Genomic DNA, 54,042 nt, shown 5'->3' with positions numbered 1-54,042 from the left:
TCACCTTCTCCCTCCGTCCGGAGGGCGAGTTCCAGAGCCGGGGCATGATGGACAGGGCGGCCGTCGAGGCCGAGGCCGGCGAGCGGGCCGTGGTCGAACACACCATCGACGTCCGTGACCCGTCGCTGTGGTGGCCCGACGGACTCGGCCCGCAGCACCGCTACGCCGTCCGGGCGAAAATCAATGACGCGACCCGGTCGGTCGTGACCGGACTCTGCTCGATGGACCGTGACGCCGACGGACTGGTCGTCAACGGCGAACGCGTGCCGGGACGTGGGGTCACCCTCCTCTCGGCGACACCAGACGACATCGACCGGGCGGTCGAAGCCAACGCGACGTTCGTCCGCATGCACGCCCACGCGCCCGATCCGGCGGTCTACGAGGCCTGCAACGAGGCCGGGCTGCTGGTCTGGCAGGACCTCCCGCTGACCGGGCCCGGCGAGTTCGACGCCGAGCGCGGCCGCGAACTGGCGGCTGCACTCGACCGGACCTACGGACGGCACCCGTCGCTGTTCGCCTACAGCGTCCACGACGACCCGCTCGACCTCGTTTCGAGTCCGCTGGGATCGGGGACGCTCGACCGCTTGCGACTGCGCTGGCGCGCCTGGCGGGCCGGCTACGACCGCGGGCCGGCAAAGTCGGTCGCCGCTGGGTTCCCCGAGGATCGACTGGTGTTCCCCGTGGTGGGTGCGCTGGGCAGTGGAGCCGACGCGCCGACGATCTATCCGGGCTGGGACTACGGCGACGCCGACGACGCAGCGTGGCTGCTGGACACGTTCGAGGTCGGCGACGTGATCGGCGAGTTCGGGGCCGGCGCGTTCGGGGCGGTCGTGCCCGAGGAGGACGTTCCGGGGTTCGACCGGGCGAAACACGACGCCCACGTCGACGGCGGGACCGATGCGTCACAGGCGTATCAGGCCCGCGTCCTCAAGCGGGTCGCGGAAGAACTCCGGCGACGCGACGCGTCGCTGTTCGCCGCGCATACGCTCCGGGATCCGGCCGCGGCCGGGATGGGCGTCCTCGAACGCGACGGCGAGCCCAAATCCGGGTTCGAGGCCCTGCGCGAGGCTTACGAACCCGTTCAGGCGACGCTGGTCGATCCGGCTCCCGGCGCGACGACGCCGCTGACGCTCCTCAACGACGGGCCGGAGCAGGCGTCGGGGACCGTCGAGTGGTCGGCCGGCGACGACGGCGGCGAGATCGATGTCAGCGTCGATGCACGAGACACGGCGACGCCCGGAACCGTCTCGATTCCGACCGACGCCGAGGGGGTCAGTATCACACTGTTGCTTCCGGACCGGGTCGTCGAAAACACCTATCAGTTCGAGGGGTGACTGCCGGCCAGTGCGATGGAGTACCACACTCCCGTCGGGCCCTTGGTAGCTGTTTTCACGGGGGTTAGCGACCGGAATATTTAAATTGCCTTCGCCAGTAGTATGAGTCACCAGAACGCCTCCAGCGTTCCGGCAGTATCGTGCGAATGCCCGTAGAATGACAGGGAACCCTACTTATCAGGTGCTGGCTGCCGCCACGCAGTCCCAACTGTCGCGTGCTGGAGCGGTAATGGCATAGAGGTGTAAAACATGGCAGAGTCAATCGACGAATCCGAAAACATCGAAGTAACAGACGACGATATCGAAAACAAATCAAAAGGTGAACTGATCAAGCTCGCCGGTCAGCTCCGAGACCGACGAAACGATCTGAACCAGCTCGCATCCGAGCGGGCCTCGAAGCGGGACGACCTCAACGCGAAGACGCGCGAGAAGGTCGACGAGGCTCAGGAACACCGCGAGAAACGCGACGAGCTCAACTCCGACGTGCAAGAGCACAAGGAAAAGCGCAACGAGCTCAACGCCGAGGCCAACGAGCTGTTCGACCAGGTCGAGGAGATGAAGTCCGACCTCGAACTCGACGAGGGGACCTCGATCGAGCAGCTCAAAGAGGAGATCGAGGATCTGGAGTTCAAACAGCAGACGGAAGTCCTCAACCCGGAAGAAGAACGGGAACTGATCGAGAAGATCGAGGACAAACGCGAGCAGCTCCAGGAGAAACAGGAGAAGCTCGATCAGACCGGTGACGTCGAGGAGATCAAGGAGGAAGCCGAAGAGATCCGCTCGGAGGCGTCCCAGCACCACCAGAAGGTCACGGAACTCGCGGACGAGGCCCAGAAACATCACAACCAGATGATCGAGGCCTACCGCGAGGCCGACGAGATCCGTGACGAAGCCGACGAGATGCACGAGAAGTTCGTGGAGGCCCAGGAGGCGGCCGACCAGCACCACGAGGACTTCGTGCGCGTCCAGAAGCGCCTGCGCGAACTCGACAAGAAGGAGGAAGAAGAGGAACGCAGCAAGCGCGAGGAAGAGCAGGAAGCCGCGCGCGAGGAGGCAGAAGAGATCTATCAGAAGTTCAAGGAAGGCGAAACCCTCGAGACCGAGGACCTGATGAAGCTCCAGAAGACGGGGCTGCTCTAGACGACGCGATATTCTCTTTCCGTTCCCGCCGGCCAGTGGCGACGCTCAGACCCGTTCGAGTCTGACGAACTCGTGTGAGGCGTCACAGTCCCGGTCGAGGGGCGAAATACGCCGACCGCCGTCGGCCCCAGGCTGATAGTTTTACTGTCGTCGGGTCCCGAGAGCCTGCCATGAGTGGTGGACAAAGACGGCTGCAGGCGCTGGGTCGCGGCGTCGTCGCGCTCGTCTGTGTGATCGCGATCGTGGCACTGGCATGGTTGTTGCTGGTCGTCTATCCGCAGGACCTGACGACGTTGCTCGGGATCGTGCTGGTCGGATTGCTGGTGCCGGTCGCACTCCGTGCCGGGAGCTCCGTTTCGAGCACACTCCTCCCGGGATACAACGTCGCGGAGGTCGCGGTCGAGGGACCGATCACGAGATCCGCCGACGGTGGCGTCGTGTCCCGGCCGACCGGGGCCGACGCGGACGCGATCGTCGAGCAGATAGAGCAGGCCGACGACGGGGCGGCCGAGGCCCTGCTGGTGAAACTCAACACGCCGGGGGGCGAGATCGTCCCCAGCGAGGACATCCGGCTGGCCGCCGAGCGGTTCGACGGCCCCACCGTCGCCTACGCGACCGACGTGTGCGCGAGCGGGGGCTACGACATCGCCAGCGGCTGTGACGAACTGTGGGCGCGCCGCGGGAGCATCGTCGGTTCCATCGGCGTCATCGGGTCGCGGGTCAACGTAAGCGATCTGGCCGACGAACTCGGGGTGAGCTACGAGCAGTTCACCGCCGGCGAGTACAAGGACGCGGGCCTCCCGCTGAAGGACCTCTCGGAGGACGAACGCGAGTACCTCCAGGGGATCGTCGACGACTATTACGACGACTTCGTCGACACCGTCGCCGAGGGACGGGGCATGGACCCCGAACGCGTCCGGGAGACGGAAGCCCGGATCTACCTCGGCGGGGAGGCCCACGACATCGGGCTGGTCGACGAGATCGGGACGCGCGAGGACGTCGAGGATCGGCTGGAGGCCCAGCTGGGGAAACCGGTCAGCGTCCGGGAGTTCGAGCCGTCACGGGGCCTCCGCGACCGCATCGGTGGTGGGGCGGCGTCGGTCGCCTACGCGTTCGGTGCCGGGATAGCGAGCGTGTTCGACGACACCGACGGGTTCGACTTCCGACTCTGAATCGGCCTGCAATGTTTTTTATCCGATGGCGTACCAACAGTCGGTCGTGACCACGTTGGTGGCGTGTATCGACCGGACGGGGAACCTCACTGCCGAACCGCCGGTCGTGGGCTGGGAAGCTGTCCAGTCGCTCGTGACTGATCTCGGCGTCGCCGATCCAGAGGACAGCCGCGTCAACTGCGTGCTGGAGGCGTTGCGGGTCACGCGGGACCTGCGCGACGACGGCGAGGACGTGGTCGTCGCAGTCCTCTCGGCGGCCGGCGACTCCGTCTCGGCCGACCGCGCGGTCGCGCGCCAGACCGAGCAACTCACTGCCGAGTACGACCTCGAATCGGCGGTCGTCGTCGTCGACAGCGCCGAGGACGAGCGGCTGGTCCCAATCGTCGAGAGTCGCGTGCGCGTGGACGCGGTGGACCGAGTCGTCGTCCGCCAGGCCCGCGACATCGAGTCGACCTACTACCTGCTCAAGCAGTTCCTCGCCGACGAGGAACTCCGGAAGACGATCCTCGTTCCCGTGGGTGTCGCCTTACTGGCGTTTCCAGCGCTGATGACGCTCGCGGACAGTCCGGCGGTCGCGGCCGGTGCCATCGCCGCCGTCATCGGCGTGTTCTTCCTCTACAAGGGGCTTGGCGTCGACTCCGTGCTGGCGTCGCTGCCCGGGCAGATCCAGAACGCGCTCTATTCGGGCCGGGTGTCGCTGGTCACCTACGTCGTGGCCGTGGGACTGGCGCTGATCGGCGTGTTCTTCGGCGCCATCGGCGTGTCGAATACGGGCAACGACGCGCCCTTCATCCTCGCGATGCGCTTTGCCTTCGACGCGGTCCCGTGGCTGACCGCGGCGGCTTTCGCCGGCTCCACCGGCCGCTTGCTCGACGAAATCATCCGCGACGACCGGGTACGCAGCGCCTACGTCAACCTGCCCTTCGGCGCGGTCGCGGTCGGACTCGTCGTGCGCGGGTTCTCTGCGTTCTTCCTCGAAAGTGCGGGCGTGTTCGCCTCGTTTTCGGTGCCAGCGATGGACTTCGGCGCCGTCGTGATCCACGGGATGACGCTCGCACCGCGGATCAGGCTGTTGCTGTTCATCCTCGCTGGAATCTTCGTCTCGCTGGTCGGCGTCCGCTTCTCGTCGTACTTCAACGAGGCCGACCTCGAAGAGGAACTCGCCGAACAGCAGTGACCGCGGACCGGTGTGGATTTACACGCTCACCGACAACCCGGACACATGGAAGACGACGGCGGGTGGGTCAGTCTCTTCTCGGGCGGGAAAGACTCCTCGTGGGCGCTGTACCGCGCGCTCGAAGCCGGATTACCGGTCGAACGCCTCGTCACCGTCCACCCCGACGGTGACTCCTACATGTACCACGTCCCGGCCACGGAACTCGCGGAACTGGCCGCCGAGAGCGTCGGTATACCACTGGTCGACGTCGAACCCGACGACTTCGAGGCGGCCGCGGCGACCGACTCCGGAGCACAGGGGGATACGGAACTGGAACCACTCGAAGCCGCCCTTCAGGAACTCGACGCGGAACTGGACGGCGGAATCGCCGGTCTGATCGCGGGCGCTGTCGAGAGCGAGTACCAGACCAGCCGCATCGAGGCGATGGCCGACCGGCTCGACGCCGACCTGTTCGCCCCGCTCTGGCAGGAGGACCCCCGCGAACTCGCCGACGCGATGCTCGACGCCGGCTTCGAGATCCGGATCATCCAGGTGGCCGCGTACGGCCTGGACGAGTCCTGGCTCGGGCGGACGCTGGACCGTGGTGCCCTCGCCGACCTCGAAGCGCTCAACGAGGAGTACGGCGTCCACGTGCTCGGTGAGGGCGGCGAGTTCGAGACGCTGGTGACCGACGGACCACACATGGACCGCCCGATCCGACTGGAGTACGACACGGTCTGGGAGGGGTCACGCGGATATATCGAGATCGAAGACGCCTGGCTGCAGTAACAAGAGGGAGCGGAGTCAGTTGCCGTTCGTGATCTGGGTGTGTGCGCCGATCAGCGCGCCCGCGAGGTCGAGGTTCTCGACGTGGGTCTCCTTGTCGATGATGGAGTCTCTGATCTCGCAGTCCTCGATGGTGGCTTCGGGGAAGACGACCGAGGACTCGACCGTCGAGTCGATCACGTCGGCTCCCGGGAGGATGTGGACGTTCTCGCCGATCTCGGAGCCTTCGACGGTGGCGCTCTCGGCGACGAGCTGTCCGCCGTCGAGTTCCCAGGCGACGGCTTCGAGGTAGCTCTCGGGCGTGCCGATGTCGTACCAGGCGTCGTCGAAGGCGAAGGCGTAGGTGTCCTCGCGGGACTGGAGCCACTGGATGAACCAGCCCGGCTCGTCGGGGTTGTTGTCGCCGTCGAGGTACTCCGAGAAGCGGATGCTCTCGGCCGGGAACGCGTAGCAGGCGATCGAGACCAGTGTGCTGTTGGGGGAGTCAGGCTTCTCCTGGAAGTCGACGACCCGCTCGCCCTCCAGTTCGACGAGGCCGTAGGATTTGGCCTTCTCGCGGGTCCCCACGTCGTAGGCAGCCAGCGTCGGCGCGCCCTTCTCCTCGAAGTAGTCGAGAAAGTCCGAGACGGCAAAACCCATCAGGTTGTCGCCGGCGATGACGAGCAGGTCGTCGTCGACGCCCTCGCGCTCGACGAGCTGGGCCAGCGCGCCGACGACGCCGAACTTCTCGTCTTCCTCGGTCGTCTCCTCGATGGAGAGCTGCGGTTTCTCGTAGCCCGCTTCCTCGACGTGGGCCTCGAAGTCCGGCCCGAATCGCTCGTTCGTGCTGACGTAGACGGTCTCGATGCGGTCGTCGGTCTCCAGCTCCGTGAGGATGCGATCGATGACTGTCGTCTCCCCTACCGGGAGCAGCATCTTCGGCCGGTGTTTCGTGACCGGCCATAGCCGCGTCGCATAGCCCCCGGCGAGAACCACTGCGTCCATGTCCGGAGCGTCACCCTACGGGGCTAAGTTCTTTTTGGACCCCGTGCGATCCGAACGGTCCGTTCGAGGATCAATTGCGCCGTCCAGAAGAGGTATGGGAATCCCCGACAAACGACCGGCATGCGCGAGGCGAACACGGGCGAGACGACCCGCCAGCGCGTGGCCGATCGACTTCGCGAGGAGGCGTTGTCCGCCGCGGCCATCGCCCGCGAGTTCGAAATCGACGCGAACGCGGCGATCAGTCACGTCGAACACATCGCTCACTCACTGGAACACACCGAGGAGGAACTGCTGGTCGCCCCGCCGACATGCGGGGACTGTGGGTTCGACGACTTCGACGACCTGCTGAACCGGCCCGGCCGGTGTCCGGAGTGCAAAAGCGAGGACGTCGAGGAACCGGCCTTCCGCATCGAGTAACGACGGCGACACCTCACCTGAAAGTAGCAAATTATAGGTCGGTCCTCGAAGACGGGGGGAACGTGCGCGGAACAGTGGGCGCCGTCCTGCGGACGGCACTGGTGGCGGGGGGGATCGCGGTGTTGCTGGCCGGTATCGTGACGCTCGCGTTTCCCCAGCTGTTGACCGGCCTGCTCGAGGGGGGCCAGCAGGGACCGGAGGTGCCGAGCCAGCGCGGCTCCGTTCCCGGCTGGGGCATGGATTCCCTGATCAGGTCCCTCCTCGGCATCGTCGGCGGACTGACGATCACCGCTGCGGGACTGGCGGTCCCCGGGCGCTCGAACCGACGATTCCTCAGGGAACAGCCGTTCACACGAGCACAGCGGATCTCCGTCCTCCTGGGTGCCTTTTTCGTCGTCGGCCTGCCGTCGCTGCTGGCGGCCGGTGTCACCTTCGGGAACTCGCTGGTCACGCTGCTTGGAACCGTACTGCTATCCTTCGTCGGGGCCCTGATGGTCCTCGTCGGGACCACGCGCGGTCTCCGGACGAGCCAGCGCCGGCCACCCGGTCAGAACTCGTAGTTGGACTTCGAGGAGAGATCGAGGTCGTCCGCCTCGCCGGGGCCGACGCCGACGAACGCGTAGTCCTCGTCGGTCAGGTAGACACCGCCGTCGGCGACGTCGATCTCGACGGGCTGGAGGTACGCCCCCTCGCAGGGGCCGTAGGTACAGCGTCCCGACCCGGTCTCGAAGTACGCGCCGTGGTTGGCACAGATCACTTCGCCGTCCCGCATCGGCGCGCCCGAGCCCTTGTCGAGTTTGATGTGCGTGAAGTGCTGGCAGTAGTTGAGCCAGCAGGCGATTTCGCCGACCTCCGGGTCGTCCTCGCCACTGTCGCCCTCGCCCGTCCGTTCCGTTGGCTTCTGCTGATCACCCTCGCCGTCCACGACCCGAACGAGGATCGCTTCCTTCTCCTCGTCGGTCTCGCGGTTCCGGACTCTGAAGAGGTAGGTAGAGTCCGTGGGAACGTCGTCGAGGGCCGCGACGCGACTGTCCTCGTCCATACCCGGGCTTCGACGGTCCCGGGTTTCAACGCCTCGGTTCGTCGCGAAACGCGGATTTAAACCGACCGCGACATCTGGGGCGCTACCTTAACGGGATACGCCCGCGACGGCACGGTATGGCCGAACTGCTGATCTACGGATCCTACGGGTACACGGGGGAACTGATCGCCGAGGAAGCCGTCGAGCGTGGGCTCGACCCGATTCTGGCCGGCCGAAACGAGCGGAAACTCTCCGAGCAGGCCGCCGAACTGGACTGCGAGACGGCCGCGTTCGATCTGGACGACCACGACGCAGTCCTCGACGCGCTCGACGAAGTCGACGTCGTCCTCAACTGCGCCGGGCCGTTCGTCGAGACGTACGAACCGATGGTCGAGGCCGCCATCGAGTCCGGGACGCACTATCTGGACATCACCGGCGAGATCGACGTGTTCGAAGCCGTCGCGGGGTACGACGAAGGGGCCGAGGAGGCCGGCGTCATGCTCATGTCCGGCGTCGGCTTCGACGTGGTGCCGACGGACTGTCTGGCCGCCCACCTCGCGGACCGACTCCCCGACGCGACCCACCTCGCACTGGCGTTCAAAGGGTTGGCCGACATCTCGCCGGGGACCATGAAGACGATGCTGAACTACGCGGGCGACGGGGGCTACGTCCGCCGGGACGGTCTGCTGGAAGCGGTACCTGCCGCCTACCGAACCAGAAAGATCGACTTCGGGTCGGGCGAGCGCTCGGCCGTCACCATCCCCTGGGGCGACGTGGTGACGGGGTACCACACGACCGGCATCCCCAACATCGAGGTGTACATGGCCGCGCCGGAGCCGGCCATCTGGGCGATGCGCGGGACCCGACCCGTCGCACCGCTGCTCGACATCGGCCCCGTCAAGTCGACGCTCAGCAACGTCATCGACGCGGCGGTGACCGGACCCGGCGAGCGCACACGAGAGCGCGGTCGGGGGTACGTCTGGGGCGAAGTGACCGACGAAGACGGCGGCCGGGCGGTCGCCCGACTGGAGACGCCCGAGACCTACAGGCTGACCGTCGAGTCGTCGCTGGAGATCGCCGAGCGCGTCCTCGACGGGGACGCGCCGGTCGGCTACCAGACGCCCGCCGGTGCCTACGGGCCGGATCTCGTCCTCGACCTGCCGGGCGTCGAACGCGAGGACGTGGTGTAGGATAGCTATCGACCTCGACCGTCGGGCGAAAACCGGGGTGGCGCTCGTGCTCGGCGGCCTCGCCGCTGCGTTCGCGGGCGCGCTGGTCTACCTGCCGCTCGGGTTCGACTGGCCGGCTGCGCTGGCCGTCGCGGGGGCGGTCTACGTTCTGTTGCTCGTCGAGACGGTGCTGGAGGGCGCGACCTTCGGCGGGTCGTGACTCACTCGTAGTGCCGTCGCTCGACTCGTTCGTCGAACAAGCGCCCGAGAAGTTTCGTCATCGGGCCGGTCCCGATCTCGATGCCGTCGACGCTCTCGATCGGTCTGATCTCCCACGTCGTGTTCGTCAGGAAGGCCTCGTCGGCGTCTCGGATGTCGCCGACCTCGTAGCGGCCGGGTTCGACCGGGAACTCCTCCTCGCGAGCCAGGTCCAGCACCACCTCCCGGGTCACGCCGGGGAGGATGTCGCAGTCCTCGCTCGGGGTCTTGAGGACGCCGCCGTCGACGAAGCAGACGTTGCTCGTCGCGCCCTCGGCGACGGCGTCGTCGGTCGTCCGGAGGAGGGCTTCGTCGGCGCGGAACGCGTCGGTCTCGGCCCGCCGGAGTTCGAGTCGCGCCCTGATGCCGTTGAGGTAGTTGTGGGTCTTCGCGGCCGCGGGGGTCGCCGCGTCGGGCGTCCGCCGGGTCTTGACCGTCTGGACGACCGCCGGGTCGTCCCACGGTGTCGTCCCCTCGACGCCGCCCCGCGGGAGGTCCTTGACGATCACCACGACCGTCGGGTCCACGTCGGGGTCGGGCGTCAGTTTCCCGGGCTGGACGCCCCGGGAGACCGACAGCCGGACGTAGGCGTCGTCGAGGTCGTTCGCGTCGAGGGTGGCCTGGACACGTTCGCGGAGATCGTCGGGCACGGCGTCGGCGAAGCCCAGCAACTCGCAGGTGTTTCGGAGTCGTGTCTCGTGTGCCGTCCACTCGAAGACCGTCCCGCCGTAAGCCCGCAGGGTCTCGAAGGCCGCGTCGCCGTACATGAACCCGCGGTCGCGGACGCTGACGGTCGCCTCGTCGGCCGGTACCAGTTCGCTGTCTACGTGGTAGGTGTATGCTGACATCGGTCACAGAAAGCCGCGATCAGTCGCTTGCCGGCGTCGGTCAGGATACTTTCCGGGTGGAACTGCACGCCGTAGTGGGGCCGTTCCCGGTGGCGCACACCCATGACGACCCGCGGGTCCCCGGGGTCGTCGGTCGCCGCCTCGCCCCCTCCGTCGACGGTCCAGGCCGTCTCGTCGAGCTCGTCGGGTAGATCCGCGTGCTCGACGGCCAGCGAGTGGTACCGCCCCACCTCGAAGCGGTCGGGGAGGTCGGCGAACAGCCCACGGCCGTCGTGTTCGACCGTCGAGGGCTTGCCGTGGACGACCGCCTCGGCGTGGCCGACCGGCGCACCGTTGGCCGAACAGAGCGCCTGGTGGCCGAGACAGACGCCGAGCGTCGGATACGCGAGGTCCGAAAAGATCGGCACCGAGACGCCCGCGTCCTCGGGGATACCGGGACCGGGCGAGACGACGATGCCGTCGGGGTCCACGTCTCTGATACCCTCGACGGAAATACGGTCGTTGCGGCGGACGATCACCTCGCCCCTGTCGGGGTCGTCGACGATTCCCCACGAGGGATCGGTGACGATCTCCCCGACGTACTGGACGAGGTTGTAGGCAAAGGAGTCGTAGTTGTCGATCACGAGCACTTTCACGATTGCCCCCCGTCGCCATCCTTGCTACCTGCCTCGCCGCCGTCGCTCGCGGCTTCGACCGCGAGGTCACCGCGCCGACCCAGCGCCTCGTCGACCGCCGTCACCAGCGCCCGGGCCTTGTCCAGCGTCTCCTCGTACTCCCGGTCGGGAACCGAGTCGTGGACGATCCCCGCGCCGACCCGGAGGTGGTACTCCGAGCCGTAGCGCACCAGCGTCCGGATGACGATGTTCAGGGTCGCCCGCCCGTCGAACCCGAAGATCCCGATACTGCCGGTGTAGGGGCCGCGGCGGGTGGCCTCCACCTCGTCGATAATCTCCATCGTCCGGGGCTTCGGTGCCCCCGTGATCGTCCCGCCGGGGAACACCGCTGCGATGGCGTCGGTCAGGTCAGCCCCGTCGCGCAGGCGACCGCGGACCTCCGAGACGAGGTGCATCACCTCGCTGTAGCGGTCGACCCGGCGGTAGTCGGTCACCTCGACGCTGCCGTACTCGCTGACCTTCCCGAGGTCGTTGCGCTCCAGATCGACCAGCATCGCGTGTTCCGCGCGTTCCTTCTCGTCGGTCCGGAGGTCCCGCTCCAGATCGTCGTCCTCGGCCTCGGTCTCGCCCCGCGGACGGGTGCCTGCGATGGGTTCGGTCACCAGTTCGTCGCCGTCCCGCTCCAGCAGGAGTTCCGGGCTGGCGCTCACCAGGTCGACGCCGGGGAACTCCACCAAGGCGGAGTAGGGCGCGGGGTTGACCCGCCGGAGCGCGTCGAAGGCCTCGACCGGGTGGACCGCCGCCGGGGCCGTCAGCCGCTGGGAGACGTTCGTCTGGAAGGTGTCGCCGTCCCGGACGTACTCCTCGACCCGGCGCACGCGGTCAGCGAAGGCCGCCCGGCCGCAGTCGCTCTCGAACCGGGCAGTGTCGGCGTCGACCGGCGGCGGCCCGACCGCCGGATCCCCTCCCGTCGCCCGTTCGATCAGGTCCCGCGCCCGTTCGAGTCCGTGGTCGTAGGCCGCCGCGACCGGTCGCCCCCGGTCGCCGTCGGGGTCGACTCGCGGACAGGTGGTGACCCTGAGCGTCGTCTCCTCGTCTCGGGGTTCCTCCCAGGCGGCCAGTCGGTCGTACAGGGCGACCTGCACCCGGGGGAGGTCGCGGTCGCGTGCGGCGTCGCCGGGCAGGGATTCGAGGTCCCGCGCCAGGTCGTAGGAGAGCCAGCCGACCGCGCCGCAGGGGTAGGGTACGTCGCACTCGCCCCGCGCCAGCGACTCGTCGGCCAGTCGGTCGCCAAGCGCCGCCAGGGCGTTCCCCGCCTCGGGGCCGACCGTGACCCAGTCGACCGGGTCGACGCCGAAGTAGCCCCAGCCGGACTGGCCGCCCGTGGTTTCGAGGTAGACGCCGTGGGGAGAATCGCCATCGGCGGTTCCGTCGTCGTTCGTCCCGCCGGTCGGTCTGGCACGCCGGTAGGCCGTGAAGGGGTCCTGGACCGTGACCCTGACCTCGACGGGGACGCGGGTTCCGGGGGCGACGCCGTCGGCGACGCTCCGGAAGGTGGTCCCGTCGGTCACGACCGTCGGCGTCGTCATCTACCAGAAGAGAGCGGATACAGGAGTAACCGTTTTGCGGTTCTACTCGTCTTCGCCGCGAGCGCGGGCGATCCAGCGGCCCACGCGCTTCTCCGAGATGTCGGTCTGTCCGGCGATCTCCTCGGCGTCGGCCGCCGCGAGGTCACCGACGGTCTCGACTCCCGCGTCGGCGAGCGTCTCCGCGTAGGACGCGCCGATGCCCTTGATCGTGTCCGTCGCGGCGTCGGCGTTCTCGACCGCGATTTCCGGCTCGTCGGCGTCCGCGTCGCCGGTGTCGGCCGCTTCCGCTTCGGCCTCTTCCGCCGCCTCGGCCCCGTCGTCCGCTTCCTCGTCGCCCACTTCGGCCTCGGTGTCTTCAGCTTCGACTTCACCGGGTTCGGCGTCCTCGGTCTCGGCCTCCGGTTCGGTCGCTGCGGGTTCCTCGTCTTCGGTGTCCTCGACCTCCACCTCAACCTCGGTTTCGGCTTCGTCGGCCTCGATTTCGGGTTCCGTCGCGTCCTCGCTCACGGTCTCCGTGGCGGGTTCACCGGCCGTGTCGGGTTCGGCGGCCGGGGTCGATGCGGCTTCCGTGTCGGCGGTCGGTTCGTCACCGGTGCCCTTGACCGCGTCCTCGGACGCGGTGTCGGGTTCGTGTTCGACCGATACGTCGACGTTTTCGCGACCGGGCTCGGCTGTTCCGGACGGCGAGCGAGAACCGGAACTGCCGAGTCCGATGACCGACTTCAGTATCTTGAACAGCCCCATGGTCGGATATAGTTAACCCGCCTACTTAAAGACGCTCCCGCAAAACCGCGTTCATTTTTTCGACAGGTGCGTCCCTGTCGGTCCATCGCTCGACGGCCTCGACACCCTGGTAGAGGAGCATCCACGCGCCGTCGACCGTCGTCGCGCCCGTCTCGGCCGCGTCCCGGAGGAGGCGCGTCTCGATGGGGTCGTAGACGGCGTCTAACACCCCGAGGTCGGAATGCAGCACGTCGGCCGGGACCGGCGAACGGTCCTCCTTCATCCCGACGCTCGTGCAGTTGACGAGTACGTCGGCCTCCGGGACGAGTTCGTCGAGCGCGTCGAGGCCGTGGCCCGTCGCGTCGGGCACCTCGGCGGCAAGTTCCCGGGCTTTGGACTCGGTGCGGTTGGCGATGTCGACGGTCATGCCCTCGTCGGCGAGGCCGAACGCGACCGCCCGGCCCGCGCCCCCGGCTCCGACGACGACCGCGTTGCCCGTGAGCGCCACGTCGTGGGACCGGAGCGCCCGGGTCGCGCCGACGGCGTCGGTGTTGTAGCCGGTCGGCGGGTCGGTCGTGAAGTCGACGGTGTTGACCGCGCCGATGCGCTCGGCCAGCGGTGCGGGCTCGACGGCGTCCAGCACGTCCTGCTTGAACGGGATGGTGACGTTCAGTCCCGACACGCCGAGCGTCGCGGCCGACTCGACGGCCGCCGCACCGGCGTCCTCGTCGGGTTCGAAGGTGACGTAGCGGGCGTCGATCCCCAGGTCCTCGTAGGCCGCCTCGTGCATCGGCGGTGACAGCGAGTGCCCCACCGGGTTCCCGATCAGTCCGTATACGTCCATACCGGGGGCCAGTCGGGGGACCCCAATAACCGCACCGCTCCCGGTCGGTCGCCGGCCGGGACGTTCGCAGTCTCACCGGCCCGTTCCCCTCGAAAGCGGCGGGGTCGAAGTGGCAAACTTTTCCTGCCGGTGTCCGTTGCGGGCTGGTAGTGACTCGACTCCGCCATCCGCTCGTCATGGTCGCTATCGCGGTCGCGCTGACGGCACCGTGGGTCACGGTCTTCCTCACCGGGGCTCACCTCGGAATCGTCGCGGAGGTCGCGCTCAGCGGGGTGGCGATCCTCGGCGCGTCGTTCCTGCTCGCCTGGGGTGCCGAGACGGCCGAGAAAGACGTGCCGCGCGCGTTCGCCATCGCCGTCCTCGCGGTGCTTGCGGTCGCGCCCGAATACGCAGTCGACGCGCTGTACGCCTGGAACGCAGGCGCTGGCGGCGCGACGGCCGAAGCCTGTTCGGCGCTCAGTCCCGCGCAGGTGGCCGCCCAGGAGACGCCGATCGCCGCCGCCTGTCACGACGCCAACCTCGCCATCGCCAACATGACCGGTGCCAACCGCATCCTCATCGGCATCGGATGGGCCGGCATCGCCGCGTTCACCGTCTGGCGGTCGTTCGAGACGCGGGATCCGGCCGTCCGGAACCGCGAGGGCTGGCTCAGCGATTCCGTCCAGCTCGACGAGGACATCGCCACGGAGATGACGTTCCTCTTCCTGGCGACCGCGTGGGCGTTCGCGGTGCCGCTCGGCGGCGGCATCGACATTATCGACACCCTGTTTCTCGTCGGGCTCTACGCGGCCTACATCGGGCTGGTGCTCAAATCCGACGTGGAACACAGCGAACACACCGTCGGCGTCCCGGCCTACCTCCAGGGGTGGTCGCTCCCGTGGCGCCCGTTGACCGTGATCGCCCTCTTCGTCTACTCCGGGGCGATGATCTTCGTCGCGGTCGAACCGTTCGCCCACGGGCTGGAGGTGATCGGCATCCAGAACGGGATCCCCGAGTTCTTCATGATCCAGTGGGTCGCGCCCCTGGCCAGCGAGTCCCCCGAACTCATCGTCGTCGCCGTTCTCGTCAACAAGGCCCGCTCGACGGCGGGGTTCAACGCCCTCATCTCCTCGAAGCTCAATCAGTGGACGCTGTTGATCGGAACCATCGCGGTCGTCTACTCCATCGCGCTTGGCGCGGTCGGGACGCTCCCGTTCGACGCCCGGCAGGCCGCCGAGATCTGGATCACCGCCGGCCAGTCCTACTTCGCGCTGGCGCTGCTGGTCAACTTCGAGATCTCGATCCGGGAGGCAGTCGTTCTGTTCGCCCTGTTCATCTCGCAGGTGCTGATCGAGTTCGCGATCATCCGGGGCCTGCTCGAACTGCCGATCACGAGCGAGGAGTTGCTGTTCGCCTACACCGCGGTCTACCTCGTGCTCGGCACGGCACTGTTCGTCAAACGCCGGGATGCACTCCGGCGACTGTTCGGCCTCGCGGGTGACGCCGTCCGGACCGCGGTCGGTCGCGATCCGATCCACGTCGAGGGGGCCGACTGATGCTCGGAATCGTCGTCTCACGTGCCGACCGAGCGTCCGAACACGTCGGCGAGCGACTACACGACCTGGCCGACTGGGAACGGATCGACACCGGCGACAGTGCTGCAGCCGCGGCCTACCGGACCGATGGCGCGGAACTCCGCGAGTTCGAGGGCTGGCACCTCGAACTCGACGACGCCGCCGAGGCCTTCGCCGCGGACCTCGACCTGCTCGTGTTCGCCTCGCGACACAGCGGCGAGACGGGGCCGCTGCTCACGGCCCACCACACGGGCAACTTCGGGCCGGCCGAACACGGCGGCGAGGACGACGCCCTCGCGCGGGCCTGCCCGCACGCTCACAGCCGCGTCCTCGACGCACTCGAAACCCACGCGCCCGAGGACTACGAGGTCGGCATGGAGTGTACCCACCACGGCCCGACCGACGTGGGCGTCCCCTCGATGTTCGTCGAGGTCGGCAGCGGCGACCCACAGTGGGCGGATCCGGCGGCCGCCGAGGCGGTCGCACGAGCGATCCTCGACCTCCGCGGGGTCGCGGCCGACGCCGACCCGGAACCCGTGGCTGCCGACGCGGGCCCGGAGGAGAGCGCCGCCGATGGCGAGACCACCCGCCGGCACCTCGTCGGGTTCGGCGGTGGCCACTACGCCCCGCGATTCACGCGGATCACCCGGGAGACCGACTGGGGCGTCGGCCACCTCGCCGCGGACTGGGGACTGGACGCCATGGGCGATCCCGCCGAGAATCGAGCCCTCGTCGATCGTGCCTTCGAGGCGAGCGCGGCCGACCACGCCGTCGTCGAGGGCACCCGCCCCGACCTCGTCTCCGTGATCGAAGGGCTGGGGTACCGCGTGGTCGGCGAGACCTGGCTCCGGGAAGTCACGGACGTTCCGCTCGCGCTCGCGGGCCGACTCGAAGACGCGCTCGTCCCCGTCGTGGACGGTCTACGGTTCGGGGAACCGGCCCGGGAAGCCGCGTCCGACGCCGAGTTCGAGACCGTCTCGCTCCCCGCGGACTTGCTCGACCGAGCACAGGGAATCGATCAGGACCGCACACGCGAACTCGTCGCCGCCCGCGCGCTGGTCTTCGAAACCGAGGAGAACGGGAACCGGGTCGCGGGCCGCGCGGCCGTCGCTTCCCGTGGAGATTATACGGCGATTATCGACGGTATCGTGGACCTACTCCGGGTCGAGTACGACGCGGTCGAGCGCCGCGAGGACGCCGTCGTCGCCCGGCAAGAGGCGTTCGACCCGGAGAAGGCGAAGACCCTCGGCGTCTCCGAAGGACCGAAGTTCGGTCGCCTGTCCGCGGGCGAACCCGTCGAGGTGAACGGCCGGACGATTCCACCCGAGCAGGTCCGGTCGGAACGGGAAGACCGGTTCCCCCTGTAGTTTAATTTCCCCTTAACTTCGGGCACTCAATGTATGACGGTAGTCTGACAGTAGGGGAAAGATAATTAATCCTGCTCTGCAATTTCCCCTTTAAATATGGACTCCATTATTAACGACGCCATGGAGGAAAGCGACGAGGAGCCGGCACAGGCACCAGAAGAGACCGAGACTGGCGGGACGACGGCCACGGAGGACGTGTCCACGTCGGGACAGATGAGCGACGAGGAACTGGCGAGCGTCGTCAAGGACCTCGAGACGAAGATCACCGTGGTCGGCTGTGGCGGCGCGGGCGGGAACACGGTCACCCGGATGATGGAGGAGGGCATCCACGGCGCGAAGCTCGTGGCGGCCAACACGGACGCCCAGCACCTCGCCGACGAGGTGAAGGCCGACACCAAGATTCTGATCGGCAAGAAACGCACCGGCGGCCGCGGCGCGGGGTCGGTCCCGAAGATCGGCGAGGAGGCCGCCCAGGAGAACATCGAGGACATCCAGCAGTCCATCGACGGCTCGGACATGGTGTTCGTCACCGCCGGCCTCGGCGGCGGGACCGGCACCGGCGCGGCCCCGGTCGTCGCCCAGGCCGCACAGGAGGCCGGCGCGCTGACCATCGCCATCGTGACGATTCCCTTCACCGCGGAGGGTGAGCGCCGGCGGGCCAACGCCGACGCGGGCCTCGAACGCCTGCGCGCCGTCTCCGACACCGTGATCGTGGTCCCGAACGACCGCCTGCTCGACTACGCGCCCTCGATGCCCCTGCAGGACGCGTTCAAGATCTGTGACCGCGTGCTGATGCGCTCGGTCAAGGGCATGACCGAGCTGATCACCAAGCCCGGCCTCGTCAACGTCGACTTCGCCGACGTTCGGACGATCATGGAGAACGGCGGCGTCGCCATGATCGGCCTCGGGGAGTCCGATTCCGAGAACAAGGCACAGGACTCCATCAGATCGGCACTGAGATCGCCCCTGCTCGACGTGGAGTTCGACGGCGCGAACAGCGCGCTCGTGAACGTGGTCGGCGGTCCCGACATGTCCATCGAGGAGGCGGAGGGTGTCGTCGAGGAGATCTACGACCGGATCGATCCGGACGCCCGGATCATCTGGGGCGCGTCGGTCAACCAGGACTTCGAGGGCAAGATGGAGACCATGATCGTCGTCACCGGCGTCGAGAGCCCGCAGATCTACGGCAAGAACGAGACCGAGGTCGAGCAGGCGGCGGAGAACCTCGGCGACGACATCGACTACGTGGAGTAGTTCGACTGCTCGCGGTCCGCTTTTCGTTCCGTCGCAGCGTCGAGTTGCACCAATAGATAGAAAAAGGGGCAGGGGCTACACCCTGCCATGCAAGTACCGTACGACCTCACCTCCTACGTTCGGGTGCTGAAGCTCGCCAGTACGCCGTCGTGGGAAGAGTTCTCCCAGATCGCCAAGATCGCCGGGGCCGGAATCGGCCTGGTCGGTCTGATGGGATTCGTGATCTTCCTGCTGATGAGCTTCATCACCACTGCTCCCGTCTAACATGGGTATCTTCGCTGTCAAAACCACGGCCAGTCAGGAACGCACCGTCGCGGACATGATCATGAACCGCGAGGAGCCGTCGATCCACGCGGCCCTCGCGCCCGACAGCCTCACAAGCTACGTGATGGTCGAGGCCGACGACGCCGCCGTCTTCGAGCGCATCTCCGACGAGATTCCGCACATGCGCGGGGTCGTCCAGGGGAAAAGTTCCATCGCCGAAGTCGAACACTTCCTCTCGCCGAAACCCGACGTTGAGGGGATCGCCGAGGGCGACATCGTCGAACTCATCGCCGGCCCGTTCAAGGGCGAGAAGGCCCAGGTCCAGCGCATCGACGAGTCCAAAGATCAGGTTACCGTCGAGCTGTACGAGGCGACGGTCCCGATTCCGGTCACCGTCCGCGGTGACCAGATTCGCGTCTTGGATAGTGAGGAGCGCTGAAAGCGCTCCTCATACCATGCGAACGGGCGTGAAGCGCCCGTGAGCAGACTCAGAAGAGCGGTCAGAAACGCCGTTTCGGCTGCTAGTCCGTTTTCATCGCCCGTGCCAGAGGTAGCCGATGCCGTGGACGCCGAGGAAGGTCACGGCGAACGCACCGGCGCTGGCCGGGAACGGTGCGACCGCGAGCAGGTCGGTCCCGGCCAGATAGAGGCCGGTGAAGACGCCCGTGGCGAGGGTACACGTGACGAGTACCCAGCCGACGGCTTTCCAGGTCCGGTCGTAGGCAGGCCAGTAATTGTTGTAGGTCATCGGGACACCGGTGGCCAGTGTCATCAGGAGGAGGAAGTCACCGGCGGCGGCATCGACGAGCGTGTGGAACCCGTAGGCTGTCGGCACGGCCACGAGGATGGCGACGTAGATGACGACGTTGCGCTGGGCGGTCGCGCGGTCCCAGAGTGAACTCCGGGTGTCGGTCGAACTGGAGGGCATACTCGACGCGTCGAAGGTGGCGAAGATAAAACCAGTCGCGGCGCTTCCGGTTCGGAAACTGGTGTAGCGGGAGTCGCGGGGTCAGGCTCTGGGGCCGTTGCCTTCGAGGCGGTCGATGACCTCGTTGATGTCGGCCTCGTCCTCGATGGCTTCCTTGATCTTCTCGCGGCGGCGCACCTCGTCGCTGGTGGCGTCGTAGGCGCGGACGTACTCGGCGCGACTGTGTTCGTCGAAGGCGTGCCGGATCGCGAAGTAGCCGTCCGGGAGGACGGTCCCGCAGACCTGACACTCGATGCGCTCGTGTTCGGTCGCCTGATGGATGATGAGGTCCTCGACGCGGTCGAACCGGTCCGTGTCGCCCTCGATCGCACACTCCCAATGTGGCATCGATCTGATGCAGTCGGCCAACGGATAAAAACGTTCGCCAGCCCTCTACGCGTGAAACCAGAATCCATATCACTCGACCGACGAAACCTCCCACGACCAATGGCCGGCAGGGCGAGCGACGACGGGTTCCGGGTCGACATGCACGTGAAGGTGCTGGACGACGAGGTGGTCAGTCGGGCGAAAGCGCGAGGACTGGACGCCCTCGTCTACGCCCCACACTTCACTCGACTCCCGGACATCGAGGAGAAAGCTCGCGAGTATTCAGACGACGAGTTGCTCGTGATTCCAGCCCGCGAACTGTTCACCGGGGACTGGCGGTCCCGCCGGCACGTCCTCGCCGTCGGCCTCACCGACCCCGTGCCGGACTTTCTGACCCTCGAAGGCACCATGGCGGAACTCCGGCGACAGAACGCCGGCGTGCTCGTCCCCCACCCGGAGTTTCTGACGGTGAGTCTCGACGCGGAACTGATCCGGGAGTACCGCGACGTGATCGACGCGGTGGAAGTGTACAACCCCAAACACCTGGCCCGTGACAACCGGCGCGCCCGCGAAATCGCTCGCGAGACCGATCTGCCGGCCTTCGCGTCCTCCTACGCTCACCTCCCGAAGACCATCGGCGAGGTGTGGACGAGCTTCGAAGAGCCCATCGAGAGCACGGCGGAGTTCGTGACCGCGCTGCAGGCCGACGCCGACCGACGGGTCTTCCACCGCGACGGGCTCTCTCACACCCTGCGGTGCAAGACCGAGTTCGCCCACCTGCTCTGGGAGAACACGTACAAGAAGTTCGACCGGATCTACCTCCAGGGGACCGATCCGACTCATCCGGGACATATCGCCTACCGCGACGAGTTCGACGACGTGCGACTGTACTGATAAATCGGGCCCCGTCAGACGCCGAGCACCGTCGTCCCGTGCTGGATCAGTTCCGGCGGGACGTACGCCGGCGCGTAGAAGACCAGCAGGCCGACGAGTAGCAACTCGAACCCGGTGATCACGAGCGTCGCGAGACTGGCGTACTTACTGGAGGTCGTGACACCGACGGGCAGAGCGAACTCCCGGTCCCAGGGGTACAGCAGCGCCAACCCGCGCTTGCTCCCGGCCAGATCCAGGATGTAGTGGGTCAACACGCCCAGCCAGACGAACTGGAGGTTGTCGAAGACCAGGGGATAGGCGAGGAAGATGCCCAGCACGAGGAAGTTGTGGAGCGTCTTCCGGTGACGGCCGAAGGCGGTGTCGACGTCGGGAAAGAGCGCGCCTAGCGTGATCGGGATGGTCACTTCGGCGATGGTGCGGAAGGTCGAGAAGTCGCCGGCCGGTTCGAGGATGTAGCCCAGGCCGATACTCAGCAGAACTGCGTTGAGGACGTGGCCCTCTTTGTTCATCCGTCCGGCGACTGGACCGGCCCACTCAAAGGCTTTCCCGTCTTCAGGTCCGGTCCCTGACGTGGGTATCCAGGTCCGAGAGCGCTCGTCGCGCGACCCGCTCGCGGACCGCCTCGCGATCGCCGTCGACCTCGTAGCGCTCGACGGTGGCCGTCGAGGTGTCGGTCCCCCACTCGCCGGCGTAGGCGACGGCGACGAAGGCGGTGCCCACGGGTTTCTCGGGCGTGCCGCCCTCGGGGCCCGCGACGCCGGCGGTCGCGAGCCCCCAGGTCGTTCCCGCCGTGTCGCGGACGGCGCGGGCGAGGTTCCGGGTGACCGTCGCGCTGACGACGCCGTGCTCGTCGAGCAGTTCGCGGTCGAGGGCGAGCAACTCCCGTAGCGAGTCGTAGGAGTAGGGGACCAGCGCCCGGTCGAGGAAGTCGCTCGCGCCCGGTGCGGCGGTCAGCAGCGTCGCGACGAGGCCGCCGGTACAGCCCTCGGCGACGGCCACAGTATGATCGGCCTCACGGAGACGGTCGCCGACCGTCTCCTCGATGGGCGTGTCGGAGGCGAACTCGCGCATGCGCCGGAAAACGCCCGCGTCGGCCAAGAAGGCCCCGGTCGGCTACCGGGTCAGGTCGTCGGTATCGAGGTGGAGGTTGTCGCCGTCGCCCGTGGCGACGATGTACAGTTCCGCGTCCTCGTGCCAGAGTTCGGCCACGTCGATGAGACGCTCGGTCGACCAGCCCTGGATCCGCATGATGCCCTCCTCGTCGATCTCCACGAACGTCCGCGGTGACTCGCCGGTCTGGATGGTCCACTCCTCGCCGTCCACCTCGAAGGTGTCCCCCGATCCCGATCCGGTGCTGAACACGCACTGGTACTGAGTCCGGGACTCCTCGGCGCGTTCGTGATCGACCCGGGAGTAGGTCTCGAAGTCGAAGCCGTAGTGTCGACACCACTTCCGGAGGTGGTCGCCGTCGAACCGCTTGATCCCGTTTTTCTCGTCGCTCGTCCAGAGAATGTGGGTCTTCGACGGTTTGGGACTGATCGACGGCTCCTTCATACCTACGCGTGGAGTCGAGCATCGGTGATAAATCAATTTGCCGAGCGATGACATCGAGAATTGACATATGTCTCCGGCGGTCGCGTTGGGAAAGACACAGGGTCTGCCCCGTTCGAGCGTGGATATGGACTACGAGCGGCCGCAGTTCTTCCGGGTGATGCAGTACGCGGACGCCGCCGAGCGGGACGTCGTCGACATGGTGAGTGGAAATCCCGACTGGGAACCGCCGGGGGCGCTCCGGGATGGGTTGATCGAGTACGCCGACAGCGACCCCGCGGGGTTCCAGTACCCCGCCAGCGAGGGGTTGCTGGAGCTGCGCGAGGAGATCGCCGCCCGCCGGAACGTCTCGGTCGAGCAGGTGCTGATAACGAACGGTGCGGGGGAGGCCAACCACCTCGCGATGGCCGAGGGACTCACACGGGGTACCGGCGACGAGGTGATCCTGACAGATCCGGTCTACCCCTATTACGCCGGGCGGACGAACCTGCTCGGCGGGCGGGCCCGCTACGTCGCGGTCGACGACGACGGACAACTCGACTCCGCTGCCGTCCGCGAGGCAGCGAGCGACGAGACCGCACTCATCGTCGTCAACAGCCCGAACAACCCCACGGGGGCGGTCTATCCGGAGGAAACCGTCCGCGAACTCGTCGCTATCGCCGAGGAGTACGACGCCCTGCTGGTCAGCGACGAGGTGTACGACCACTTCGATTACAGCGGGACGTTCACCAGCGCGCTCGCGGTCGACTCCGACCACCGGATCGTCACCAACGCGTTCTCGAAGTCGCTGGCGATCACCGGCTTCCGGGTGGGCTACGCCATCGTCCCGGAGCCGCTGATGGACGGCTTCCGGACCCGGCACATGCTGACCAACGTGACGAGCAGTCGGCCGGCCCAGTACGCGGTCTGGCGGGCGCTCCGGGAGACACCGCCGGACTACTACGCGGAGAACCGCGAGATGCTCCGCGAGCGGATCGGGGCGTTCACAGACGCACTCGACGCCGCCGGCGCGGAGTACACCTCGCCCGAGGGGAGTTTCTACGTCATGGCCCGCTTCCCGGGCTTTTCGGGGACCATGGAGAACGTCGAACGACTGATCGACGAGGCCGGTGTCGCGGGGATGCCGGGCGCGGCCTTCGGCGAGTCCCGGGCCGACTGGTTCCGGTTCGCGCTGGTGACACCGCGCGCCGCGGACGCCGCCGAACGGCTGGCCGACTACTTCGAGTGAGAATCCGGGGGTTCATACCCGAGGACGCCCCCACCTGTTCCCAATGAGCGACCGCGAGGGATCCGACCCGTCGTCCGCGATGGCCGAAAGCGGCGGGGACGGCGACGACGGCGACGAGCCGGCCTGGCGGCCGTACTTCGGCTACGACGAGCCCTACGAGAACCAGCCCGACGCCGTCGAGGCGGCCATCGCGGCCGGCCGAAAGAACGGCTACCTCGCGATGGAGGGACCCTGCGGAACGGGCAAGACCATGGCGGCCCTGACCGCCGCGACCACGCTCGTCCGCGAGGACGACTACGAGAGCGTCGTCGTCGTCACCCCCGTCAAACAGCAACTCGACCAGTTCGTCGAGGACCTCCGGGTGATCAATTCCGGCCTCGACGACCCGCTCGACGGTATTTCCCTCGTCGGCAAACGCGACCTCTGTCCGTACGGCCGCGAGGACCTGTTCCCGCGGGACGCCAGCGTCCACGACCGCTGTGAGGACCTCCGGGAAGACACCGCTCGCCTCGTCGAGGCCGACGGCGGCACCGACGCCCACAGCGGGGCCGCGGCAGACGCGGCGGTCGGCGGCGACGTCGACGGCGAGGACCAGTGGTGGGACCCGAAACGCGGGGCCGACCTCGCGAAGGCGGCCCGCCGGGACCCCGAGCAGTTCAACACGATGGCCGACGACCGACTCGAAACTGCGGGCGTCGAGTCGCCGTACCGCCGCGAGCAGCCCCGCGCCCCCGAGGAGATGGCCGACGGCGACGACCCGCCGCTGTACTGTCCCTTCGAGGCCGACTGGTACGCCCGCGACAAGGGCTCGCCCGTCGACTTCACCGACGGCGAGGACAACGTCCTCACTGCCGAGGAGTTCCTGCCCGAGTCCGTCGCCCACGGGACCTGTCCCCACCGGGCCATGGGCGTGCTGCTGGGCGAGGCCGACGTGGTCGTCGGCAACTACAACCACCTGTTCGACCCGAACTCGCGCCCGCTCCTCTCGCAGGTGCTGGACGAGAGCACGTTCGTGATCGTCGACGAGGCTCACAGGTTAGAGGGGAGAGTCCGGGATCTGCTCTCGGATCGGGTGGGGCGACACACCCTCGTCCGGGCACGCAACGACTGCAACCAGTTGCTCCAGCTCCGAGGCCAGAGCCGCGAGCACGAGCGCGAGGTCGACGACCGGCTGGCCAGTCACGACGTGCCGGTCGAGGCCGTCGAGACCGCGCGGGACTTCTACGACGACCTCGTGGGCTGGCTCGACGACAGGGTGACCGACCACCTCGATTCCGAGTTCGGTCGCGGCTGGGAGAGCGACCTGCGCTCGCTCCCCGAGGAGGATCTGGAAGTTCCGCTGCGCGACCCCGAAACGGAGGAAGTCGACGACCTCACCGAGTGGGCCGAATCGGCGGGCTACTCGGGGGACCTGTGGCGGACGCTGGCCGCGGTCGGGACCGCGATCGAGACGACACTCGACGAACTGGGCGAGAATCGGCAGTGCGTCGCGGCTGCCGTCGGCGCGGTGATGGGCAACTGGTACGAGCGCGACCACGCCACCGCCTTCCGGGAGATCGAACTCGAACACTCCCCGTCGGACACGGGCGCGACCGCCAACCCGTGGCAGGAGGTCTACACCGCTGGCCTCCTGCTGTACGACTGCATGCCCGCCGAGGCCCTCAGAACCATCTTCGACGAACTCGGCGGCGGCGTCCTGATGAGCGCGACGCTGGAACCGCTGGACGTGTTCACCCGCGTCTCGGGGCTGGACGCCATCGAAGCGACCGGGACCGGCGGCCTCGCGGCCTCCGATGACGACCCCGGCCGCCCGGTCGAGACCCGCTCGTACGGGCTGACGTTCCCCGAGGAGAACCGGGCGAGCTGGATGGTCGATGCAACGGCCTACACCGCCCGGAACCGCGGTGATCCGGTCATGGATCACGGCAACCGCACTCGCGACGAGTACGAGCAGGTCCTCCGCACCGTGGCGCGCAGTCCCGGCAACGTGATGATCGCCATGCCGAACTACCGGGAGGCCGCGTGGGCCGGCAGCTACCTCCGTGACGTGGTCGAGAAGGACGTCCTGGTGGACGAGAGTTCGAGCAACGAGGCGACCGACGAACTCAAAAGCGAGTTCTTCCGCGGCCCGGGGAAGGTGCTGGTGACCAGCACACGCGGGACGCTCACGGAGGGCGTCGACTACGACGGCGACAAACTCCACGCCTGTGCCGTCGTGGGCATCCCGCTGGTCAACATCGGCTCGCCCCGCGTCCGAGCGGTCAGGGCTGCCTACGGCCGGGCCTTCGGCGACGACGTGGCCTTCGAGTACGCGCTGACGGTGCCCGCGGTCCGACGCGCGCGCCAGGCTATCGGCCGAGTCATCCGCGGGACCGAGGAGGTGGGCGTCCGCATGCTGGTCGGCGAGCGCTACACGCCCGACGCCGTGCATTCGGTCCACGAGTACCTCTCGCCGGCCGAGCGCCGCGAGTTCGTCCGGATGACGCCCGACTTCCTCGGGCCGCAGTTCGACTCGTTCTGGAGCGACCACGACCGGCCGGAGTGAATTCTCGTCGTCGTTTCAGAAAGCATATGTGGCGCGATTCCCCGATTTCAGTCGGATGCCTGAGTGTCAGAACTGCGGTTCTTTCGTGACTGAGGCGTACGTCCGGGTGTTCACGCCCGAGACTCTCGACGCACCGCGTGTCTGTCCCAACTGCGAGGACAAGATCAGGGACGGAAACGACGTCCGCGAGGCCCGCTCCTCGCGGTCCTGACGCCTTTTCCCTTCTCTCGCCATCGAGCCCCGCCTAGTCGTCGGTCCGGAGTACAACGTCGATACCGTCCGGGTCCGCGACCGAGAGTTCGTCCGCCCGGCCGGTCACCGCCACGTCCAGGTCCGTCAGCCGATCCGCGACGGCGTCGAGCGCGTCGGCGTCGGGCACCACCAGTTCGAACTGGGCCAGACCGCGTTCGCCCGCCGGTTCGGTGCGGCCGTTCCAGGTGTTCACGCCCACGTGGTGGTGGTAGTCGCCGGCGGCGAGGAAGAGCGCGTCGGACCCGAACTCCTGGCGAACTCTCAGTCTGAGTCCGTCGACGTAGAACCGCCGCGCGGCCGCCAGATCCGTCGCTTCGAGGTGGACGTGACCGATGTCGGTCCCCTCGGGCACGCGGTCGCGGCCGTCGGCTGCCGACGCGAGGTCGTCGGTGGGCAGCGGAAGCGTCGCCATCTGCACGCGCCCGTCGTCACCGACCGGCCACTCCGACCGGGGTCGGTCGTGGTAGATCTCGACGCCGTTGTCCTCGGGGTCCGACAGGTAGAGCGCCTCGCTGACGCGGTGGTCCGAGGCCCCGTCGAGTCGCCACTGCTCGTCGATGCGTTCCAGTGCGTCTCCCAGCGCCGCCCGCGACGGCACGCAGAAGGCAGTGTGGAAGAGTCCGGCCGCCGTCGCGCCGCGCGGTCGCGCGTCCGGTCGTTCGCGCAGACTCAGGAACGATGTCGTCCCGTCGCCCAGCGTCGCTTCGTCGTCGCGCTCCTCGTGGACACGGAGGCCGACCACGTCGCGGTAGAACGCGAGGGTCGGGTCGAGGTCGCCGACTGCGAGCGTCACACGACCGACGTGCGTGTCCGCGGGGAGCGTCCCTGTTCGAGCGGTCATGGCCGATCCTAGGAGTGTGAGTGCGAAGTATCCACGGGGAGGGCGTCGGTGGACCGACGGGTACACAAGTCCCGCGACGAACCCGTAGATATGGATCTCGAGGTCGAGGCCGTCGAGGAGATCGACGAGGCGGCCGTCCCGACAGGCGTCGACGCGGCCGAGTACGTCCTCTACGGCGGGAAAGGCGGCGTCGGCAAGACGACGATGGCGGCCGCGACCGCGCTGGCCAGCGCCCGCGACGGCACCGCCACGCTCGTCGTCTCGACCGACCCCGCCCACTCGCTGTCGGACACCCTCGAAACGACGATTCCGGCGGAACCCGAGCGCATCCGGGAGGATATCCCCCTCTACGCCGCCGAGATCGACCCCGAAGAGGCGGTCGGCGACGGCCCCTTCGACGCCGAGGGCGGCCTCGGCGGCATGGGCGGGCTCGGCCAGCTACTCGGCGGTGGCGGCCCGATGGGCGGGCAGGGCGCACAGCCCGGCGGTGCTGGACAGGCCGGCGGCACCGGTGCGGGCGCTGCCGGTACCGGGTCGGGGACCGATCCCGGAGCCGACGACGACGCCGCGGCCGCGGACCCCCTGGCAGGGCCGATGCCCGGGATGGACGAGGCGGCCGCGATGCGACTCCTGCTCGAGTACATGGACGACGAGCGCTTCGACCGGGTGATCGTCGACACCGCGCCGACGGGCCACACCCTTCGCTTGCTCGAACTCCCGGAACTGCTCGACTCGATGATGGGCCGGTTGCTGAAACTCCGCCAGCGGCTGAGCGGCCTCTTCGACTCGCTGCCGTTCGGCGGCGGTGACGGTGATCAGGGCGCGGACGTGGAGGACCTGGAGGTGCTGCGCGAGCGCATCGAGCGGCTTCGGGCCGTATTGCGCGACCCGGCGAAGACGGACTTCCGGATCGTGATGGTACCAGAGGGGCTGAGCGTGATGGAATCCCAGCGGTTGCTCGACCGACTGGACTCCTTCGGCGTGCCCGTCGAGACCGTCGTCGTCAACCGCGTCATGCAGGACCTGACCGACGTGGCGGACGTGGAGGGCGACTGGTTCGTCTCCCCGGATCTGGACGACTGTGAGTTCTGCCAGCGCCGGTGGCAGGTTCAACAGCAAGCGCTCAAGGAAGCACAGGACCTGTTCCGGGGCCACGACGTGAAACGCGTCCCGCTGTTCGCCGACGAAGTGCGCGGAGAGAACCTGTTGCGGGTCGTCGCGGCCTGTCTCGACTAGTCGAGCAGTTGCTGGATTCCGACGCCCATCCCGATGATCAGCAGGCCGAGCAGGCCGTTCAACACGAGGCCGACCTGACGGCCGCCGACGAAGTTCTGGATCCCCAGCCCGACGAACACCATCCCCACGAGAACGTGAACCGCGAGCAAGATCTCGGGTAAGTCGACGTCCATACGCCGACCTTGGCCTCGGTCCGGGAAAAGTCGCCCGAAACCCGCTCCGCGCTCCGCTCACTCCTCGTCGCTGACGATCAGCACGTGCAGGTCGTTGACGTTCGTTCCCGTCGGTCCCGTCCGGAGCAGGGCGTCCTGCTCGTCGAGGTACGTCGCCGCGTCGTTGTCCGAAAGTGCTCGCCCCGAAGCCGCGTCGTCGTCGACCGTCTCGGCGTCGACCAGCGCGCCCGCCGCGCCGCTGGCTCCGTCCCGGCCGTCCGTGTCGACCGCGGCGAGAACAGTACTGGAGGGGAGCGAGCGGGCCGCACTCAGCGCGAACTCGCAGTTGGGTCCGCCCCGCCCGTCGCCCTCGACTGTCACCGTCGTCTCCCCGCCCGAGAGGACGACCGCGGGCGGCTCGACGGGATTCCCGGTCTCGCGAATCTCCCGGGCCACCGCCGCGTGGGTCTTCGCTACCTCGCGGGCTTCCCCCTCGATGCCCGCGGCGAGCACCAGTGGGGTGAACCCGGCGTCGGCGGCCACGTCGCGGGCCGCGTCGATGGCCGTCCGCCCGTTCGCGAGGACGTGTGTACTCGTCCGCTCGAAGACCGGATGGTCGGCGTCCGGCGTCTCCTCGACCTCGCCGTCCGCGCCGCGCTCGATCCGCTCGCGGACTGCTTCGGGCGCGTCGATGTCGAACTCGTCGAGGGTCCGCCGAGCGTCGGCGAACGTCGTCGGGTCCGGCACGGTCGGGCCGCTAGCGATCACCGCCGGATCGTCGCCGACCACGTCCGAGAACAGCAGCGTGACGATCGTCACCGGCGCGGCCGCCCGCGCCAGCTGGCCACCCTTGATCGCCGAGCAGTGCTTCCGGACGGCGTTGACCGCCTCGATTGGTGCGCCAGCCGCCAGCAACGACTCGGTCACGGACTGCAGATCCGAGAGTTCGAGCCCCTCGGCCGGCGCGGGCAACAGTGCGCTCCCGCCGCCGGTCAGAACCGCCAGCACGAGCGTGTCGTCGTCGGCGTCTTCGGCAGCCTCCTGGACCGCTCGCGCACTCTCGACGCCGCGTCCGCTCGGAACCGGATGGTCGCCCTCGCGGACGGTGACGCGTTCCGTCTCGACGGGGTCGTCGGTGACCACCACGCCGCCGTCGAGGCGGTCGCCGAGGACGGCTTCGAGCGCAACCGCAGCGTGTGCCGCGGCCTTCCCGCCGCCGAGGACGACCACCTCGTCGAACCCGTCGAGGTCGATAACCTCGTCGGCGATCCGCAATTGCTCGCCCGCCACGTCGACGCGGTCGCGGACGACCCGCTCCGGATGCGCTGCGCCGATCCCCGCCTCGACGCAGGACAGCGCGAGGTCGTGGGCGGGGGTCCGGGCGAGATCGTCGCGGGCGTCGATCACGCCAGTTTGCTCGCCAGTCCGTAGAGCCGGTCGCGGATGCGGTCGGGGACGAACCGGGCGAGCAGGCCGTATTTCGCGACCTGGCCGACCGGGTAGCGCGGATCGGGGTCGGGCGAGCAGGCTGCTTCGAGGATCGTCTCGGAGACGTCCGTCGGCGGGACCGACAGGGCGCTCGCGCCGCCGAAGGTCTGGCCCTCCTCGTAGAACACGTAGAGCGACTCGTAGGCCCCCGAGCGCTTGGTACCGTCCTCCAGCTCCTCGTCCGCGCGGTCGTCGAAGTTCGTGTCGACCGGCCCGGGTTCGACGAGGACCGCGTCGATCCCGTACTCCTCGATCTCACCTCGGAGCGCGTCGGTCAGCCCTTCGAGCGCGAACTTCGAGCCGTTGTAGACGCCCATCCCCGGCGTGGCGAGGCGGCCCGCCACCGAGGAGACGTTGACGATGGTCCCCTCGCCCTGCTCGCGCATGTGGGGCAGGGCCTCGCGGATCAGCCGGTGCGGACCGTAGACGTTGACGTCGAACTGGTCGTGGACGCGCTCGGTCGGTACGTCCTCCAGCGGCCCGAACTGCGCGTAGCCGGCGTTGTTGACGAGACAGTCGAGTCGCCCCTCGTCCTCGATGACGCGTTCGACGGCCGCCTCGACGTGTTCGGCCTCGGTCACGTCGAGTTCCTGTGTCTCACACCCGGCGTCGGCGAGATCTTCGATGTCGTCAGTGTCCCGCGCAGTGGCGTAGACCGTCCATCCCTCGTCGTTGAACGCCTGTGCCGTCGCGCGACCGATGCCGGACGACGCCCCCGTGATCAGCACCGTCTTGTCTTCCATACCCGTCGCCTCGCCCGGGTCGCTGTTAAATTGCCAGTATTTCCAACGGATCACTCGCCGGTCACCCCGCCGGCTGCTCGACCGGAATGGGCAGGCTATTGGGTTCTGGACTCCTGAAACCCACCGAATGTATCTCGCAGACGAGGCGTGGCCCGATCTGGGCACGTACTTCGAGGAAGAGTCGCTGGCCATCGTTCCCCTCGGCTCGACCGAACAGCACGGCCCCCACCTCCCCGAGGGGACCGACCACATGATCGCCGAGGCGCTGGCCCGCGAGGTCGCCGACCGGACCGGTTACCTCTGTACCCCGACGATCAACGTCGGCGTCTCGCCCCACCACCGCCAGTTCCACGGCACGATGTGGGTCGACGCACCCGTCTTCCGTGACTACGTCGAGAGCTTCTCCCGGAACCTCACCTACCAGGGCATCGACCGCATCGTCTACGTCAACGCCCACGGCGGCAACGTCCAGCACCTCCAGGAGGTCGGCCGCCGCCTCCACGAGACCGAGACCGCCTTCGCCGTCGAGTGGATGTGGGACGAGTCCATCCCCGACCTCGTCGACGACCTGTTCGCACAGAACGGCCCCCACGGCGGCCCCAAGGAGACCGCGATGATCATGCACATCGCGAACGAACTCGTCCACGACGACCGCCTCGAAGACGCCCGCGACGGCGGCGTCCCGAGCGTCGACGAGGCCGGGACGATGAAACACGGCGCGCGCACCTTCTACGACGCCGCGGACAACACCGGCAACGGCGTGCTCGGCGACCAGACCGACGCCACCCCCGAGAAGGGAGCAGAACTGTTCGAGGCCGCCAGCGACCAGCTGGTGCAACTCTGTGAGTGGATCGACGACCAGCCCTTCGAGGAGCTGATGCCGGAACCGCACGTTCGCGAGCGCGAGCAGTAAGCAGCCCGTCCTTCTCAGTCCCCGATCTCCGATTTCAGATCGTCGGCGTATTTGTCGGCCAGCCGCGTCGGTTCCGGGAGCTTGTAGCCGGCCGAACACGAGAGGGTCAGATCGGCGGCCGTCGCGGCGCTCACGCGGTGCCCCGGACTGACGATCAGCGGGTTGATGTAGCGGTTCGGCGAGTCGTACTGCCGCGACTGGACGGCGTAGCCGATCACCGTCCCGTCGGGCGCGGTCACGTCGCCGTCGGCCTCGATTGCCACCCGCTCGCCCTCGACCAGTCCGTCGGTCGACGCGGCGGGCCGGCCACAGAGCAGGTTCTTCGCCACGCCGATGCTCGGCAGATCGAGCATCACGCCGACGTGCGTCGCGATCCCCGCCTCGCGGAAGTGGATGCGGCCGCTCCCGTCGAAGACGGCGAGGTCGGGTTCGACCGAGAGCTCACGGAACCCCGACAGGATCGCGCCGCCCTCGCGGAAGGACAGCAGGCCGGGGATGTACGGGATCTCGGTCGGCGCGACAGCGTGGGCGCGCTCGATCACCTCGCCGTCCCGCAGGGCGACCAGCGCTGACACCGCGCGCTCGTCGTCGAGAAAGGCCTGATCGACGCCGACGACGACCGGCGAATCGCCGGCGTCTGAGTCCCCGCCGGCGGTATCACCCAGTTCCCGCTGGCCGCTCTCGCTGACGGGCCAGACTCGCTCCGAATCGAACTCGAAGTCGTCCCTGAAGACTGCTCTCTCGGCGATTTCGCGCTGGAGGGCTTCCATCTCGTCGCGGTCGAGACTCGCGTCGGGCGCGAATTCGGGGTGGACGGGCTCCATGGGTCAGAACCGGCCGCCGGGACCGCCTGGACCGCCCGGTCCGCGGCGCATGCCGCCACCGCCACCGCCGAACTGGAGCTGCCCGGGCGCGCTGATCTTGTCTTTGACCCGCTGACCGTAGACGAACCCGATCACGAGGCCGACCGCGTGAGCGGCGTGGGCGATCCCGCCGCCGAGGCCGCCGACCATTCCCAGCGCGCTCAGTGCGGCGTAGCCGATGGTGATCACCCAGATCGGGACGGGAAGCAGGAAGTAGAGGTACACCTTGAGGTTCGGGTTCAGCACCGTCAACACCGCCATGATGGCCAGCGCCGCGCCGCTGGCCCCGAGCGCTCCGGCCGGGTTCCCCTGATAGGCCTGGATGGCGATCTGGCCCAGACCCGCGAGGATGCCGCTCCCGAGAAAGAGTAACGCGAAATCCCGGGAGCCGACGTACTGCTCGACGATCCGGCCGAAGAAGTAGATGATGATGCTGTTGCCAGCGATGTGGAAGAAGCTCAACGGCTGATGGGAGAAGATCGACGTGACCCAGGTCCAGACGTATTCGGGATGTGTCGGTGAGATTACGAACAGCGTCCTGAAGGCGTCCCTGCCGAGCGTAAGCAAGACGACGTGTTCGAGTAGAAACACGACCCAGATGATCCCCAGGAAGAGGTAGGTCATGTTCCCCCGGAAGTAGGCCATCAGCCCGCCGGGGCCGGTGTCGATCCCGACCTTCGACAGCACGCCACCGCTACTGCCCGACGAACTCCCCCAGCCCCCGCCGCCGCTTCCGTCGACGGTGTCGTCGAAGCCGCTGTCGAAGACGCCGCCGGGGTCGTCCCAGTTCTCTAGCCCCGGACAGCTGTGGTTCTCGGGGAGGCGGTGGTCGCCGCAGTACGTCCCCCCGCAGTGGCGACACTGATACGGCATGTTTTCCTCTCGCCCACACTCGTCGCACTTCGCCATTGTGCCGGGGTAGGGTACGCCCCCGGAAAGGTCTTCCCCACCGCCCCGATGGCCGCACGCGGCCGATCCGGGCGGGTCCGAGAACGTTTTGTCGGTCGCGGCCCCACACGCGAGCGTGCAGGAGTTCCAGCGCAAACAGCTCCTCGAACGGATCCAGCGGGAGGGCGCGACCGTCGGGGCGGACATCCCCGACGAGATCGAGGTGCAGGGGGAGTCCATCGACCTCCGGACCTTCGTCTTCGAGATCAAGCGCCGCGACACCGTCCCGGAGGGCGAGCGCGAGCGGGTCGAACAGGCGAAGAAGAACCTCCGGCGGGAACGCCTCCAGCGCAAGGAACTGATCGAAGAGGGCGATGTCACCTACGAGGAGGGCGAGGACCTCGCCCGGGCGATCATCGGCATCGACCGCGCGCTGAACGCGCTGGAGAACCTCGGCCCGACGAACCTCGAACGGGAGGCCGAACTGCAGGCCACCCAGGACAAGAAGCGCTGGACGAAGTTCCTCAAGAAGGCGCTGGGCCACGAGGACGACGACAGCGGCGTCGGCGTCGGTCGCGGTCGCTGAAACACTTTGATACCCCGGGCCGCCCAAGGGTCCGGCAATGAGCCGCAACGCGGAGGTCGCCAGCCTTCTGGAGGAGTTCGCCGACCTGCTCGAAGCCAAGGACGTCGAGTACAAACCCCGCGCGTACCGCCGCGCGGCCGAGAACATCCGGGGCCACCCCGCCGCGATCGAACACCTCGCGGCCGACGGCGAGGACGGCGTCAAGGAGATCGAGGGCGTCGGCGACGCCATCGCCTCGAAGGTCGTCGAGTACGTCGAGACGGGCGGGATCGAGGAACTCGACGAACTCCGGAACGACCTCCCCGTCGACATGGCCGCACTCACGAGCGTCGAGGGCGTCGGCCCCAAGACCGTGGGCACGCTCTACGACGCGCTGGGGATCACCACACTGGACGAACTGGAAGACGCGGCCGAGAACGGCGAGATACAGGAGATCTCGGGATTCGGCGAGAAGACCGAACTGAACATCCTCGACGGCGTCGCGTTCGCTCGCGAGGCCCACGAGCGGGAACTGCTCGGGGAGGCCCGACCCTACGGCGACCGCGTGCGGGACTTTCTGTCCGGTGTGGATGCGGTCGAGTCGGTCGAACTCGCGGGCTCGATCCGGCGCTGGCGGCCGACCATCGGCGACGTGGACGTGCTCGTCGGCAGCGACGACGCCGATGCGGTGATCTCCGCGTTCACGGACTGGGACGCCGCCGAGACCGTGATCGAGGCCGGCGAGAGCAAGGCCAGCCTCCGGATCGACGACTTCCGGGTCGACCTTCGGGTGGTCGACGCCGGGGAGTTCGGCTCGGCCCTCCAGTACTTCACCGGCAGCAAGGACCACAACGTCCGCCTGCGCAACCGCGCCATCGACCGCGACCTGAAGATGAACGAGTACGGTATCTTCGACGTCTCGGAGGTCGACGATCCCGATGCCGACCAGCGGGCCGGCGACCGCGTCGGCGGCGAGACGGAGGAAGAGATGTACGACGCGCTCGACCTCCCGTGGATTCCGCCGGAACTCAGGGAAGACCGCGGTGAGATCGCGGCTGCCGCCGACGGCGAGTTGCCGGATCTCCTGTCCGAAGACGACGTTCGCGGCGACCTCCACATCCACACGGCGTGGTCAGACGGGGGCAACACGATCCGGGAGATGGCCGAGGCCGCGGCCGCGTTCGGCCACGACTACCTCGCCATCACCGACCACGCCACCGGTCCGGGGATGGTCGGCGGTGTCGGCCTGGAAGACGACGAACTACGCGAGCAGATCGACGAGATCCGGGCCGTCGACGACGAGGTGGAAGTCGACCTGTTCGCGGGCGTCGAGGCCAACATCGGGGCCGACGGGTCGATTTCGGTGGCCGACGACGTGCTCGAAGCGCTGGATCTGGTAGTCGCCTCGCCCCACGCCGGTCTCGACGGCGACGGAACCGACCGGCTCGTGAGCGCCGTCGAACACCCCGAAGTGAACGTACTCGGCCACCCGACCGGCCGGATGCTCAACCAGCGCGGGGGGCTGGACGTGGACATCGAGCGACTCGCCGAGGCGGCTGCGGACGCGGGCGTCGCACTGGAGATCAACAGCGACCCGCGGCGGCTGGACATCGACGGGAGTCTCGTCAAGCCGGCCATCGAGTCCGGCGCGACCGTCGCCATCGACACCGACGCCCATCAGCCCGGGACGCTTTCCTACGTCCGCTACGGCGTCCACACCGCCCGCCGGGGCTGGGCAGAGGCCGACGACGTGTTGAACACCCGAGGCGCCGACGGTCTGGGCGAGTTCCTGGGGCTGTGACGACTCACTCACCCGACCGGGAGCGCCCCCGCGACGGCCTCCTGCTGGACGTGATGCTCGGGAAACTCGCCACGTACCTGCGGATGTGTGGGTACGACGCCGCCTACGCGATGGATCGGGGGCTGGAGCACGACGATCCGATCCTCGCGCTGGCCCGCGCGGAAGGACGTACCCTTCTGACCCGCGACCGCGGGCTGGCCGCCCGGACCGACGATTCCGTCCTGCTTTCGGCCCGCGAGCCCACCGAGCAGTTGCGGGAACTCCGCGAGGCCGGCTTCCGCCTCGAACTGCCCGATCGGCCGATGCGGTGTAGCCACTGCAACGGTGTGGTCGAAGCGGTCGACGGGGACGAGTCGACGCCGGAGTACGCGCCAGCTCCGGCTGGGACGAACGTCTGGCGCTGTCGTGACTGCGGGCAGTATTTCTGGAAAGGGAGTCACTGGGCGGACGTGGCCGCGACGCTGGCAGAACTGTGAGGGCCGTGGTGACGCACTGGCGATGGGTCGTCAACGACCCGCTCGCCTCGCTTCACTCCTCGTGTAGAACGACGTTACAGCGGTTGACGAACTGGCCGAGTCCCTGTGCGATGTCGCGGTCCAGCGAGACGACCACGCCGGCCGTGTCACTCTCTCTGAGGTGGACTAGCGCCGCCGCCGCGTGCAGTTCCACGGTCGCCTGCGTCTCGCCGATTCCGCCGTAGGATTCCCGCGTGACGACCGGGTCACGGTCCCGAACCCGATCGACGAGATCGTCGAGCGCGTCACGGAGACCCTCGGTCGCCACGTCGTCCCGGATGTACAGCATCGTCCAGTCGTGGGCGTCGTACTGCAGGACTGCACGGACCGCGTCACCTGCCCGGCCGCGGACCAGTTGGAGGAGTTTCTGATACTGCTCGTCGGTCATCGACCGAAATCTAGAATCCCTATCAGTTAGCTTTGCCGGGTGCGTCGACCCGGGAAGTGGTTCCGGGCTGGCCCGGGCCCGCTGGGTCGGATCCGGGGGTCGTCCATTACTCGAAGTCCGGGTCGCGGTCCTCGACGAAGGCCTCCATGCCCTCGCGCTGGTCGGGGTGTCCGAACAGGCCGCTCCAGACGCGCTGTTCGTACTGGAGGCCGGCGTCCAAGTGCATCCGGTGGACCTGGTTGAGCGCCTCCTTGGCCGACTGGAGCGCGAAGGCGGGTTTCTCGGCGAGATCCTCGGCCATGTCGCGGACGAACTCCTCGAGCTGGTCGTGGGCGACCACGTCCCCGACGAGGCCGAGGCGGTCGGCGTCCTCGGCGTCGACGCGGTCGCCGAAGAAGACCATCCGCCGGGCTGTCTCGTCGTCGACGAGGCGGGCGAGCCGCTGTGTGCCGCCCCAGCCGGGGACGATGCCGAGGTCGATCTCGGTCTGGCCGATCACTGCGCGTTCGCTGGCGACGCGCAGGTCCGCGGCGAGAGCGAGTTCACAGCCGCCGCCGAAGGCGTAGCCGTTGACGGCCGCGATGACCGGCGCGGGGAAGGTCTCGACGCGGTCGATGACGTGGTGGCCCTGCTCGGCGTAGGCCTTGGCCGCCTCGACGCCCATGTCCTTCATGTAGGCGATGTCCGCGCCGGCGACGAAGGCGTCGTCGCCCGCGCCGGTGACGATCAGGACGCGCGTGTCCAGGTCCTCGGCCTCGTCGAGCGCCTCGTCCAGCGCGTCGAGGGTCTCGACGTTGAGCGCGTTCAGGCGGTCGGGGCGGTCGACGGTGAGGGTGGTGATGCCGTCCTCGTGGTCCAGCGTGACTGTGTCCCAGTCCATGCACCCTCTCCGGCCACCGGGAAGATAAGCGCTGGCCTGGCGGGGCCGATGCAGAACATCAAAATACGTCCTCGGTGTAGCGACGGTCGATGACGCTTTCGGAGGAGGCCCGCGAGCGACTCGCGGACGTCGTCGCGCTCCAGCCGACGAAAAACGCCGAACTCCAGGATCGGTGGGACCTGGACAGCGGCAGCGAGGTCCACGGGTACCTCGAAGACGAACTGAAAGAGTACTACTACCGCGACGAGAACAGCCTCATCTGCGCCACCGAGGACGCCGCCGCGCTCGTCGGTGTCGACGACCCCGAGGGCGAGCGGGTCCTCCGCGTCCCGCCCCTCCAGGCGGCCGTGATCGAGGTGCTGGCCGGCCCCGAGGAGCGCTCACAGAGCGTCGTGTCCGTCCTGCACGATCTCAGGGATACCGGCCGCGACCCCGAGATCGACGACGTTCGGTCCGCGCTCCGGAGTCTCTCCGATAAGGGTATCGCCGAGCGGATCCGGCGGACCGTCCCCACCTTCCGGCTGGCGATGGCTCGCGAAGAGTTCACCGTCGAAGAACTCGACTGACGGACCACACGGTCCGCGCGCGGCTCCGCCACGTCGCCTGCGTCCGGGCTCCTCCGCTACCTGTAACAGCGCGAGAGTCCCGCCCTTCCAGTGAGGGACGAGTGTTCCGACATGCGGTCGGACCCGAAGACCGAACAGGGGCATGGCAAGACCGGAGGTCTTGCTGCACCCGAAAATCTTCGATTTTCGAGGACGGGCGTGAAGCGCGTAAGCTCTAGTGAGATTCTGCCGAGAGATCGCTGGCCATGAGTCTCCAACAAGACGGACGAGTTTCACTTCCACTGCGGATGGCTTACATTCAAACCCGGAACAGACGTATAAAGGATTGGCTGATGAAGCGTACCAACACGTTTGCCGTGCGACCGCTCTCCAACGAAGAGGAGCAAGTGCTACGGGACCTGTTGGACGCTTCCGCCGCTCTCTGGAACGAAGTCAATTACCAGCGCCTCATGCGGTACAACGACGAAGACGGCTTCAAGGGTGACGTGTGGGACGCCGATACAGGCCGACTCGAAGGTAAGTACAAAGGCGTTCTCGGTGCGTCCACCGCCCAACAAGTAATTGGGAAAAACACCGAAGCGTGGGGGTCGTTTTTCACGCTCAAAGACCAGTATCACGACGAGTCAAACACGTCGGTCACGGAACACCCCGAACCACCGGGATTCCGTGGGAACGAAGACGACGGACGTGTTCTCAAAGGCGTCATTCGCAAAGATGCGTACACTGTCGAATGGGGTGAACGGTCCCGACTTGAGATAGTCGTCGGAGAACAACTCCGAGACAGGCACAACAGCCCGAAAAGCCGTCTCCGGCTGGAAGTCGTTGGCGACCCGAACTGGCCTGACTACGAAGACCAGAGCCGGTTGGAATTATGGTACGACGAGACTGACAGCACCTTCCGAGCTTCGCAACCCGTGACTATTACTGATGCACGGGACACTCCACTGGCCTCAGAGACGGCCGCTCTGGACATTGGTGCAAACAATCTCGTCGCCTGTACCACCACGACCGGCGAGCAATATCTGTACGGGGGCCGCGAGTTGTTCCAGCGATTCCACAAGACAACGCGAGAAATCGCCCGGTTACAGTCGAAACTCGAAGACGGCCGATACAGTAGTAATCGTATCCGGCAGTTGTACCGCAAGCGGACACGCCGCCGCGACCACGCACAAAAAGCACTGTGTCGTGACCTGCTGGACCGACTGTACACCGAAGGTGTCGATACCGTGTATATCGGTGGTCTGACCGACGTGCTGGATACACACTGGTCGGTCGAAACCAACGCCAAGACCCACAACTTCTGGGCGTTCAAGCAATTCACCGAACGACTGGCGTGTACCGCCGAGGAATACGGTATCTCCGTCGAGGTCCGGTCAGAGGCGTGGACGAGCCAAGAGTGCCCGCAGTGTGGCGGCATAGACCGAACGACACGGCATCAGGACACGCTTACCTGTCCGTGTGGGTTCGAAGGGCACGCCGACCTCACAGCGTCAGAAACGTTCCTGAAGCGGCATTCAGAGAAGACAGTCAGGCCGATGGCACGGCCCGTGCGGTTCGAGTGGGACGACCACAACTGGTCGGAGTTACCACGCTCTCACCGTCCCAAAGAACAGCGCACAGACCCGAGTACCGTCCACTACAACGGGAATGTTGCCTCCGGGGAGTCGTAGACCGGCTGAGACTCCCACGGAGGAAACCGCGCCGTTTACGGCGCGGAGGATGTCATAGGTCGTCGTGCTGTGGGAGTTCGTCCCCGCATCGCCGACAGTATCGCATCGGCGCGCGTGACTCCTGTCCCTCTCTGCCGACCGTCACCTTCCGGCCACAGTTCTCGCATTCGATTTTCATGGTCACCTCCCGACACGCCGACCCGCGCCGACGAGCGAGATGCGACGAGTACGCCGCCCAGTGTGATAAAGTCCCGCACGCGACGGTTCGCTGTCGTGTTCGACTCCGTTACAGTCCCGGCCGTCGCCGTCGTCGCTGGGCGTCGAGCAATCGCTTGATCGCCTTCCCGGGCCCGCCGTCGATGGGCCAGTCCCGCTGTCGCCAGCTCGGCGGTTCCGGGGCGAAGTCAGGGCAGGACCCCGAACACTCGCCGGCGGTCGGGTGACACCCCTTCGCCGCACACCACGGGAGCGCATCGCCCGTCTCGGTGCGGAGCCGGAAGTGTCGGCAGTCCGGGCGCATCGTGTCCGCGTAGGCCCGCCAGCCCCGTCCGTAGGCTCGCTCGGCGATCTCGCGGCGCTTGCCGGCCTTCCACTCGGGGTCGGCGTACTCGAAGCGAGCGGCCGAGGCGTCCCGACCGCTCCCCGTCGGGCGCTCGGTGATTCGGGTCCCCGGGTCCGCTGGCGCGAGCGTCCGGGGGTGCCAGGCCACGTCGACCGCCGCCTCGCCCGCCGTGGCGTTGGCCGTGGGATCGACCGTCAGGATGCCGGCCTCGACGGGCAGGTCCTCCAGCAGTGCCGGTTCGACGGTGCCACCCTCGCGGGCCGTGGCCACCCACACCTCGTCGGCCAGCCCCAGCGCCACGTCGCGTTCGAGCTGGGGGGCCAGATTCCGCGCCGCCGCGCGGTCGAGGTCGGGCTTGTTCTCGATGGCGACGATCCGGTCGACCCACTCGGGGTAGGGCTGGTGGCGTCGCAACTCGATCCGGCCGTTCGCGCCCCGTCGCGTCTCGATCAGGTCGCGGTCGCCAGCTTCGTGGACCGCCTCGCGGACGTACCGCCAGGGGTAGCTCGGCTCGGGGAGGGTGTCGCGGTACCAGGCCCACTCGGCGGGAGCGTGCCGGACGACGCCAAGCAGGTCGGAGTTCAGTTCTTCGGCCCCGAACGCGGCCCGTTCTCGGAGCGCCGACCGATCGGCCTCGACGACGATGGTGTCCCAGCGGCGGTACTTCGTCCCGAGCTGGCGCGCGACGAGGACGGCGGTGTCGTCGCGACGCTCGCCGCCGGGGGGCCAGAAGCGCTCGGCCCACTGGCAGACCCGTAACTCGAAGACGAACTCGGGTTCGCTCGACACACGGCTCTCTCCACACCCGGGGCTCAAACCGTTGTCGCCCGCGCCGGCCCGCGCCTCAGAACTCGGTTTCCTCGTTCAGAAACTCGTGGGCCTGTTCCAGTATCTCGCGGGGGCCGTCCTGCGTGACGGTGTTTACCGCCTGTTCGTAGTCGCGCCACTGCATGTCGCGGTGTTCGTTCGACAGCTCTGCGCTCGCCTCGAACGATTTGGCGATGAACAGGTGCACGGTCTTGTGAATCGTGTTCCCGTTCGCCTCGAACACGTAGTCGTAATCTTCCCGGAAGCCGTCCAAGAGCCGGAAATCAGCGATTCCGGCCTCCTCTTTCACTTCGCGAATCGCAGTCTGCTGGAGTTCTTCCTCGCCCTCGACGCCGCCCTTGGGAAACTCCCAGTCGCCGGGGCGGCTCTTGAGCAGGAGGTACTCCCTGCGGCCACGCGTATCGCGAAAGAGGATGGCTCCCGCGCTCGTGGCCTCTATCATTACCCTACGATATTCAACCAGTACTTAAGAGAATATCGGAGGGATCACGACACGCAGTCGGCGGCGACTGCGGAGAGATGGGTTTTTGCCCGTCGCCCTCATCCGCTCCCTATATGCCGTTCGTCACGAAGCTCACGCTCGAAAGCGGCGATCGCCACCGCCTCGAGGACGTGGTCACCACGATCAAGGAGACCGCCGCGCGCAAGGGCGTCGAACTGAAGGGTCCCCACCCGCACCCGCCCGAGGAGTTGCGCGTCCCCCAGTGCAAACGCCTCGTCGACGACGGCGACCGCTTCCAGCCCTGGAACTACACCGTCTACACCCGGACCATCGAGATCGTCGGCCACGACGGGTTCGCCCGCTCCGTTGCCGAACGGGACTTCCCCGACGGCGTCCACGTCTCCGCCGAGATCGAGCAGCGCCGCCAGACGACCTGATTTCTTAAGTCTCCTGCACTCCTCGGGAGCGGCATGCACCACGTCGACCGCGACCGCCTCGTCTCCCTGCGCCGCGAGTTCCACCGCCACCCGGAACCCGCCTGGCGGGAGTTCCGGACCACCGCCCGCGTGATCGACGAACTCGAAGCCATCGGCGTCGACGACCTGCTGGTCGGCCCCGAGGTACTCGACGCCGACGCCCGGATGGGCGTGCCCGACCCCGACGAACTGACCGCGTGGCGCGACCGCGCCCGCGAGGCCGGGGTCGATCCCGACCTGCTCGACCGCCTCGACGGCGGCCACACCGGCGCGATCGCCGTCCTCGACGGGGAGAGGGACGGTCCGACGATCGCCCTCCGGGTCGACATCGACGGCCTCCCGCTGGTCGAGTCCGACGACCCCGGCCACGTTCCCGCGGCCGAGGGATTTCGCTCCGAGACCGGCGCGATGCACGCCTGCGGGCACGACGCCCACGCGACCATCGGACTCGGCGTCCTCGACGCCCTCTCGGATCGTGATTTCGCCGGCCGGCTGAAAGTCCTCTTCCAGCCCGCCGAGGAGGTCGTCGGCGGCGCAGCCCCGATGGCCGAGAGCGGTCACCTCGACGACGTCGACTACCTGCTGGCGCTGCACATCGGTCTCGATCATCCCACCGGCGAGGTCGTCGCGGGGGTCGAGGGCTTCCTCGCGGTGAGTCAGTTCCGCGCGGACTTCGCCGGCGAGTCCGCGCACGCCGGCGGCCACCCGAGCGAGGGCCGCAACGCTGTGCAGGCGATGGCGGCCGCTGTGCAGAACCTCTATTCGATCCCCCGGAACGAGGCCGGCGCGACGCGGGTCAACGCCGGTGACGTGGGTGGCGGCACTGCCTCGAACATCATCCCCGAACAGGCGTACATCGAGGGCGAGGTCCGCGGGGAGACGACCGACCTGATGGAGTACATGCGCGAGCGTGCCGACCGCGTCATGGACAATGCCGCAGCCATGCACGACTGCGAGGTCGAGATCGAAACCGCGGGACAGGCCCCAAGCGCCGAGAGCGACCCGGAACTGGTCGACGTGGTCGAAGTCGTCGCCGGGCGGACCGACGGCGTCGAGACGGTCCTGCGCCACGACGACCTCGGCGGCAGCGAGGACGCGACCTACCTGATGCGACGCGTGCAGGACCACGGCGGCAACGCCGCCTTCGTCTGCGTCGGCACCGACCACCCCGGCGGTCACCACACAGACACGTTCGACGTGGACGAGGACTCCCTGCCCGTCGGTGTCGCGGTGCTCGCAGACACCATCACACACCTCGGACGCGAGGCTCCCTGATAAGGAAAAAGCGGAAAATCGGTTCGCAGCCTCAGTCCTGCCAGGTGTTCAGTGTGAACGTCGAACTGCTACCCGGATCGTCCCAGACGAGTTTGACCGTCGCGCCGTCGAGGTTGAGCCCCTTGATATTCGAGTGGTCTAGCGGTTTGTCGGTGGCGTTCAGCGTCACGCTGTCGCCCCCGGAAATCTGGTCGTCGCTGTCGACTCCGTCGAAGTCGTTCCACTGGAACCTGTTGTTCAGGTCCGTCCAGGTGGCCTTTCCGGTATCGTACTTGGCTGCATCCGAGACCACGATGTCGAGGTTCTTCGCTGTGATCGTATCGCCGCTGTCGTGGCTGACCTTCAGCCTATCGGCACGGTGGCCGGCTGCATTGGTGTCCTGATCGTAGTCGAAACTCGTCGCTACCTGTGGCGTACTGTTGCTGTTGTCCTGCCCGATACCGAGGAAGAATGTCGCTGCCGTCGCGGCCAGCAACACTGTGATCGCGACCATCAGCACGACGCCGATGACCGGTGACACTGCCGAATCGTCTGTGAATAGTCGTTTCACGTTCATGGTTGCCCCCACCGGGACGGTCACCTACTGTCACGCCCGCACAGCACCACATGCCCACGAAGGTACCGCCCCCGTCGTGTAACATTGTTTGTAGTTATACCTGATAAATCTTGAGCGATTGATCGCCGGGGGTTTAAGTCAAACGGGGAAAGAGCGGTTCTCGCGGCCGTCAGTACTTCGGTTCGGCGCCGGTCGTCTCGTAGATCTCGTCCATCACGGCGTCGCGGTCGGCACGCCAGGACTCGAACCCGTCGGGGGACGTCGGGTAGCTCCCGTAGTGGTCGAGCAGGCGGTCGGCCAGGTTCTTCGTCTGGTAGAGGTCGTAGATCGTCTTCCAGTGGCCGAAGGTCTTGATCGCCGTCTTCACCTTCAGGGGGAGGCTGATGTCGGTCGACCCCTCGTAGAGGGCTTCCGCGAGCTGTTCGCCCGGCATCGCGGCCAGCAATGCCATCAGGTCGTCCAGATCGTAGGCCATCGTGAAGATGTTGTACACGTCCAGCGCGGCGTAGCGCCCGCCGAAGTGGTCCATGATCCGGCGGTTGTACTCCCAGAGTGCGCCCTCACCGAGGTCACCAGTGCCGAGGGCGTCGATGGCCTCCTCTGCGGCGTACTGGCCGGCGTAGGCCGCGCCGGCGATGCCGCCGCCGGTCGTCGGGTTGACGTGGCCGGCGGCGTCGCCGACCGCGAGGAAGCCGGGTGCGACCGCCGAGTCGTAGGGCCGCCGGGTCGGCAGCGCCGCGCCGAGTTTGTCCGTGACGCGTGCGTTCTCGAACTCAGGCCGGTTGCGCACGTCCTCCTTGAGGTCCTCGACCAGTTGCATCGGCTCCTCGTTCATCTGGAAGCCGAGGCCGACGTTGATCTCCGTCGAAGTCCGCGGGAAGTACCAGAGGTAGCCCGAGGCCCGCTTGGTCGGCTTGAAGACCAGCGCGTCGGACCAGTCCACTGGCTCGTCGACCTCGATGATCTCCCGGTAGCCCGAGGAGAACTGCGAGTAGTTGACGTTGGTGTCGAAGGTCGCATCCGAGAGGTCGGCGTTGTCCTGCAGGATCGACAGCGCGCCCGCGGCGTCGATGGTCACGTCGGCCTCGTAGGTGATCGGTTCGCCCTGCCGCACGGCGTCGACGCCGGTCACGCGACCGTCCGCGGTCTGGTTCACGTCCTGGACGACCGTGTCGTAGTGGAACTCGACGCCGGCTTTCTCCGCGCCCTCGATCAGCAGGCGGCCGTACTCCCAGCGGTCGATGACGGCGAGTTCGCCCGGGACCGGGATGTCGAGCACCGCGTCCTCGGAGGGAATCTCGAAGCGCCCGTGATCCACGACGGTGTTCGTGAAGGCCGGTTCGATCTGCGATTTGGGGATGCTGTCCGGGAAGTTGTCGGCGCCCTTCAGCGCGTCCCCGCAGGCGATGTGTCCGGCCTCCTGCTCGGACTTGCGCTCGACGATGACGACGTCGAGTCCTTCGCGTGCGGCGGTCGCGGCCGCGTAACACCCTGCCGTCCCCGCCCCCACGACGACGATGTCGTACGACCGGGTCCCGCCACCGGCGGTCGAATCACCGGTGTCGGCCTCCTGTGTAGCCATATTCGCCCCTGATTGCCCCATCGAGAAAACTCTTTATTCCCGTCCTGTCCTCGCGGCGGGGACGAGTTCCGGGATAAAGACCTTTGACAGGTGGTGCCCAATCCGAGGGTATGACCGACTACACCGTCGAATTCGCGGGGACGGGGGAACAGATCACGGTCTCGGAGACGGAGACGATCCTCCGCCGGTGCATCGAGGAGGGGATCGCCCAGGAGTACTCCTGTCGGGTCGGGATGTGTCTTGCCTGCTCGGCGAAGGTCGTCGAGGGCGAAGTCACCCAGCCCGCGGCGCACGGACTCACCGATGCCGAGCGCGAGGAGTACGCGCTGACCTGTATGGCGCGGCCGCAATCCGACCTCGTGCTGGATCGCGGGAAGTACCCGCCCAGTATCGAGGCCGACGCCGAGGAGACGGCTGGGGCGGCTGCCGACGATTGACGGGAGACGCGACTGAAAGGAGCGTCTCCGAATGTACGAACGGTGAGCGAAGCGAGCCGGGAGACGGGAGCGAAGCGAGCGTCTCCGGATGGGCGAGCGGCGACTCGGTCTCGGCCGATACCGAGACGCAGGTCGACGTCACCTGCACCGGCGTGGTGGTGGAGCGAAGACGAACAGGACGGCGACCGAATAACCTGACTCACACCGGATCTACCGCTTTCAGTCGGTTTGTTGCGTTCATCCGATACTGCGCGTATTATAGGGCCGAAGTTTTCCGGCGCATCCGGTATATGGGCGGTCGCTGATGGCTAATCATGCGGATTTAAGCCACGGGGGATGGGAAATAAATGTAGATGTCAGACGCAACCGAGCTACCCGAGAAACCGTGGTTCGCCGAGTACGAGCAGTTCGGCGTGCCGGAGTCGCTCGAACCGTATCCCGACCAGCCGGTTCACCAGTTCCTCTACGATTCGGCAGACGAGCACCCCGAACAGGGACTCGTCCAGCTGGGGCAGATGTACACGTATCCGGAACTGGTCGAGCAGGTCGACCGGCTGGCGACGGCGCTTCGCGACCGGGGGGTCGAGAAGGGGAGTCGCGTCGCGACGGTGTTGCCGACCTCGATCCAGTTCGTCGTCGCTGAGAACGCCATCTCCCGGGCCGGTGGGGTCCACATCCCGAACGACTTCCTCGACGCCGAGGAGGACCTGATCTACCGGCTCGAACAGGGCCAGCCCGAGGTCCTCATCGGACAGGACAAACACCGTGATCTCATCGAGAGCCTCCAGGAGGAACTGGACCTCGACGACGTCATCCTTACCACCGTCGACGATTACAGCGAGGACCCCCCCGAGGACCACGAGGCCGTCGAGGGCGTCGAGTGGCTCACCGACGTGATCGAGTCCACCGAGCCGAACCCGCCCGAAGTCGAGTTCGACGTGGAAGAGGACGTGCACACGCTCCTCTTTACGGGTGGGACGACCGGCCTACCGAAGGGCTGTCAGCTCACCCACCGGAATCTGGTGGCCAACGCCCTGCAGGCAAACGCCGCCCAGTCGCGGATGGCGGACATGATGCGGGGCGACGAGGGGGCAGTGATGGCGCTGCCGATGTACCACGCCTACGGCTACTCGGTCCAGCACTCGCTGATCGAACTCGGCCTGGAGATCCTGATGGTGCCCGACGCCCGGGACACGGAGATGATGGTCGATCTGATCGAGGAGCGCGAGCCCCTGATCATGATGGGCGTCCCGACGCAGTTCATGGAGATCGTCAACGAGGACCTCGATCAGGACGTCGTCGGCCTCTCCGGGTCCGCGCCGCTTGCCACCGAGACCAAAGAGCAGTTCGAGGAGAAATCGAAGGGCGTCTCCCAGGGCTACGGCCTCTCGGAGATGTCCCCGGTCACCCACTTCAACACCCGCGGCCTGCAGGACATGCTGCTGGGCGAGGACACTCGCGAGGAGGGCTTCGACATGCCGACAATCGGCGTGCCGGTCCCGGACACGGAGGTCAAACTCGTCGACGTGGACTCCGGCGAGGAGATTCCCCTCCAGAAGGCCATCGACGAGGAACTCGAAGGCGAGATGTTGCTGAACGGCCCCCAGCGGATGAAGGGCTACCTCGACGAGAGCAAGGACCCGTTCGACGACGAGGGGTTCGTCGCGACCGGTGACGTGGCGAAGATCGACGCCAAGGGTCGCTTCTACATCGTCGACCGCGTGAAGAACATGATCAACGTCTCGGGGCTGAAGGTCTACTCCGAGGAGGTAGACGAGGTCCTGTTCTCCCACCCCGGCGTCCACCGCCCGGCGACCATCGGCGCGCCGGACCCGGACCGCCCCGGCAGCGAGGTCGTCATCGTCTACGTCCAGGAGGACCCCGACTACGACGGTGATCTCACCGAGGAAGACGTTCGTGACCACCTCGCGGGCAAGGTTCCGAAGCAGGCCATGCCCGAGGAGGTTCACGTCGTCGACGAGATTCCGCTGACCGACGTGGGCAAGACCGACAAACAGACGCTCAAAGGTCGCCACGAGTGAGTCGCCGCGGGCGGTAACACGCTCCGTTTCGAGGGGAACTTCTTTATCCCATCGTGATGGAATCTTCACAAATATGAGCGGACAGTATCGGAGCCGGAGCGATAGTTCGGACACGGAATCGACGCTTGTGCGGGAGGGTCGCTGATGGCGCTGTCGGAGGTGCTGGCGGCGAACAAACTCCAGGTGGCGCTGACGAGCGTCGTGGTCGTCGCGGTCGGCGGTGCCGCGACGTACATGGCGCTGACCGGTGGGTTGTTGGCCAGCGAGGACATGCTCGGGGCCGTCCCCGCGGAGGCCGACACGGTGATGCACGTCGACGGCGACATCACCGAGGACGAGACGACCCGCGCGCTGGTCGACGAGTTCATCGACGTGACCGCGTCGGCGAACGAGAGCTACGACGGCCCCGACGACTTCGAGGCGGCCGTCGAGGAGGCGGAGAACGACAGCGAACTGTCCCTCGATGGGTTCCACGGCATGACCGCCTTCTCCGCGTACGGTGACGAGGGCGAGTCGAACTACAGCGGCGCTGTCGTCGACTCCGACTGGGAAACCGACGCGTTCGTCGAGGCCACCGCCAACGGCTCCGACTACGAACAGCGGACCTATCAGGGCTATACCGTCTACGTCGTCGAGAACAACGAGTCCACCGACGGGGAGGACCGGGAGTCCGACAGCGCAACCACGGGCGGCGAGTTCGAGTCCGAAACCGAGGCTGGCGGGTTCGAGTCCGAAACCGAGGCGGGCGGGTTCGGCGAGATAGACGTCGAGTCAGAGACGGATCCCGTCGACAGCGGGCCGACGTGGATCGCGGTCCTCGACGACGGCGAGTTCGCCACCGGGACCGAGGCGGCCGTGAAGGACGCCGTCGACGTGGATCGCGGCGCAGGTGAGGCCATCGACGACGACCTCCGGAACGCCTACGAATCGTCGCCGGACGGCCACGTTCGCTTCGCCGGGACGGTCCCGGAGGACGCCGACGAGGCCAACCTCTCGGCGGCCAACGAGACGGCGGCGATGACCGGCATCCCGGGGCTGGACAACATCGACCGCCTCCGGAACCTCCTCGACGTCGAATCCTACGCGGGCGCGTACTACACGGACGGGAGTGGCTCCGACGGCGTCGTCGGGTACGAGTTCCGACTGACCGCACGCAACGGCGACACTGCCGCGGACCTCCGGGACCTGCTCGGCGGGACCCTCACGGCGATGGAGTACACCGTCCCGCCCAACGAGACAGCGGCGCTGCTGGACAATACGACCATCTCGCGCGACGGGGCCGACGTGGTGGTGACCTTCGAGAGTTCCCCCGCAGGCGTCGCCGACGGCTACCGGGCGCTGATCGACTTCGCCGAGAACGCGACCGGCGCGTTCCTCGGGTCCGGAACCGGATACGGCGAGGGATACGGCGATAGCTACGGCGAAAACTGGTCCGAGGATGACTCGTGGGGCGAAGAGGACTCGTGGGGCGAGGACGACGGCTCCGTCGAGGATGGCGATGACTCGTTCGGCGAGGACGACAGCGAGTTCGACTACGGTGAGTCCGCCAGCGTCGAGCGTGCGGGCGAGTCGAGGCCGGTTACTCCCTGACCCCACAGGCTCAAGACCCACGGATTCGATACCCCGGCGTCGATGACGATCCCGTCACTTCTGAAGAAGGAACTGCTCTGGTCGCGTCACCGGCTGGTGACGCTACTCTTTTTGCTCCTGTTGCTGCCGGCCTTCTTCGCGGCGACGACGGTCGCGTTCGGAACCGTGATCCCCGAGGACGCGCCGGTCGCCATCGTCGCGGAGGACGAGTCGGTCACCGACGACGAACTCGCGGTCGTCGAGGGCGGCCTGACAGTCTTCTCCGAACCGCGCCGCTACGAGAGCGCCGCTGCCGCCCGGGACGCGCTCCGGCGCGAACAGGTGTACGCCGTGCTGACGGTTCCGCCCGGTCTGTTCGACGACCAAACAGCGAACGCCACGTTCACGCTGACCGTCGACGGGAGCGTGGTTCCCTACGAGGAACCCTCGAAGGCAATTCGATCGATCGCCAGCGCCTACCTGAACGCACAGTTCGACACCGACGTGACCGTCGAGCGCGAGGTCGTGGGGGAGAGTCACTCCCTCTCGGAGTATCTGCTCCCCGTCTTCCTGCTCGGGATCGTCGCGCTGATCGCCTTCACCTACCTCCCCTACAACCTCGCGCGGGAGGAAGCCGTGCTGGATCGGTTGCTCGTCGAGTCTTCGCTTGAGACCGTCGTCGCGACCAAGATCGGCTACTTCGCGGCGCTCGTGCTGGTCCCGACCGTCGCCTTCGGCGCAGTGGCCGCGGCGCTGGATTATTCGGCGACACTGTTCGCGCCCGGTGCCATCGCCGTCCTCCTGCTCACCTTCGTCTACCTGGCGGCGATCAGCACCTCGATCATGCTCCTCACGAACTTCGGGACGCTCGGTCGGTTCCTCAACGTCGCAGTCCTGCTCGCGGCCGTCACCTTCTCCAGCCTGATCTACCCGGCGGGTTTCTTCTCGCCGTTGCGCCGCGAGGTCGCCCGCTGGATCCCGCTGCACTACTCGACGATCATAACCCGGAGCCTGACGCTCAAAGACGGCTCGGCGTCGCTGTACGGCGACTACGTCCTCGGCCTGCTCGGATTCACTGTCCTGACGCTGATCGTGCTGAAACTGTCCATCGTGCGCTACGAACGAACGCTATGACCGGGAACGAACGCGATGATCGTGCAGGCGACGGTGCAAATGCCCAGGACCCGGTTCTGGAACTCCGGGACATACAGAAATCCTACGGCGGCGTGACGGCACTTTCGGGCGTGGACCTGTCTGTCGCGCGGGGGACCATCCACGCGCTGGTCGGTCCGAACGGCTCCGGGAAGACCACACTCCTTCGGGTCGCGCTGGGACTGACCCGACCGTCGAGCGGGACGGTCGACGCACCCGCCGAGGGGATCGGCCCGGGGTTCCAGCGGGCCAACGTCTACCGCGATTTGACTGTGGCGGAGAACCTGGACGTGTTCGCGGCGCTGACCGGCGCGGACGACGACGCCTGGCGCGAGAGACTCCTCTCGGCGCTCCGCCTCGACCGCGTCCTCGACCGGCGGGCCGGTGAGCTCTCGGGCGGGTTCGAGAAGAAACTCGACCTCGCGCTGGCCTTGCTGAACCGCCCGCCGGTGGTCTGTCTCGACGAACCGATGGGGGACTTAGACGACGTCTCGAAGGCGAACCTGCTCGATCTGCTGGGCGACTACCGCGACGCGGGCCACGCCGTCGTGGTCTCGACCCACCGTCTCGGCGCGTTCGCGGACGTTATCGACCACCTCACCGTCCTCCACGACGGCGCGGTCCTGCTCGACGAGCGCCGGCGTGACATCGACCTCGGCGACCACGACTCCATACAGGACCTCTACGTGGCTCGCACCCTCGCCGCGGAACGGAGTCCCGCCGAGGGTATTTAAACACCCGTAATACCAACCCGTTTTAAATAGCCTAACGTCTCGTGCGACGGGACTATGTGGGGGAGTGCCTAGCATACAATGGATCATGACGCAGGTGGAGGACACGAGCCGCGAGATGCGGCTCGACCCGGATTCGTTCGCACAGGGGTACTTCAAAAACGCCGTCTACCGACACTGGGACCCGTACGACATCGAGGGGCTGGAGGACGACAAGGAGAAGGTGGTCGAGACGGCACCAGCGGAAGACGAGTTCAACACGCTCCGGAAGTCGATCGCCCGCTTCGGCGCGGGTGAGGAGGCCGTCACGGAGGACCTGATGCCGCTCGGGATGGTCCTTGAGGACATCAACGACCAGATGTTCCTCTCCAGCCAGATCTACGAGGAGGCCAAACACACGCAGTTTTTCGACCGCTACTGGCGAGAGGTCGTCAACCCGGCGGAGGAGGCGCTCGGGTTCGAGGTTACTGAGCCGACCGATCAGCGCTTCTTCAACGACCACTACATCGCGCTGTTCGACAAGACCGAAGACGCCATGGAACGGCTCCTGACCGACGATTCGCCCGAGAATCGCGTGAAAGCGTACTGTCACTACCACCTCGTCGTCGAGTCGGTGCTGGCACAGACCGGCTACTACGGCTTCCAGTCGGCGTTCAGTGACAAGGGGAGCGACGAGGTCGCCGTCAAGGACTGGCCAGACGCCGAGGGGCTGGTCGAAGGTGTCGGCAAGATCCGGTCAGACGAGGGCCGCCACGTCGGCTTCGGCATGCAGAAAGTCCGGGGCTACGTCCAGAACGGCGAGGTCGACGAGTCCGTCGTTCAGGACACGCTCCAGGACCTCATGCCCCACGTCGCGGGCACCTTCAGCGACCTGACCGTCGGGATCAACCCTGCGCCACTCGTGGAGTACTCCCGCGACAAGCTCACCCGCAGGATCGAGATCATCACCGACGCCGACGCCGAGATTCCCGATGTGGACGAACTCGTCAAACTCGATACCGACGAAGGGACTGCAGCCGACTGATCGGCGGACCGCGGTTCGACATCCATTTTTCGAGCGCCGAAATCGACAGTGACGGCCGTCTCAGGCCTCGGGGTAGTCTCCGGCCCACGGATTGGCGTCTTCGAGCGCCGCCGCGATGCCCAGCAGGTCGGCCTCGTCGTAGCGCGAGCCGACGATCTGGAGGCCGACGGGCAGTCCGTCGTCCGTCAGGCCGGCTGGCGCGGCCACGACCGGGTGCCCGGTCATGTTGAACGGCCAGGTGAGCCCCCAGTCCATCGGGAGGCCGCCGGCCCGCTGGCCGTCGATCTCCGAGGGGTACGGTTCGTCGTGGGTCAGCGGCGGTGTCGACAGCGTCGGCATCACCAGCGCGTCGTGGTCGTCGAGGACGGCCTCGACGGCGTCGTACAGTTCCGTCCGCACTTCGTTGGTCTTCAGGTAGTCGACGGCGTCGTACCCCTCGCCCATCCCGACGGTCTGGACGAAGCTACTCGAAAGGTCCTCGGCGTCTTCGCCGGCCACGTCGATGCCGTGCTCCGCCTCGAGGTACTGTGCCATGACGGCGAACAGCGGCGTCGCCTCGGTGCCGTAGGCGTAGTTCAGGGTCCCTTTGTCCGGGCCGTCGATCTCCGCCTCCGAGACCGTCGCGCCCGCGTCGGCCAGCGCGTCGACGGCGTCCCGACAGATCGACGCGACGGTTTCGGCCACCGGGAAGGTGTCCAGATCGGGGGTGAACGCGACGTCGAACTCGCTCGCGTCGCGGTCGGTCGTGTCCGTGTAATCGGTCTGGGGCGCGGCGACGCTGAACGGGTCGCTGTCGTCCTGGCCAACCAGCACCGACAGCATGAGCGCGAGGTCGTCGACGGTCCGGGCCATCGGCCCGACGACGCCGACCGGCGTGTGGGAGCTGAACGCGTCCGGGCGGTGGTCCATCGGGACGAGGCCGAAGGTCGGCTTCACCGAGACGACGTGACAGCACGACGCCGGGTTCCGGAGCGACCCGCCCACGTCAGAGCCGGTCGCCAGCGGCGCCAGATCGGCGGCCAGTGCCGCCGCCGACCCGCCCGAGGAGCCGCCCGCGTTGTAGTCGAGATCGAACGGCGTCGACGTCGACCCCAGCAACTCGTTGTACGTCTGCATCGTGTGCCCCAGTTCGGGCGTGTTGGTCGTTCCGATCGGGATCGCCCCCGCCTCTTCCAGTCGCTCGACGATCACGCTCGACTCCTCGGCGACGTTGTCGGCGAGTGGCGCGAGCCCCATCGTGTGCGGGACCCCCTCGATCTCCATGTGGAGGTCCTTGATCGCGACGGGGACCCCGTGGAGCGGACCGAGGTCTCCCCCCGTTTCCACCGCCTCCTCAGCTTCCCTGGCCTGTTCCCGTGCGCGTTGTTTCAGGACGTTCACGTAGGCGTTCAACTCGTCGTTGTGTTCGTCGATGCGGTCGAGGTACGTCTCGACCACTTCGACCGGTGATACGTCGCCCGCCCGGATCGCGTCCGCGAGATCGGTCGCTGATCGGAACCCTGTGGACATGCTCCGAGAGCCGTCCGGAACCCGAATAATAGCTTCGCCTAGTGGTTGGCTCTCGGCTCGCGGTACCGCCGCCACTGCTTGCTCGTTCGGA

At 67.3% G+C, this 54,042-nt stretch carries 58 protein-coding genes (1 of these 58 running past the window's edge); 33 read left to right on the top strand and 25 right to left on the bottom strand.

All coding sequences use genetic code 11. The features are described 5' to 3' along the window. The 5 genes from BV210_RS03935 to BV210_RS03915 all read left to right on the top strand — a co-directional run. Positions 1 to 1,334 carry the 3' portion of a hydrolase gene (locus BV210_RS03935; RefSeq protein ID WP_077205380.1) on the top strand. 520 nt of this gene lie to the left of the window's left edge, so the window shows 1,334 of its 1,854 coding nt (coding positions 521-1,854); the start codon falls outside the window, past its left edge; the stop codon is at positions 1,332 to 1,334. Between the two features lie 249 nt (positions 1,335 to 1,583). Beyond that, positions 1,584 to 2,474 carry a coiled-coil protein gene (locus BV210_RS03930; RefSeq protein WP_077205379.1) on the top strand — a complete coding sequence of 297 codons (891 nt, stop codon included), beginning with the start codon at positions 1,584 to 1,586 and terminating at the stop codon, positions 2,472 to 2,474. Between the two features lie 170 nt (positions 2,475 to 2,644). Next, positions 2,645 to 3,646 (top strand): signal peptide peptidase SppA, encoded by a 1,002-nt coding sequence (sppA, locus tag BV210_RS03925; protein WP_077205378.1) that lies wholly within the window; start codon positions 2,645 to 2,647, stop codon positions 3,644 to 3,646. A gap of 46 nt (positions 3,647 to 3,692) precedes the next feature. Continuing rightward, the gene (locus BV210_RS03920) at positions 3,693 to 4,823 is read left to right on the top strand and encodes a DUF373 family protein (RefSeq protein ID WP_077207962.1); all 1,131 of its coding nucleotides are present in this window, start codon (positions 3,693 to 3,695) and stop codon (positions 4,821 to 4,823) included. A gap of 45 nt (positions 4,824 to 4,868) precedes the next feature. Beyond that, entirely contained in the window at positions 4,869 to 5,591 is a 723-nt protein-coding gene (locus tag BV210_RS03915) for a diphthine--ammonia ligase (RefSeq protein ID WP_077205377.1), read from the top strand. A gap of 15 nt (positions 5,592 to 5,606) precedes the next feature. On the opposite strand, the gene BV210_RS03910 is transcribed toward BV210_RS03915, so the two are convergent. After that, on the bottom strand, positions 5,607 to 6,572 hold the full coding sequence (locus BV210_RS03910; RefSeq protein WP_077205376.1) for a sugar phosphate nucleotidyltransferase: 966 nt from the start codon (positions 6,570 to 6,572) through the stop codon (positions 5,607 to 5,609). Positions 6,573 to 6,692: 120 nt separating this feature from the next. Here BV210_RS03910 and BV210_RS03905 point away from each other — a divergent pair, with 120 nt between their 5' ends. Together BV210_RS03905 and BV210_RS03900 are read left to right on the top strand one after the other, a co-directional pair. Beyond that, a complete protein-coding gene (locus tag BV210_RS03905; protein WP_077205375.1) occupies positions 6,693 to 6,989 on the top strand; it encodes a transcriptional regulator in 297 nt (98 codons plus the stop codon). A gap of 62 nt (positions 6,990 to 7,051) precedes the next feature. Continuing rightward, positions 7,052 to 7,549, top strand: coding sequence for a hypothetical protein (locus BV210_RS03900; protein ID WP_077205374.1), 498 nt, complete (start codon positions 7,052 to 7,054; stop codon positions 7,547 to 7,549). Here BV210_RS03900 and BV210_RS03895 read toward each other — a convergent pair. Continuing rightward, positions 7,537 to 8,031, bottom strand: a complete 495-nt coding sequence (locus tag BV210_RS03895) for a Rieske 2Fe-2S domain-containing protein (protein ID WP_077205373.1) — start codon at positions 8,029 to 8,031, stop codon at positions 7,537 to 7,539. The two genes, BV210_RS03900 and BV210_RS03895, sit on opposite strands and share 13 nt — an antisense overlap. A 116-nt stretch (positions 8,032 to 8,147) precedes the next feature. On the opposite strand from BV210_RS03895, the gene BV210_RS03890 reads away from it, so the two are divergent. Then, positions 8,148 to 9,200, top strand: a complete 1,053-nt coding sequence (locus tag BV210_RS03890; RefSeq protein ID WP_077205372.1) for a trans-acting enoyl reductase family protein — start codon at positions 8,148 to 8,150, stop codon at positions 9,198 to 9,200. A gap of 37 nt (positions 9,201 to 9,237) precedes the next feature. Next, complete coding sequence (locus tag BV210_RS19685) at positions 9,238 to 9,399, top strand: hypothetical protein (protein ID WP_157525792.1); 162 nt, start codon at positions 9,238 to 9,240, stop codon at positions 9,397 to 9,399. Position 9,400: 1 nt separating this feature from the next. Here the strand turns inward: BV210_RS19685 and BV210_RS03885 are convergent, their stop codons facing one another. Genes BV210_RS03885 through BV210_RS03865 form a run of 5 tightly spaced genes read right to left on the bottom strand, consistent with a single transcriptional unit; the run spans position 9,401 to position 14,055 of the window. Further along, positions 9,401 to 10,285, bottom strand: a complete 885-nt coding sequence (locus BV210_RS03885; RefSeq protein ID WP_077205371.1) for an aminotransferase class IV — start codon at positions 10,283 to 10,285, stop codon at positions 9,401 to 9,403. Next, a complete protein-coding gene (locus tag BV210_RS03880; protein WP_077205370.1) occupies positions 10,261 to 10,920 on the bottom strand; it encodes an aminodeoxychorismate/anthranilate synthase component II in 660 nt (219 codons plus the stop codon). Before BV210_RS03880 ends, BV210_RS03885 begins: the two co-directional genes overlap by 25 nt. Continuing rightward, the gene (gene pabB / locus BV210_RS03875; RefSeq protein ID WP_077205369.1) at positions 10,917 to 12,488 is read right to left on the bottom strand and encodes an aminodeoxychorismate synthase, component I; all 1,572 of its coding nucleotides are present in this window, start codon (positions 12,486 to 12,488) and stop codon (positions 10,917 to 10,919) included. Before pabB ends, BV210_RS03880 begins: the two co-directional genes overlap by 4 nt. A gap of 42 nt (positions 12,489 to 12,530) precedes the next feature. Beyond that, positions 12,531 to 13,232, bottom strand: coding sequence for a helix-hairpin-helix domain-containing protein (locus BV210_RS03870; RefSeq protein ID WP_077205368.1), 702 nt, complete (start codon positions 13,230 to 13,232; stop codon positions 12,531 to 12,533). A gap of 25 nt (positions 13,233 to 13,257) precedes the next feature. Next, positions 13,258 to 14,055 carry a shikimate dehydrogenase gene (locus BV210_RS03865; protein WP_077205367.1) on the bottom strand — a complete coding sequence of 266 codons (798 nt, stop codon included), beginning with the start codon at positions 14,053 to 14,055 and terminating at the stop codon, positions 13,258 to 13,260. A 176-nt stretch (positions 14,056 to 14,231) separates the two neighbouring features. Between BV210_RS03865 and BV210_RS03860 the strand changes: the two genes are divergently transcribed. From BV210_RS03860 to BV210_RS03840, 5 genes are all read left to right on the top strand, one after another. After that, positions 14,232 to 15,590 (top strand): sodium:calcium antiporter, encoded by a 1,359-nt coding sequence (locus BV210_RS03860; protein WP_077207961.1) that lies wholly within the window; start codon positions 14,232 to 14,234, stop codon positions 15,588 to 15,590. Continuing rightward, positions 15,590 to 16,975 carry a D-aminoacyl-tRNA deacylase gene (locus BV210_RS03855; RefSeq protein WP_077205366.1) on the top strand — a complete coding sequence of 462 codons (1,386 nt, stop codon included), beginning with the start codon at positions 15,590 to 15,592 and terminating at the stop codon, positions 16,973 to 16,975. The genes BV210_RS03860 and BV210_RS03855 overlap by 1 nt, the downstream gene beginning before the upstream one ends. 96 nt (positions 16,976 to 17,071) lie before the next feature. Next, complete coding sequence (gene ftsZ, locus BV210_RS03850; RefSeq protein WP_077205365.1) at positions 17,072 to 18,229, top strand: cell division protein FtsZ; 1,158 nt, start codon at positions 17,072 to 17,074, stop codon at positions 18,227 to 18,229. 87 nt (positions 18,230 to 18,316) lie between these two features. After that, positions 18,317 to 18,493 carry a protein translocase SEC61 complex subunit gamma gene (locus tag BV210_RS03845; protein WP_077205364.1) on the top strand — a complete coding sequence of 59 codons (177 nt, stop codon included), beginning with the start codon at positions 18,317 to 18,319 and terminating at the stop codon, positions 18,491 to 18,493. Position 18,494: 1 nt separating this feature from the next. Beyond that, positions 18,495 to 18,932, top strand: coding sequence for a transcription elongation factor Spt5 (locus BV210_RS03840; protein WP_077205363.1), 438 nt, complete (start codon positions 18,495 to 18,497; stop codon positions 18,930 to 18,932). 93 nt (positions 18,933 to 19,025) lie between these two features. Here BV210_RS03840 and BV210_RS03835 read toward each other — a convergent pair whose 3' ends face one another. Both BV210_RS03835 and BV210_RS03830 read right to left on the bottom strand, forming a co-directional pair. Beyond that, entirely contained in the window at positions 19,026 to 19,421 is a 396-nt protein-coding gene (locus tag BV210_RS03835; RefSeq protein WP_077205362.1) for a hypothetical protein, read from the bottom strand. An 81-nt stretch (positions 19,422 to 19,502) separates the two neighbouring features. After that, the gene (locus BV210_RS03830; protein WP_077205361.1) at positions 19,503 to 19,808 is read right to left on the bottom strand and encodes a hypothetical protein; all 306 of its coding nucleotides are present in this window, start codon (positions 19,806 to 19,808) and stop codon (positions 19,503 to 19,505) included. A 138-nt stretch (positions 19,809 to 19,946) separates the two neighbouring features. Between BV210_RS03830 and BV210_RS03825 the strand changes: the two genes are divergently transcribed. Next, entirely contained in the window at positions 19,947 to 20,681 is a 735-nt protein-coding gene (locus BV210_RS03825) for a PHP domain-containing protein (RefSeq protein ID WP_077207960.1), read from the top strand. A 14-nt stretch (positions 20,682 to 20,695) separates the two neighbouring features. Here BV210_RS03825 and BV210_RS03820 read toward each other — a convergent pair whose 3' ends face one another. From BV210_RS03820 to BV210_RS03810, 3 genes are read right to left on the bottom strand one after another with little or no spacing between them, the layout of a single operon-like run. After that, positions 20,696 to 21,190, bottom strand: coding sequence for a metal-dependent hydrolase (locus BV210_RS03820; RefSeq protein WP_077205360.1), 495 nt, complete (start codon positions 21,188 to 21,190; stop codon positions 20,696 to 20,698). A 43-nt stretch (positions 21,191 to 21,233) separates the two neighbouring features. Next, positions 21,234 to 21,752 (bottom strand): CinA family protein, encoded by a 519-nt coding sequence (locus BV210_RS03815; protein ID WP_077205359.1) that lies wholly within the window; start codon positions 21,750 to 21,752, stop codon positions 21,234 to 21,236. Between the two features lie 42 nt (positions 21,753 to 21,794). Then, a complete protein-coding gene (locus BV210_RS03810) occupies positions 21,795 to 22,235 on the bottom strand; it encodes a hypothetical protein (protein ID WP_077205358.1) in 441 nt (146 codons plus the stop codon). A gap of 124 nt (positions 22,236 to 22,359) precedes the next feature. On the opposite strand from BV210_RS03810, the gene BV210_RS03805 reads away from it, so the two are divergent. The 3 genes from BV210_RS03805 to BV210_RS20150 all read left to right on the top strand — a co-directional run bounded on the left by BV210_RS03805 (position 22,360) and on the right by BV210_RS20150 (position 26,216). Continuing rightward, complete coding sequence (locus BV210_RS03805; RefSeq protein ID WP_077205357.1) at positions 22,360 to 23,460, top strand: pyridoxal phosphate-dependent aminotransferase; 1,101 nt, start codon at positions 22,360 to 22,362, stop codon at positions 23,458 to 23,460. Between the two features lie 79 nt (positions 23,461 to 23,539). After that, positions 23,540 to 26,005, top strand: a complete 2,466-nt coding sequence (locus tag BV210_RS03800; RefSeq protein WP_077207959.1) for an ATP-dependent DNA helicase — start codon at positions 23,540 to 23,542, stop codon at positions 26,003 to 26,005. A gap of 55 nt (positions 26,006 to 26,060) precedes the next feature. After that, entirely contained in the window at positions 26,061 to 26,216 is a 156-nt protein-coding gene (locus tag BV210_RS20150) for a hypothetical protein (protein ID WP_170845305.1), read from the top strand. Between the two features lie 33 nt (positions 26,217 to 26,249). Here the strand turns inward: BV210_RS20150 and BV210_RS03795 are convergent, their stop codons facing one another. Continuing rightward, positions 26,250 to 27,098, bottom strand: a complete 849-nt coding sequence (locus BV210_RS03795; RefSeq protein WP_077205356.1) for a VOC family protein — start codon at positions 27,096 to 27,098, stop codon at positions 26,250 to 26,252. A gap of 90 nt (positions 27,099 to 27,188) precedes the next feature. Here BV210_RS03795 and BV210_RS03790 point away from each other — a divergent pair, with 90 nt between their 5' ends. After that, entirely contained in the window at positions 27,189 to 28,334 is a 1,146-nt protein-coding gene (locus BV210_RS03790) for a TRC40/GET3/ArsA family transport-energizing ATPase (RefSeq protein WP_077205355.1), read from the top strand. Here the strand turns inward: BV210_RS03790 and BV210_RS19680 are convergent. Genes BV210_RS19680 through BV210_RS03780 form a run of 3 tightly spaced genes read right to left on the bottom strand, consistent with a single transcriptional unit; the run spans position 28,331 to position 30,717 of the window. Then, entirely contained in the window at positions 28,331 to 28,507 is a 177-nt protein-coding gene (locus BV210_RS19680) for a hypothetical protein (RefSeq protein WP_157525788.1), read from the bottom strand. The two genes, BV210_RS03790 and BV210_RS19680, sit on opposite strands and share 4 nt — an antisense overlap. A 57-nt stretch (positions 28,508 to 28,564) precedes the next feature. Then, entirely contained in the window at positions 28,565 to 29,893 is a 1,329-nt protein-coding gene (locus BV210_RS03785) for a glycerate kinase (protein WP_077205354.1), read from the bottom strand. After that, complete coding sequence (locus BV210_RS03780; RefSeq protein WP_077205353.1) at positions 29,890 to 30,717, bottom strand: SDR family oxidoreductase; 828 nt, start codon at positions 30,715 to 30,717, stop codon at positions 29,890 to 29,892. The genes BV210_RS03785 and BV210_RS03780 overlap by 4 nt, the downstream gene beginning before the upstream one ends. A gap of 127 nt (positions 30,718 to 30,844) precedes the next feature. Between BV210_RS03780 and BV210_RS03775 the strand changes: the two genes are divergently transcribed. Further along, positions 30,845 to 31,630, top strand: coding sequence for a creatininase family protein (locus tag BV210_RS03775; RefSeq protein ID WP_077205352.1), 786 nt, complete (start codon positions 30,845 to 30,847; stop codon positions 31,628 to 31,630). Positions 31,631 to 31,644: 14 nt separating this feature from the next. Here BV210_RS03775 and BV210_RS03770 read toward each other — a convergent pair whose 3' ends face one another. Together BV210_RS03770 and BV210_RS03765 are read right to left on the bottom strand one after the other, a co-directional pair. Next, positions 31,645 to 32,454 carry an endonuclease V gene (locus BV210_RS03770; RefSeq protein ID WP_077205351.1) on the bottom strand — a complete coding sequence of 270 codons (810 nt, stop codon included), beginning with the start codon at positions 32,452 to 32,454 and terminating at the stop codon, positions 31,645 to 31,647. Between the two features lie 3 nt (positions 32,455 to 32,457). Next, positions 32,458 to 33,402 carry a rhomboid family intramembrane serine protease gene (locus tag BV210_RS03765; RefSeq protein ID WP_077205350.1) on the bottom strand — a complete coding sequence of 315 codons (945 nt, stop codon included), beginning with the start codon at positions 33,400 to 33,402 and terminating at the stop codon, positions 32,458 to 32,460. A gap of 115 nt (positions 33,403 to 33,517) precedes the next feature. Between BV210_RS03765 and BV210_RS03760 the strand changes: the two genes are divergently transcribed. The 3 genes from BV210_RS03760 to BV210_RS03750 are packed head-to-tail and all read left to right on the top strand — an operon-like array spanning position 33,518 to position 36,223. Next, positions 33,518 to 33,967, top strand: a complete 450-nt coding sequence (locus tag BV210_RS03760; protein WP_077205349.1) for a DUF5788 family protein — start codon at positions 33,518 to 33,520, stop codon at positions 33,965 to 33,967. Positions 33,968 to 34,004: 37 nt separating this feature from the next. Next, positions 34,005 to 35,747: a DNA polymerase/3'-5' exonuclease PolX gene (gene polX, locus BV210_RS03755; RefSeq protein WP_077205348.1), complete on the top strand. Its 1,743-nt coding sequence runs from the start codon at positions 34,005 to 34,007 to the stop codon at positions 35,745 to 35,747. Between the two features lie 53 nt (positions 35,748 to 35,800). Then, positions 35,801 to 36,223, top strand: a complete 423-nt coding sequence (locus BV210_RS03750) for a Mut7-C RNAse domain-containing protein (protein ID WP_077207958.1) — start codon at positions 35,801 to 35,803, stop codon at positions 36,221 to 36,223. Positions 36,224 to 36,275: 52 nt separating this feature from the next. Here the strand turns inward: BV210_RS03750 and BV210_RS03745 are convergent, their stop codons facing one another. Together BV210_RS03745 and BV210_RS03740 are read right to left on the bottom strand one after the other, a co-directional pair. Then, positions 36,276 to 36,650, bottom strand: a complete 375-nt coding sequence (locus BV210_RS03745) for a hypothetical protein (protein WP_077205347.1) — start codon at positions 36,648 to 36,650, stop codon at positions 36,276 to 36,278. Positions 36,651 to 36,756: 106 nt separating this feature from the next. Further along, complete coding sequence (locus BV210_RS03740) at positions 36,757 to 37,530, bottom strand: enoyl-CoA hydratase/isomerase family protein (RefSeq protein WP_077205346.1); 774 nt, start codon at positions 37,528 to 37,530, stop codon at positions 36,757 to 36,759. Between the two features lie 89 nt (positions 37,531 to 37,619). On the opposite strand from BV210_RS03740, the gene BV210_RS03735 reads away from it, so the two are divergent. Together BV210_RS03735 and BV210_RS03730 are read left to right on the top strand one after the other, a co-directional pair. Beyond that, positions 37,620 to 38,096: a DUF5797 family protein gene (locus BV210_RS03735; protein ID WP_077205345.1), complete on the top strand. Its 477-nt coding sequence runs from the start codon at positions 37,620 to 37,622 to the stop codon at positions 38,094 to 38,096. Between the two features lie 332 nt (positions 38,097 to 38,428). Next, positions 38,429 to 39,766, top strand: coding sequence for an RNA-guided endonuclease TnpB family protein (locus BV210_RS03730; protein ID WP_077207957.1), 1,338 nt, complete (start codon positions 38,429 to 38,431; stop codon positions 39,764 to 39,766). 286 nt (positions 39,767 to 40,052) lie between these two features. On the opposite strand, the gene BV210_RS03725 is transcribed toward BV210_RS03730, so the two are convergent. Beyond that, positions 40,053 to 41,117 (bottom strand): DUF5787 family protein, encoded by a 1,065-nt coding sequence (locus BV210_RS03725; RefSeq protein ID WP_077205344.1) that lies wholly within the window; start codon positions 41,115 to 41,117, stop codon positions 40,053 to 40,055. Positions 41,118 to 41,172: 55 nt separating this feature from the next. Further along, complete coding sequence (locus BV210_RS03720; protein WP_077205343.1) at positions 41,173 to 41,598, bottom strand: bis(5'-nucleosyl)-tetraphosphatase; 426 nt, start codon at positions 41,596 to 41,598, stop codon at positions 41,173 to 41,175. Positions 41,599 to 41,711: 113 nt separating this feature from the next. Here BV210_RS03720 and BV210_RS03715 point away from each other — a divergent pair, with 113 nt between their 5' ends. Together BV210_RS03715 and BV210_RS03710 are read left to right on the top strand one after the other, a co-directional pair. Further along, the gene (locus tag BV210_RS03715; RefSeq protein ID WP_077205342.1) at positions 41,712 to 42,035 is read left to right on the top strand and encodes an uS10/mL48 family ribosomal protein; all 324 of its coding nucleotides are present in this window, start codon (positions 41,712 to 41,714) and stop codon (positions 42,033 to 42,035) included. Positions 42,036 to 42,068: 33 nt separating this feature from the next. Continuing rightward, entirely contained in the window at positions 42,069 to 43,349 is a 1,281-nt protein-coding gene (locus BV210_RS03710) for an amidohydrolase (RefSeq protein ID WP_077205341.1), read from the top strand. A 31-nt stretch (positions 43,350 to 43,380) separates the two neighbouring features. On the opposite strand, the gene BV210_RS03705 is transcribed toward BV210_RS03710, so the two are convergent. Together BV210_RS03705 and BV210_RS03700 are read right to left on the bottom strand one after the other, a co-directional pair. Further along, a complete protein-coding gene (locus BV210_RS03705; RefSeq protein WP_253741595.1) occupies positions 43,381 to 43,869 on the bottom strand; it encodes a type IV pilin in 489 nt (162 codons plus the stop codon). Between the two features lie 205 nt (positions 43,870 to 44,074). After that, the gene (locus BV210_RS03700) at positions 44,075 to 45,487 is read right to left on the bottom strand and encodes a geranylgeranyl reductase family protein (RefSeq protein ID WP_077205339.1); all 1,413 of its coding nucleotides are present in this window, start codon (positions 45,485 to 45,487) and stop codon (positions 44,075 to 44,077) included. 110 nt (positions 45,488 to 45,597) lie between these two features. Between BV210_RS03700 and BV210_RS03695 the strand changes: the two genes are divergently transcribed. The 6 genes from BV210_RS03695 to BV210_RS03670 all read left to right on the top strand — a co-directional run bounded on the left by BV210_RS03695 (position 45,598) and on the right by BV210_RS03670 (position 52,442). Continuing rightward, entirely contained in the window at positions 45,598 to 45,924 is a 327-nt protein-coding gene (locus BV210_RS03695) for a 2Fe-2S iron-sulfur cluster-binding protein (protein WP_077205338.1), read from the top strand. A gap of 353 nt (positions 45,925 to 46,277) precedes the next feature. Next, entirely contained in the window at positions 46,278 to 47,966 is a 1,689-nt protein-coding gene (locus tag BV210_RS03690; protein ID WP_077205337.1) for an AMP-binding protein, read from the top strand. Positions 47,967 to 48,110: 144 nt separating this feature from the next. Then, a complete protein-coding gene (locus BV210_RS03685; RefSeq protein WP_077205336.1) occupies positions 48,111 to 49,556 on the top strand; it encodes a hypothetical protein in 1,446 nt (481 codons plus the stop codon). A 42-nt stretch (positions 49,557 to 49,598) separates the two neighbouring features. Beyond that, positions 49,599 to 50,669 (top strand): ABC transporter permease, encoded by a 1,071-nt coding sequence (locus tag BV210_RS03680; protein WP_077205335.1) that lies wholly within the window; start codon positions 49,599 to 49,601, stop codon positions 50,667 to 50,669. After that, positions 50,666 to 51,421, top strand: a complete 756-nt coding sequence (locus BV210_RS03675) for an ATP-binding cassette domain-containing protein (RefSeq protein WP_077205334.1) — start codon at positions 50,666 to 50,668, stop codon at positions 51,419 to 51,421. The genes BV210_RS03680 and BV210_RS03675 overlap by 4 nt, the downstream gene beginning before the upstream one ends. An 85-nt stretch (positions 51,422 to 51,506) precedes the next feature. Beyond that, on the top strand, positions 51,507 to 52,442 hold the full coding sequence (locus BV210_RS03670) for a ribonucleoside-diphosphate reductase (protein ID WP_216640640.1): 936 nt from the start codon (positions 51,507 to 51,509) through the stop codon (positions 52,440 to 52,442). Between the two features lie 60 nt (positions 52,443 to 52,502). Here BV210_RS03670 and BV210_RS03665 read toward each other — a convergent pair whose 3' ends face one another. Beyond that, positions 52,503 to 53,951 carry an amidase gene (locus BV210_RS03665; protein ID WP_077205333.1) on the bottom strand — a complete coding sequence of 483 codons (1,449 nt, stop codon included), beginning with the start codon at positions 53,949 to 53,951 and terminating at the stop codon, positions 52,503 to 52,505. Positions 53,952 to 54,042 lie beyond the last annotated feature (91 nt).

The sequence above is a fragment of the Halorientalis sp. IM1011 genome, assembly GCF_001989615.1.
In the GTDB taxonomy this organism is placed as follows: domain Archaea; phylum Halobacteriota; class Halobacteria; order Halobacteriales; family Haloarculaceae; genus Halorientalis.
The sequence above is the reverse complement of the archived record's forward strand: the minus strand, read 5'-3'. Positions and strand labels throughout refer to the sequence as shown.

What these genes read in the sequence shown, in the direction of transcription:
- BV210_RS03930 (WP_077205379.1), top strand. Translation starts at nt 1,584, where the DNA reads ATGGCAGAGTCAATCGACGAATCCGAAAACATCGAAGTAACAGACGAC.
- sppA (WP_077205378.1), top strand. Translation starts at nt 2,645, where the DNA reads ATGAGTGGTGGACAAAGACGGCTGCAGGCGCTGGGTCGCGGCGTCGTC.
- BV210_RS03915 (WP_077205377.1), top strand. Translation starts at nt 4,869, where the DNA reads ATGGAAGACGACGGCGGGTGGGTCAGTCTCTTCTCGGGCGGGAAAGAC.
- BV210_RS03910 (WP_077205376.1), bottom strand. Translation starts at nt 6,572, where the DNA reads ATGGACGCAGTGGTTCTCGCCGGGGGCTATGCGACGCGGCTATGGCCG.
- BV210_RS03905 (WP_077205375.1), top strand. Translation starts at nt 6,693, where the DNA reads ATGCGCGAGGCGAACACGGGCGAGACGACCCGCCAGCGCGTGGCCGAT.
- BV210_RS03895 (WP_077205373.1), bottom strand. Translation starts at nt 8,031, where the DNA reads ATGGACGAGGACAGTCGCGTCGCGGCCCTCGACGACGTTCCCACGGAC.
- BV210_RS03890 (WP_077205372.1), top strand. Translation starts at nt 8,148, where the DNA reads ATGGCCGAACTGCTGATCTACGGATCCTACGGGTACACGGGGGAACTG.
- BV210_RS03885 (WP_077205371.1), bottom strand. Translation starts at nt 10,285, where the DNA reads ATGTCAGCATACACCTACCACGTAGACAGCGAACTGGTACCGGCCGAC.
- pabB (WP_077205369.1), bottom strand. Translation starts at nt 12,488, where the DNA reads ATGACGACGCCGACGGTCGTGACCGACGGGACCACCTTCCGGAGCGTC.
- BV210_RS03870 (WP_077205368.1), bottom strand. Translation starts at nt 13,232, where the DNA reads ATGGGGCTGTTCAAGATACTGAAGTCGGTCATCGGACTCGGCAGTTCC.
- BV210_RS03865 (WP_077205367.1), bottom strand. Translation starts at nt 14,055, where the DNA reads ATGGACGTATACGGACTGATCGGGAACCCGGTGGGGCACTCGCTGTCA.
- BV210_RS03860 (WP_077207961.1), top strand. Translation starts at nt 14,232, where the DNA reads ATGGTCGCTATCGCGGTCGCGCTGACGGCACCGTGGGTCACGGTCTTC.
- BV210_RS03855 (WP_077205366.1), top strand. Translation starts at nt 15,590, where the DNA reads ATGCTCGGAATCGTCGTCTCACGTGCCGACCGAGCGTCCGAACACGTC.
- ftsZ (WP_077205365.1), top strand. Translation starts at nt 17,072, where the DNA reads ATGGACTCCATTATTAACGACGCCATGGAGGAAAGCGACGAGGAGCCG.
- BV210_RS03845 (WP_077205364.1), top strand. Translation starts at nt 18,317, where the DNA reads ATGCAAGTACCGTACGACCTCACCTCCTACGTTCGGGTGCTGAAGCTC.
- BV210_RS03840 (WP_077205363.1), top strand. Translation starts at nt 18,495, where the DNA reads ATGGGTATCTTCGCTGTCAAAACCACGGCCAGTCAGGAACGCACCGTC.
- BV210_RS03835 (WP_077205362.1), bottom strand. Translation starts at nt 19,421, where the DNA reads ATGCCCTCCAGTTCGACCGACACCCGGAGTTCACTCTGGGACCGCGCG.
- BV210_RS03830 (WP_077205361.1), bottom strand. Translation starts at nt 19,808, where the DNA reads ATGCCACATTGGGAGTGTGCGATCGAGGGCGACACGGACCGGTTCGAC.
- BV210_RS03825 (WP_077207960.1), top strand. Translation starts at nt 19,947, where the DNA reads ATGCACGTGAAGGTGCTGGACGACGAGGTGGTCAGTCGGGCGAAAGCG.
- BV210_RS03820 (WP_077205360.1), bottom strand. Translation starts at nt 21,190, where the DNA reads ATGAACAAAGAGGGCCACGTCCTCAACGCAGTTCTGCTGAGTATCGGC.
- BV210_RS03815 (WP_077205359.1), bottom strand. Translation starts at nt 21,752, where the DNA reads ATGCGCGAGTTCGCCTCCGACACGCCCATCGAGGAGACGGTCGGCGAC.
- BV210_RS03810 (WP_077205358.1), bottom strand. Translation starts at nt 22,235, where the DNA reads ATGAAGGAGCCGTCGATCAGTCCCAAACCGTCGAAGACCCACATTCTC.
- BV210_RS03805 (WP_077205357.1), top strand. Translation starts at nt 22,360, where the DNA reads ATGGACTACGAGCGGCCGCAGTTCTTCCGGGTGATGCAGTACGCGGAC.
- BV210_RS03800 (WP_077207959.1), top strand. Translation starts at nt 23,540, where the DNA reads ATGGCCGAAAGCGGCGGGGACGGCGACGACGGCGACGAGCCGGCCTGG.
- BV210_RS20150 (WP_170845305.1), top strand. Translation starts at nt 26,061, where the DNA reads ATGCCTGAGTGTCAGAACTGCGGTTCTTTCGTGACTGAGGCGTACGTC.
- BV210_RS03795 (WP_077205356.1), bottom strand. Translation starts at nt 27,098, where the DNA reads ATGACCGCTCGAACAGGGACGCTCCCCGCGGACACGCACGTCGGTCGT.
- BV210_RS03790 (WP_077205355.1), top strand. Translation starts at nt 27,189, where the DNA reads ATGGATCTCGAGGTCGAGGCCGTCGAGGAGATCGACGAGGCGGCCGTC.
- BV210_RS19680 (WP_157525788.1), bottom strand. Translation starts at nt 28,507, where the DNA reads ATGGACGTCGACTTACCCGAGATCTTGCTCGCGGTTCACGTTCTCGTG.
- BV210_RS03780 (WP_077205353.1), bottom strand. Translation starts at nt 30,717, where the DNA reads ATGGAAGACAAGACGGTGCTGATCACGGGGGCGTCGTCCGGCATCGGT.
- BV210_RS03775 (WP_077205352.1), top strand. Translation starts at nt 30,845, where the DNA reads ATGTATCTCGCAGACGAGGCGTGGCCCGATCTGGGCACGTACTTCGAG.
- BV210_RS03770 (WP_077205351.1), bottom strand. Translation starts at nt 32,454, where the DNA reads ATGGAGCCCGTCCACCCCGAATTCGCGCCCGACGCGAGTCTCGACCGC.
- BV210_RS03765 (WP_077205350.1), bottom strand. Translation starts at nt 33,402, where the DNA reads ATGGCGAAGTGCGACGAGTGTGGGCGAGAGGAAAACATGCCGTATCAG.
- polX (WP_077205348.1), top strand. Translation starts at nt 34,005, where the DNA reads ATGAGCCGCAACGCGGAGGTCGCCAGCCTTCTGGAGGAGTTCGCCGAC.
- BV210_RS03750 (WP_077207958.1), top strand. Translation starts at nt 35,801, where the DNA reads ATGCTCGGGAAACTCGCCACGTACCTGCGGATGTGTGGGTACGACGCC.
- BV210_RS03745 (WP_077205347.1), bottom strand. Translation starts at nt 36,650, where the DNA reads ATGACCGACGAGCAGTATCAGAAACTCCTCCAACTGGTCCGCGGCCGG.
- BV210_RS03740 (WP_077205346.1), bottom strand. Translation starts at nt 37,530, where the DNA reads ATGGACTGGGACACAGTCACGCTGGACCACGAGGACGGCATCACCACC.
- BV210_RS03735 (WP_077205345.1), top strand. Translation starts at nt 37,620, where the DNA reads ATGACGCTTTCGGAGGAGGCCCGCGAGCGACTCGCGGACGTCGTCGCG.
- BV210_RS03730 (WP_077207957.1), top strand. Translation starts at nt 38,429, where the DNA reads ATGAAGCGTACCAACACGTTTGCCGTGCGACCGCTCTCCAACGAAGAG.
- BV210_RS03720 (WP_077205343.1), bottom strand. Translation starts at nt 41,598, where the DNA reads ATGATAGAGGCCACGAGCGCGGGAGCCATCCTCTTTCGCGATACGCGT.
- BV210_RS03715 (WP_077205342.1), top strand. Translation starts at nt 41,712, where the DNA reads ATGCCGTTCGTCACGAAGCTCACGCTCGAAAGCGGCGATCGCCACCGC.
- BV210_RS03710 (WP_077205341.1), top strand. Translation starts at nt 42,069, where the DNA reads ATGCACCACGTCGACCGCGACCGCCTCGTCTCCCTGCGCCGCGAGTTC.
- BV210_RS03700 (WP_077205339.1), bottom strand. Translation starts at nt 45,487, where the DNA reads ATGGCTACACAGGAGGCCGACACCGGTGATTCGACCGCCGGTGGCGGG.
- BV210_RS03695 (WP_077205338.1), top strand. Translation starts at nt 45,598, where the DNA reads ATGACCGACTACACCGTCGAATTCGCGGGGACGGGGGAACAGATCACG.
- BV210_RS03690 (WP_077205337.1), top strand. Translation starts at nt 46,278, where the DNA reads ATGTCAGACGCAACCGAGCTACCCGAGAAACCGTGGTTCGCCGAGTAC.
- BV210_RS03685 (WP_077205336.1), top strand. Translation starts at nt 48,111, where the DNA reads ATGGCGCTGTCGGAGGTGCTGGCGGCGAACAAACTCCAGGTGGCGCTG.
- BV210_RS03680 (WP_077205335.1), top strand. Translation starts at nt 49,599, where the DNA reads ATGACGATCCCGTCACTTCTGAAGAAGGAACTGCTCTGGTCGCGTCAC.
- BV210_RS03675 (WP_077205334.1), top strand. Translation starts at nt 50,666, where the DNA reads ATGACCGGGAACGAACGCGATGATCGTGCAGGCGACGGTGCAAATGCC.
- BV210_RS03670 (WP_216640640.1), top strand. Translation starts at nt 51,507, where the DNA reads ATGACGCAGGTGGAGGACACGAGCCGCGAGATGCGGCTCGACCCGGAT.
- BV210_RS03665 (WP_077205333.1), bottom strand. Translation starts at nt 53,951, where the DNA reads ATGTCCACAGGGTTCCGATCAGCGACCGATCTCGCGGACGCGATCCGG.